Genomic DNA, 56793 nt, shown 5'->3' with positions numbered 1-56793 from the left:
TCCTCCGGCTCCATCAGAGGATGAGTGCCCAAACCGTAGAGCAAGGTGATGGTGGAAACCCCCTGGGCTGGGGCCAAGGCCAACACACTGTCTAGGAGTAAATTGGCCGCCATCTGGGTGCGGGTCTTATCTGGCAGCACCAACAACAGTCGCTCCACCGGACGCTGCAATTGGGTTGCAGCCCCCCACATCGCCCCCTTCAGTGCAGCCATCGCCTGCTCCAGCAGGACTGACCGGGGTTGAACCGTTAGCCCTTGGGCCTGGGGTTGCAGCACTTGGGCCTGGGCTGGCAGTTGAATCGTGGTTTCAGGAAAACTGCGGAGGGACAGAGAGGTGCCGGTCAGGGCCGACGGGGAAATGGCTTCACTGCACACGGACGGGGGAGACCCATTACTCATAACCTGTCTGTTTCCTACTGAGTGACGAATCGGACAATAGTCCCTAGCCCAAATGATATCCACAGCGTCCAGGAGAACGCTTGTGAGGGGCAGGTAGAGATCGTGCTCTTATAGCGGTTCTCACTCGGGTTAAGTGCGAACAAGGGGCTTAAGCCCCTTGTTCGCCGAAGGGTGATTAAGTTGAGGTGTTGTACCTCATACATTAGGGAACCGCTATATATCTCCCCATCCTCTACGGTCAGGGGATGGAGGTGTAATTTAAAGCTGTAGGGGAAGCTATGGCGGACTCAATACAATGCACCCGTCCCATGGTTTCCGACCCTGAAAAAATGCACCCGTCCCATGGTTTCCGACCCTGAAAAACGGTAGCTCTAACTGCGATTGCCCCTTGGGGCCGGTCTAGCTCCTTCGGGGCGGTTACACCAATGACCCTCGCATCCTATGGAACATTCTCCAGGGAACATCACACAGATGCCTCAGCAGTAGGGTAATCTACCGACAGATTATAAAAAAGACTACAGGCATCTTCCCGGCGGTCAGGTGATAGAGGTCACGGTTTACCCTAGACCTAGAGCCAATCGCTGATTCTAGACTATTGTTCTGCACAAGATTCCTACGGACGGTGGCGAGTGGCTCCCAACTCCTTTAGATCTATTGACGATGTGCCTGAGGCCCAACGAGATAGCCTCACCCCCAATCGTCCTGGGGGCCAGCGGGGGACTCAGCGCTGGGTCTTGTGGTTTAGTGTTGGCCTCCTCAGCGCCCTAGCAGGGCTGATGGTTTCTTGGGTCACCTACCAAGTGGGCTCCCTAGAGCCCCTATCCTTCCGGCCAGCAGTGACGACCCTGAGTGTTCCCCCTTCCGCCGCCATTCCCGAGGGCAGCGGCACCCTGCTGGGTCATCGCCCCTACGCTGAAGCGCCCCCGGAATCCCTCGTCCCCCTACCCTCTGCCCCCGAGATTCAACTCCACGTCGCCGCCGCTGAGGCACTGGAGAACATGATGGCGGCAGCACGAGTCGAGGGCGTCACCCTGATGCCCCTCTCGGGCTTTCGATCGGTGCAAGATCAGCAGTATTTGTTCTTTAGTATCAAGGCAGAGCGGGGCCAAGACGCCACTACTCGCGCTGAGGTTAGCGCCCCACCGGGCTACAGTGAGCACCACACGGGCTATGCCGTTGATCTTGGCGACGCCAATGCCCCTGAAACTAATGTGCAGATCAATTTCGAGGAAACTGCGGCTTTCCGTTGGCTGCAACAAAACGCCACCCGCTACAGTTTTGAGCTGTCTTTCCCCCTCAACAATCCCCAAAATATCCAGTACGAACCCTGGCACTGGCGCTTCGTGGGGGATTCCGCCAGCCTAGAGACCTTTTATCGCAATCCCTAATGGGTTTGGAGGGCAGCTTCCCCCTGGGTTTTGAGCAGAGCAGCCACCTTTTTGCGAATCATAATGCCGGGGCGATCGGTAAACATATGCTCCTCTTGGCTGAGGCTAAGGGGCACATCATCATCGGTGGATTCTAGGATGTGCTTGTCTTCTAGGGTGACGGCCCGATCAAAAGCAATCACCGCAGCGGCAGGGGTATCGACTTCGGTATCATTGCGGACACAGAACTGCACCATCTGGGAGCAGCCATCACTAATGGGGGTCATGGTGTTCACAACAATGTGCACCAGGCCATTGGGATAGGTGATTTTGAGCTTGATGGTGAAGGGCATCAGCCAGTCCATTTCTAGGGTACGGAGGGTCTGGGCCTCAGCCATCTTGAGGTTTTGCTGTTGCAGTTCGGGGTTCACCACCCCCAAGGTGCCATAGACATGGATGCCCCAGTCTGTTTCGGTGATCTCCAGCTTGTCTGGGGTGGGGTGGTCTTCGCTGCCAAAGGTTTCGGTATGGACAAAGGTGGGATGGGCCAGATCCAGTTCGTTCTCCATAACCCGGAGCCCCGCGCATTGCCAAGGCTCATAAAATTCCTGGATCAGCCGGTAGTTAGGATCTTCGGCTTCGTCAATCTGAGGAACATCCAGGAGGGGATCTTCTAGACAGACCCAAACATAGCCGTAGCGTTCTGTGCAGCGATAGGCTGCCACTCGATAATGGGCCGGAATTGCTGCATCTGCCTTAAGCTGGGGCACCCGCACACAGGCCCCTGAGGGGTCAAACTCCCAGCCGTGATAGGGACAACAGATGCGCCCTTGATCTACGCGGCCCAGGGAGAGTTTTGCAGTGCGGTGACAACAGCGATCTCGGACTGCGGCGGGCTGTCCCTGCTGATCTAGCCAAAGGACTAAGGATTCTCCCAGCAGTTCAAAGGTTTGTGGCCCTTCGGCTAGACGCTGACGGGGCATCACCGGATACCAAAAGCGGCGGAACACAGGCTGCTGAGTGACTAGCATGGGGGGAGGATAAAAATGACCTTATGCCTGGATACAGTAGGTCTCGAAATTGTTTTGTAGTTTTGAATACGATGAATGATCAGTGAAATAGGGGCGCAACTTGATATTACCCTTGCCGCTGGGTGCCCTTGTAGCGTAAATATTCCGCTAGGGCGGCAATCAAACCCGAGCCCATAATCAGCAGCACACTGAGGGCATTCATATCGGGTTTAACCCCGGTGCGGATGCGGCTAAAAATTTCAATGGGCAGAGGATTGGCTCCGCTCCCGGCGGTGAAGCTAGAAATCAGCAGATCGTCCACGCTGAGGACAAAGGCCAGCAGACAGCCGGAGACAATGGCGGGCATAAGCTCCGGCAAAAGCACCTTAATGAGCGCTTGAACCGGATTGGCCCCCAGATCTAGGGCTGCTTCTTCCAGATTGGGGTCAAGGCCGCTCAGGCGACTAGACACCACCACCGCAATGTAGGCCAGACAAAACACCATGTGGGCGGCGATTACAGTCCAAATACTCAGGGGCACCGCCATGGAGGCCAGAAAGACCAAGGTAGCAACTGCGATCGCAATATCAGGAATAATCAACGGTAGATAGGAAATACCCCGATACAGGGGCTTGCCCCAAAACCGATACTTCGCCAGCCCCAGAGCCATCAACGTCCCCAGCACAGCGGAAATGCCCACCGCCACACAGGCAATGAATAGGGTGTCCTGGAGGGCATTGAAAATACGACTGTCCTGTAACAGCGTTTGGTACCAGCGCAGGCTAAAACCCTGCCATACAGAGGTATAGCGCTGGGAATCGTTGAAACTGTAAATCGCCAGTACCAAAATGGGGATGTACATAAACCCGTACATCCCCACCGTGAGGAAACCCTGCCACGAGAAAGGGAATCGAAATTGGAACTGACTGCCTCTCACACCCTTAATCCCCTAGGTTTCCGACACAGAACTGCGATCGCCATACTTCAGCAGTAGAGCAATCCCCAAACTCACCGCAAAGATTAGCACCATACTCAGGGCTGAGCCCAAACCCCAATTGCGAGTAATGCCCAAAAATTGGTTGTAGATTAGTCGGGCAATAGTCATGCTAGAGGCTCCCCCCAGCAACGTCGGCACCACAAAATCCCCCATGCTAGTGATAAACACCAGCAAACAGCCCGCCGCAATCCCCGGCAAACTCTGGGGCACCGTCACCTTCCAAAAGGTTTGACTGGGCACCGCCCCCAAGTCAGCAGCAGCCTCCAGTAGCGATCGATCCAGCTTTTCCAAAGAGGCATAGAGAATCAGCACCATGTAGGGCAGAAAGCTATAGGTCAGTCCAATGAGCACCGCCGTCGAGGTGTAGAGCCAGTTTTGGGTAGGTAGGGGAACCCCAAGACCCGCACTAAGCCAAGTGATCAAACTATTCAACAGTCCCGTAGGACGCAGAATACTAATCCAGGCATAGGCCCGTAGCAACGACGAAGTCCACAGGGGCAACACAAAGGCCACCACCAGGATATTGCGCCAGCGGGCCGGAGCCATGATCGCCAGCCAGTAGGCCACCGGAAACCCCACCACCAGACAGGACAGAGTAGTGCCGATGGCGTAAAACAGCGATCGCCCAATCACCTGAAGAAAAACCGGATCAAAGACCTCCGATAGGGGATTAAAAATCTGGAAATAGTTGCCCAGGCCATAGCCATCCGTCGCCTGTCCCGGTCGCAACCCCGGCACAAAGCTGATGTCCAAGATCAGCAGGGTGGGTAAGACCAAAAACAACACGAGCCAAATGCCAGGGGGACCCAACAGAGTGACCGGGCCAATGGCCCCCCGCAGTCTTTGCAGCCACGGGCTCTGGGACGGACGGGGGGAAACAGTAGGCGGCGGAGAAGATAGGGCCATGGCAATGCCTATGCGCTGGTAAGTCTGGTCCAATACTCGTCATAGAGATCCGTCGCGTCACCAATGGGAGCAATGCCCTCACAGCGCGCCAGCACCTCATCGGAGGGGAAAAGATCCTCATTATTCCTCACCTCATCGGAGAGCAGATCTAGGGACACCGCATTGGGAGTGGCAAAGAACAGGCTCTCGACGGCACTGGTGGATACCTCCGGCTCCAGCATGAAGTTCATCCATTCATAGGCCGCATCCACATTAGGGGCCGATGTGGGAATCACCATCGTGTCCGTCCACACAGAGGAGCCACTAGCCGGGACGATGTATTCCATCCGATCGTCCTCAATGGTGGCAGAGATGGCGTCCACGGAGTAGGCCATAACAACGGTCAAGTCTCCGCCGAAGAGGGCATCTTCATAACCAAAGGACATAAAGGAAGCCAGGGCAGGCTTGATTTCCACCAGTCGTTCATAGGCTTCCTCAATTTCAGCGGGGTCAGTGGAATTGTAGGAATAGCCCAAGGACTTCAGGGTAGCCCCCATCGTCTCCCGCACATCGTCTAGCAGGGTAATTTGGCGCGCGAGGGAAGACTGATTCTCCCAGAGGTAGTCCCAATCCTCTGGCGTACCAGAAACAACCTCGGTGTTGTACAGCAGACCCGTCGTGCCCCAGCTAAAGGGCACACTATGGGCATTACCCGAGTCGTAAACCGGGTCTTGCCACTGATTCAGCATATTTTCTAACCCCTGGAGGCGATCCTGATCCAGTTCTGTCAGCATCTCCAGTTCCAGCATCTGCTGCACCATGTAGTCGGAGGGGTAGATGATACTGTAGCCGTCACCGCCCCCTGCCTGCATCTTGGCCAACATCGTCTCGTTGGAGTCGTAGATGTCGATGACGACCTCAATGCCAGTGCGCTCAGTAAACTGGGCGGCAAGTTCATCACTCGTATAGTCGGCCCAAGTGTAGATGCGTAGGGGGCCATCGCTGCCGCCAGTAGTAGCGGAGGTGGACTCCTCTGCGCCTGGGCCACTGGTCAGATTGCGACGGCAGTTAGACAGTGTGACCCCAGCCAAGGCAGCAGCAGATCCCTGCAAAAATCGGCGACGGGTCGATCCGAAATGGTGAGATGAACTTGACAACAGAGATCGCTTACGGGGCACAGTTTTTACCTCCAGTAGACTTGGCTAAACTCCAAAATCACAAACGAGTCTACACTACCCTTCCTCGGTACCTAGGGAGCTTGAACAATCTCCGGTTAGGCCGCTAGGGCCAGACAATCGGTAGGCTGCCAGTAGACATATACAGCGGTCTCCGCCTCCAGTTGATGCTCTGCCCGATTGGACTGGAAGACCGTCAGACAGTCGCCATTTTCGAGTTGAACGACACAATGGACGTGGGTTCCCAGGTACATCTTGTGCTGAACAAAACCGGCATAGCAGTTACCCGAAGTTTCAGGGGCCGTCTGACTCAGGTGAATTTTCTCTGGGCGCACACTAATGACCACATCCCCTAAGGGCGCGGCTTCTGCCTCTACCCCCCGCTTTACCAGTACGGTGAGTCCGCTCTCGGTGGTGATGCGTAGGATACTGCCGTCGCGGTAGTCTACGCGCCCCCGCAGGAGGTTAGTATCGCCGATGAAATCTGCCACAAAGGGTGTTCTGGGATACTCGTAAATGTCGCTGGGAGAGCCCACTTGCTCAATGCGGCCATCCTGCATCACCGCAATGCGGTCGGACAGAGACAGGGCTTCTTCCTGGTCATGGGTGACCATGATGAAGGTAATCCCCAACTGCTGGTGCAGGTTTGACAATTCCACCTGCATCTGCTTGCGGAGTTTGAGATCTAGGGCTCCCAAGGGCTCATCTAATAGCATCACCGCTGGCCGGTTGACCAATGCGCGAGCTAGGGCCACCCGTTGCTTTTGCCCCCCAGAAAGTTGGGCGGGGCGACGGTGGGCAAAACTTTCCATTTTGACCAGTTTGAGGGCATCGTTCACCCGTTCCTGGGTCTGGGCACGGGGCAATCCTTTAATCCGGAGGCCAAAGGCGATATTGTCCCATACGGAGAGGTGGCTAAACAGGGCGTAACTCTGAAAAACCGTATTCACCGAGCGTCGATAGGCAGGCATGAACCCAACATCTCGCCCTTGGATCAGGACTTGACCCGTGGTGGGCTGTTCAAATCCAGCCACGAGGCGGAGGGTGGTGGTTTTGCCGCAACCCGAGGGACCAAGAATACTGAAGAATTCTCCCTGTTGAATCTGGAGGTCCACCCTATCTACAGCGGTTTCCCCCTCGAAAACTTTAGAAACCTGCTTGAGCTCGACATCTAGGGTGGTGGCCCGAGAGGCGCGGGTGGGAGAAACCGTCTGAGTCATCACAGTACATCCCCTCTGAGAGATTGAGATTGAGCAATTTTAGAGATATCTAGAAAGTTCCCTAGAGAATTTAGAGGGCTACAGACCCCTTTAGGTCTGCATGGGTCCACTGAAATGTAGCAGAATGTCCCAATTTTAGGGTCTATTTGAATACCCTATTTCAGATCCGGCATATCAAGGGCTGGGGAAGGTTTCCGGATAGGGTCTTAGGGATCTGCGGGCACCTTATTTTTCGGCAAGTCCCTTAATGGAATGGGCGATGGAGCCTGTTCGCGATCCTCTAGCCTCTAGGCAAAATATTCCCCCCACTATTCAAGGTAAAGCGCTGGCAAAATGTAGTGTCTGTAACGGTTTCTGTCCCAATTTGGGCTGAATGACGGCCCTCTAGCGGTCTCCTGACGGTCCTGAAACCACCCTGCACACCCCTAGATGGGGGGAGGGATAGGCGGACTGAATCGTTACGGAATCGTTTTTGATACAGTTTGAAGCATTGGTCTACTCCTAAGGATGGAACCATGGCCCTCACTTTCCCTAATGTTCAGGTCCGCGATCGCGATAGCAACCGTACCGTAGGGCGATCCTTGCAGTCGATCGTTTTTATGGTTGTGGTCTCGGTGCTTTTGCTCGGGGGCATGGGCAGTCGGCTGGTGCAGTTGCAGTTGGTGGAGGGCGATCGCAACCGCCAGCTTGCCGAAAACAACCGTATTCGCCTAGTGCCCAAGCGTCCAGCCCGAGGAGCCATTCTGGATCGCAATGGCAAGGTATTGGCGGGCAGTCGCCTGTCCCATTCCGTCTCCATTTGGCCTATTGCCCTGCCCCAATCCGAATGGCCCCAAGTCGTCAGCCGTCTAGCAGAAATTCTGAACGTGCCCCCCGAATCCATTCAGATGCGTTTAGAACAGGCGGGCTACGAGTCCATCGAGTCCATTACCGTGGCCCGAGGCATTAGCCCCGCCCAAGCCACTGCCCTAGCGGAATACAGTTCAGAACTGCCAGGGGTGCGCCTAGAGGGGGAAGCAGTACGCAACTACCCCCATGGAGATTTAGCTGCCCACGTTTTGGGCTATACCGGGGAAATCACAGAAGAAGAATTGACGGCACGGGCAGAGGAAAACTATCGCCTTGGGGATGTGGTAGGCCAATTGGGTTCAGAGGCTGCCTTTGAACCCCAATTGCGGGGCCAGTGGGGCGGACAGCAGGTAGAGGTAGATAGCGCCGGTCGAGTCCTCCGCATTTTAGGTAACAAGCCAGCGGTCTCAGGGGAAGATATTCATCTCACTATTGATTTGGAAATTCAGCGGGCGGCGGAGGCAGCCCTAGGCAACACCCGAGGAGCCATTGTGGCCATCGACCCCCGCAATGGGGCGGTGCTGGCGATGGTAAGTCGTCCTGCCTTTGACCCCAATATCTTTACGGGCAACATCAGCGATGCCCAGTGGGCGGAGTTGCAGAGCGCCGAGTTTCCCTTTGTCAATCGAGCCCTTCAAGGCTTTGCCCCCGCCAGCACCTTCAAGATTGTCACCACCACAGCGGGCATCGAATCGGGGAAATTCTCCCCTGACGCTATCCTGCCCACCTTTGCTTCGATCAATATTGGCGGCATCCAATTTTGGGACTGGAACAACGCTGGGTTTGGTCCCTTGGGTTTCCGGGGAGCCATGGCCATGAGCAGCGACACTTTTTTCTATCAGGTGGGGATGCGAGTAGGGGGTGAAACCCTCATAGACTGGACCCGACGTTATGGCTTTGGCTCTAAAACCGGGATTGAACTGGGGGCGGAGGAAAGTCCAGGGCTGGTGCCTGACGATGCCTGGAAACAGGAAAATATTGGTTATGGCTGGTTCCAAGGGGACACGGTAAATATGTCCATCGGCCAGGGCTTTTTGCAGACCTCACCCTTGCAGGTGGCGGTGATGTTTGCGGTGCCCGCCAATGGTGGCTACCTCGTGACTCCTCACCTGCTGAAGGACAATGAGGAAGCTAGGAACTGGCGACAATCCCTAGAATTGGCCCCCACAACCGTGACGGTGTTGCAGGAGGGGCTACGGCAGGTGATCTCGGCGGGGACGGCCCGATCGCTAAATGATTCCTCTATTCCTCCCATTGCGGGGAAAACGGGTACCGCCGAAGCTCCCCCCAGGGAAAATCACACCTGGTTTGGAGCCTACGCTCCCTTTGACAATCCAGAAATCGTCATTGTGGCCTTTGGTGAGCACTCCGGTAGTGGCGGTGGCGCGATCGCGGCTCCCATGGTGAAAAAAGTCCTGGACGCCTATTTCAAAAAGCCCGCCGCCGCCACCGCCCAACCCTAGCCACCCCTCGGGACTCCCCATGGAATAGGCAACCCCAAGGGAATCCATTCAAAATTGCCTGTCCATGGGTGACATCCTGCATCGGGCGCGGAAACCGCGTCCCTACCCCTAAGCCCTATGCCAAAGGCAGGCTCCTCGCCAACGGGCAGGCTTCGCCAACACGGGTCACCCAGCACAAGGACAACCATCCTACGACTAGGTTGCTCCTGCGGAGCCGCTACGCGAACAGGACAGGCAAGGGATTGCCCCTACGGTATTAACCTCAATCCTGGATTTCCCGGCACTGGGTAGGGCGGGTTTTGAGCCTACCATCCTGGATCTCCCAGTCAATACGAGCTAAACCCGCCCCTACGGGATTTACTCCAATACCCTCACACCCCATCACCCTCCCCCCTGCTGCTCCATCAAGTAAGCCAGTAGCGATCGCAATTGCATTCGCTTGATATGGGGCCAGCCCCCCTTCGTCTCAATCTCCCTCAGCAGGGCGTATAGATGTTGGCGATTTGTGGGTAGCGCCTCCTGAAACCATCCTTCCCGGATATAGCCGTGAATCTGTTCTAGCAGCCTTAGCAGTTCCAGTAGGGCAATTTCATCCCCTTTGCGGGCCAGGGCTATCTCCTCAATACGGCGGGCTAATGCCTGTAGCTCGGGGGATAGATGTTCAAAATCGGGTGCGCGGCGATCGCCCATGGGCTCTAGATTTCCTTCCCAGAAGGGTCATTGGTCCTCCCCAATTTACTCTGCAACGCCACAATTCGTTACACGTCCAACCCCCTTCAACCCTCTCCCCTGGCCTATTCGGGGAACAGCGCCATGTAGAATGCTTCTTGAGGCTTTTGTCGAGTTCCTAGCGTTTTTGATATGCAAATCGCCATGCAGACAGCCCTGTCTGGGGAATTCAGGTGGCCTAGGCAAAAGAGCCTGCGGTAGCCCGATGTAGCCTAGGGCGGATGGCTAGACCGAATGGATTTTTCTCTCCATTCGTTGCGCTAGACCCTAAAGCCATTTAATAAGAATCTGCGCTGACAGAAGCTCCATAGCGATTTATCCGAATTTTTGAGGTTGACCATGAGGTATCGCGCTCTGATTGTTGCCTTCCTGGCAGTTTGCCTGGGGTTTTTGACCGCCTGTAGCGAGGGGCCGGTCGCCACAGCGGACGTTCCGCTGACCTATGACCAAATCCGTAATACAGGTCTAGCCAATAGCTGTCCTCAACTGTCAGAAACCAGTCGGGGCACTATTGAGCTGGTTTCGGGCAAGAAGTACCAAATTGCTGGGCTCTGCCTAGAACCCACCACCTACTTCGTGAAAGAAGAACCCAGTAATAGCCGTCGGGCAGCAGAATTCATCCGTGGCAAATCCCTAACTCGCTATACTTCTTCCCTGAATCAAGTGCGGGGCGATCTGGTGTTGGAATCCGATGGCAGTTTGACCTTTTCAGAAAAAGATGGCATGGACTTCCAAGCCATCACCGTTCAGCTCCCCGGTGGTGAACAGGAACCGTTTCTCTTTACTATCAAGGGTCTGACCGCGAAGTCCCAGTCTGGGCTGAATGCTGTCACCACCTACACCGACCTCAAAGGCAGCTACCGCGTGCCCTCTTACCGCACCTCCAATTTCCTGGATCCCAAGGGTCGAGGGTTGGCCACGGGCTATGACACCGCTGTTGCTCTACCTGCTCGGGGAGATAGCAAGGAACTACGCCGGGAAAACACCAAGGCGTTTGATATTGGCGAAGGGGAAATCGTTCTCCAAATTTCCAAGGTAGACAGCTACACCGGAGAAATTGCCGGAACCTTTGAGGCAAATCAGCCTTCTGATACGGACATGGGCACAGCCGAGCCTGTGGACATCAAGGTCCAGGGCATCTTCTACGGTCGTGTCGAAGACCTAGAAACCGCCTAGAGGCCAAAACCTCTTCGTCTTTGAAGGCCAGAGAGAAGCACAAGACCTCCGAGGTTTAAAAACCTCGGAGGTCTTGTGCGTGAAATGGAGAATAGGGGAGTCGTTCACGCAGTGTCTCCGTAAGGAGAAACCCCTCACCTCTGCGGTGCGATTGCCCTCCGGGCAGGCTCTGCCCTAGCGTTAGCCTTAGCGTAGCCATGCCGGAGGCTATTGCCCGGAGGGCTATACGCAGCGCCCTACCAACTGAGCTAATTCCCTGAAATGGAGAATAGGGGAGTCGTTCGCGAAGCGTCTCCGTGAGGAGAAACCCCTCACCTCTGCGGTGCGATTGCCCTCCGGGCAGGCTCTGCCAACGCAGCGCCCTACCAACTGAGCTAATTCCCTGAAATGGAGAATAGGGGAGTCGAACCCCTCACCTCTGCGGTGCGATCGCAGCGCTCTACCAACTGAGCTAATTCCCCAGGCTGGGTGTCATTTTAGCAAACCCGCCGCAACCTGAGGACAGGTCTAGCCCAAAGGTCCGGTCAAGGGATCGAAATAGAAAACCAGCGCCACAATGGCGTAAGTTGCCAGCAGTAGCACCCCCTCCAGCCAATTGGATTTGCCATCAGAGCTGATGGAGTTCGCGATTAACACCGCCACTGCCACCGCCACCAATTCAAACGGGTTGAAGTTCAAATCCATCGGCTGCCCCGTGACCCAGCCCGCCAGAACCAGAATCGGGGCCACAAATAGGGCAATTTGCAAGCTAGATCCCACCGCGACCGACACCGATAGATCCATCTTGTTTTTCATGGCCACCGTGACCGCCGTGGCGTGTTCAGCGGCATTGCCAATGATGGGCAGCACAATCACCCCGGTAAAGAGGGGGGTCAGGCCCAGTTGTTCCGTTGCCACCTCTAGCGCCCCCACCAGTAGTTCCGACTCTAGGGCAACAACCAAGGTAGCCCCCAGTAGCACGGGAATCCAGAACTTCAGATTCGGGGTATGGCTTTCCCCAGCTTCGCTTTCTTCCCTGGCGGTACCGGAGTCATGGGAGGCTTCTCCGAGAGCGACATCAGGGGCATTGACGGTGTCTAGATCCTCAGCCACACCGACATCGTAGAGATAGGCATGGGTTTTCATGGAAAAGAGGAGGGTGAGGCCATAGACCCCAATCAACACAAATGCCACAGCATAGGACAGTTCTTCTAAGGTCAACTCCGCCATACCGCCGGAGGTGGTTGCTAAAGCTGTAGGCAGTAGCATGGCAATCACAGCGAGATTCATGGTGGACGCATTCACCCGCGCCAAAACGGGCTGAAAGCTCTGCTCCTTATATTTCAGCCCCCCCAAGAACATCGAAAGTCCCATCACCAGCAGCAAGTTGCCAATGATGGATCCGGTGATGCTGGCCTTGACGACACTGACCAGTCCTTCGTTTAGAGCGATGAGGGCAATGATTAATTCGGTGGCGTTGCCAAAGGTGGCATTCATCAAGCCACCCCAAGAGGGTCCGAGGACAACGGCAATTTCCTCGGTGGCGGTGCCCATCCAACCCGCCAAGGGGATGATGGCCAAGCCCGCTGTGATAAATACGATCAGTTCTCCCCAACCCAACAGATGGGCGGCAATGGAGACGGGAACAAACACCAGCAACCCAAAAAAGATAAGGTTTTTGATCGCCATACAGGCTCCGCCTAAGGGGGACAGCATGGTCTTGCAGCAAGCCATGCCAGTGCTTTCCTATTCTCAGTGGCAGTGGTCTTAGGGAGCAAGCAGATTCACTGTTTGATGTGCATTCCGGCCTGACCCCCTCTAACTCCCCCTTTACAAGGGGGAGGACTAGAATTTCCCCCCTGGATTAAGGGGGGGTTGCAAGGGGCATCAGCACCCTTCCAGAAATATGTGTACACAGCAGCCCAAAGGGCGAGGGACTTCCGATCCGACTCCCCTTCGCCCTTTGGGAGTAGGCCAGAGGACGTGCGTAGCAGGGGCTGGGGGATGAGGGGGCGTTGGTGACGATAGGGACAGAATGGGGCGTTTTGCAGCGTTGTACCAGGGTGAAGTCTAGATCAAACAAAGTTTATCCGCTAAGGGGGTGTCAATGGCTGGGCAAGGTGTTATGGTAGCGTAGCCAGGCAGTTACCGGGCCTAGGTGGTTAACCGATAGAGGAGTGCCCCTTGAGAACGGTAATTCAGTTGTTGACTGGCAAGTAATTGGAAAAAACTGTGCTATCGTAAGCAACTGAATTCGCTGAAGCACACTGGTGCAGCGCTTCGATTAAGCGTGCGAGTTGAGCTTCGGCCTCCCCTTTGAAGAACATTTGTAAAACTCGAATATGAGCAAAACCATGATCAACCAGACGGTTGCCCACCCGATGGTGAAATTTCAGCGTCAAGTTAAGTCCCTTGTGAAGCGGCAGGTGGTTCAACCCACGGACAGCATTTGGAAGGTTGCCTTCCTATTTGGTGATGAGTGGAGCCACTGGCGGAAGGAAATGGAGGATTTTGACTTCTCCATGCATGATCCGATTGAGGACTTGCTAGCGGTCGAAAGCTGGGAAGAAGAGGAGTAGGCTTCCCCTGGCGAACGTCCTTGTCTCCTATAGCCCTCAGTACAGCTCTGGGGTACCCATCGTGCCCTTGGGGTTAGTGCTGTTGGGCGTCATTCTTTTCCGTCTCATAAGACAGTCTCCGGAGGAGCGGATCTACACGGTGGTATGGCTTGCCATCTTGGTCATCGGCATTGCGATCGCAGTTACGATCACCTCCTCCACCAAACTCAATGCTGTAGAGGTAACCTCAGCCGGAACCGTGGACTTTGTGTATCGGTCCAAGCGCGAGTCTTTTCCCCTAGCGAGGCTGACCCAGGTGGAAGGGTACACAAGACCGTCTACAGGTAGCTGGAACCCCCTGTCTCAAGGCATCAAATTCACGCTCCATGAGATTGGGCAAGAGCCGGTGGAAAAAAGAGCCCATATTCTTCTGGAGGATATGGATGTAGCCCGAGACTTTGTCCGTCGTCTAGAGGATCTGAGTCCTCGGACCGATACGGATAAATTCTGGCAGTGGAGTCGCGCCATGATGGATAGCTAGTCTTGGACTGCGATATAACTAACTCCAGAATCTTGGCCCCAGAATTTTGGGCGTGGGGCTTGTCCGGCGGTCTTCCCCAGCATGGGACTGTAGCGGTAGGAGCAAGGATGTATGAGGCGCGATCGCAGATATTCCTGGCAAGTGCTAGGAACCCTAGGACTGGTAGTGGGATGTTCCCTGGGAGGGGTCGCCTATGCCACCGAGCCGATTTTCCTAACCCAGGCTAGGCCCAATCTCTCCCCCGCAGAGGCGGCGCTGGAACGGGGGTTAGCCCTGATTCAGCAGGGGCAGGTAGCTAGTGCGATCGCAGCCTTTCAAGAGGCTACTGGCCTAGATCCCGCCTTGGCTCCAGCCCACTACAACCTGGGCCTAGTCCTGCGCCAAACGGGAGATTTGCAAGGGGCAGCCAGTGCCTTCTGGCAGGCCATCCAAGCCGATCCCCAATTTGCCATGGCCTACTCCAACCTAGGAGCCTCCCTCTGGGAAGGGGGAAATCTGGATCAGGCGGTGGACTATCTAGAGCGGGCTATTGAAATTCAGCCCGATCTGGGTAACGCCCACTACAACCTGGGGCTGGTCCACATGGCGCGGGGTGATCTGGAATCAGCCCGTGCCGCTCTCCACCGGGCGACGGAACTCACCCCCTCTGCACCAGAACCCTACTTTCACCTAGGGCGACTGTACATGCAGCAGCGGCAATTACCCGCCGCGATCGCGGCCTTTGAGCAGGCCATCACCCGCTTCTCCGGCTATGTAGAAGCCCACTACAACCTCGGCGTTGCCCTCTACGCCCAGGGCAGCTACCCAGAAGCCCTAGAATCCTTCCGCACCACGACGGACCTCAATCCCAACTACGCCAACGCCTACTACAGTGCTGGCCTAGCCTTCACCCGCCTAGGGGACTACGAAGAGGCTGAAGGGGTACTGGGCCACGCCAAAACCCTCTACATCACCCAAAACAATCCCCAATGGGCCGCCAATACCCAGGCCCAGCTAGACCGCATCGCAGATCTAAAAGCCCAATGAAAACCTTGCCCTTGGCAGAGGCACTAGACAAGATCGACCGCACCTTTTCCATTGCAGCGGTACTCAAGGACTTTGAGCGCGATCGCCTCTCGGTGTACTACAAACAGTCAGAACGGGGCTACCGCCGCTACCACTCCGAAGCAGGCAGCATCCACATGGCCATCAACGAAGATGGCATCTTCAGCCCCGACGGTTACTACACCCAGCCCCGATTCGTGGCCAATCAAATCACCGCCATTGGAGCCCAGCGCGTCCTAGAAGTGGGCAGCGGCAAGGGCTTCAACCTCGACTACCTGGCCCGCCAGTTTCCCGAAGTCACCTTCACCGGACTCGACCTCACCCCCCTAAATATCAACCTAGCCCGCCAAAAGACTGCCGATCTGGCCAACCTCACCTTTCAAACGGGAGATTTCAACCAGATTCCCTTGCCAGAGGCTCAGTTTGACCTCGTCTTCGGCGTCGAGTGCCTGTGCTACTCCCTCGACAATGCCCAGACCCTTGGAGAACTCCATCGGGTTCTGAAGCCGGGAGGCCGTCTCGTCATCTTCGACGCTTGGCGCAATGCCGGGTTTGAAGACTTTCCCCAGGAGTTGCAAACGGCAGCGAAACTACTGGAGGCATCCATGGCGGTGCGGGGAGGCATGAACCGCATTGACCATTGGCAAACCGTCGGCACCGGACTAGGGTGGCAAACCCTAGAGGTCACCGATGTCACCGAAGCCATCATGCCCAACGTCGCCCGCCTCCACCGTATGGCAGAGCGCTACTTTAACGCCAATGGCCTAGTGCGCCGCCTCAGCCGCCTGGTGCAACCCTATCTGGTCCGCAATGCCATCATGGCGCTGCTGTGCCCGACGGTCCTGGAGTCCGGCATTTTGGGCTACTACCGGGTCGTGGCAGAGCGCCCCCCCAGCGACACGGAGTCCTCATAGCTATGCTTCTGTACTCAAAATTCAAAACTCAAAATTCAAAATTCAAAACTCCCACCCCCCCATCACTCGGCTAGGGCTCAGGGGAAACATTGCTAGTGGTCATGGAAAACCCGGTGCGGGGTTGGGGGCTACGCTGATGGGATCGCCAGCGACGAATGCTGAGGGCCTGCCGCTGGACCGGGGTCAGGTAACCCTCGTCTGGCGTTACCCCATCCTGTGGGGAAGCTTGGGGACGGCGTTGGTGGCTGAGCCCCTGAGCAAAGGTGGTTTCGTAGGGTTCTAGGGCTAGGGTGCGGAGGATATCATCGACGTTTTGATAACGATCGCTGTGGTCCTGCTTCAGCATTTTGTCCAGGAGACGGGCAAATCCGTCGCTCACTTCCACTAAATGTCGCCAGAGAATATCCCCAGTGGCGGGGGCAGAGTCAAACTCTAGGGGAGTTTTGCCCGTAAGTAGAAACAGGCAGGTCATGCCCAGGGCATAGATATCGCTGGCAAAGGTGGGGCGCATGGCTCGTTGCTCCGGGGGGGCAAAGCCGGGGGTGCCCACAAACTGGGTCAGGGGGTTCTGGTATCCGGCCACATCCAGATCCGCCAGACACTCCCGGACTGCGCCAAAGTCGATCAGCACCAGACGACCATCATCCCGGCAACGGATGATGTTGGGGGGCTTGATGTCGCGGTGAATGATACGACAGCGGTGGACGAACTTGATCACGGGCAAGAGTTCTAGCAGAAACCGCCGTACTTGGGCTTCGCTCTGGCAGCCTAGGCGACGCACCTCTTTGGTCAAGACCTCCCCTGGCACGTATTCCTGGACCAGATAAAACTCTTCGTTGACGGTGAAATAGTCCAGGAGGCGGGGAATCTGTGAATGACTTCCCACCTTGGAGAGTACCCTTGCCTCTTGGCGAAAGCGGCGTTTGGCCCGTTCTAGGGCCATTTGGTTCCGCACTTTGGGGCAGAGTTGCTTGATTACACAGAGGGGACTACCGGGGATGGCTCCATCCTGGGCCAGGTAGGTGACGCCAAAGCCTCCTGCGGCCAAGACCTTGATCACCTTGTAGCGATCGCGAAATAGATGGCCTGCTCGGTGGAGGGCTTGCCGCCGAGAATCTCGCTTGGGATTATTACGATAGGCCGAAAGATCGGGGGGCGTGTCCTGCATATAGCCGTGAATTCCCTGAGGGGCTGCCCAAAATCACCTCAACTGTACACCCTTGGCCGGGGTGGTTGGCTCCGTAGGTTTGGGTAACCAGAACCGAAAGGTACTGCCTTTACTGACCGTACTCTCTACTTCAATGTGCCCACCATGGAGGGCGACCAAACGACGACAGATAGTCAGGCCAATGCCTGTGCCTCCAGAGGTGCGATCGCGGGAGCGATCGGCCCGCCAAAAACGATCGAAGACATAGTCTAAATCCTCAGGAGCCATGCCCACGCCAGTATCAGCAACAGCGATCCACACTCGGTTGGCCTCAGACCAAGCGGATACCACCACCTGACCCTGCTCGGTATAGCGCAGGGCATTGGCCAGTAGATTCACCACGATCTGTTCAATTCGTTCTGGATCCGCCCATGCCCGCAGTAGATCATCGCTACAGTCGAGCTTGATTTGCACAGGATCCTCTGGTAGCCGCTGGCCTTGGAATCGCGCCACCAAGGAGCGTAGCAGGGGGCAGATGGCTAGGGATTGGGGTTGGATGGGCAGATAGCCCGACTCTAGTTGGGAGAGTTCCTGCAAGTCATTGACCAACCGCTGGAGTCGGGCGGTTTCTCGGGCAAGTCGTTGATATACCAAGGGTTCTGATGCCACGGTGCCATCGGCGAGGGCCTCTAGGTAGCCCTTGAGAATGGTCAGCGGGGTGCGGAGTTCATGGGACAGGTCACTCACCAGTTCCCGCCGTCGCTGTTCGACTTGGGCCAACTCCGTCGCCATTTGGTTGACGCTCTGGGCCAATTGGGTGAGTTCTTGAATGTCGTAGGCGGGCAGGCGGCGATCTAGATTGCCAGAGGCAAACTCCCGTGTCACCGCCTCCATTTCTAATAAGGGTTGAATGATGCGACGGGAGAGCCAGTAGCTGGCGCTGCTGGCGGCAATGCCCCCTAGCAGTCCTGCCCACACCATACTGCGGCCCCAGGCAAAGTGAAATCCCTGGACCAGTTGGGTTCGGACCTGGGCGGCGCTGAAGTTGCGGGATTCAATCCGCTCCAGATAGACCACAAATAACCGGGGAGAATAGAGCCAGCCGATGGTGACCATGGAAATAATACCAATCGCCATCACCACCAGATGGGACCAAAACAGTCGTCCCCGTAGGTTTGGTTTACTCATGCAGTCCCCGTCTGCTCGTTACCGTTGGGGGTCGGGGGTTCTGTCCAGGGTTCAGGCATTGCTTCCGCTGTCTCTGCTGCTGCTGTGTCTACTGGGATATCTTCAAACTTGTAACCTACGCCGATCACGGTTTTGATAAAGGTGGGTTGGGAGGGATCGGGTTCGACCTTTTTTCTCAGGCGGGCAATGTGGGCGTCTACGATGCGCTCGTCGCCGTAGAAGTCGTCGCCCCAAAGACGTTCGATCAGTTGCGATCGCGTCCAGACCCGTCCGGGATAGCTCAGGAATGTGGACAAAAGGTCAAACTCCAGAGTTGTCAGTGCCAGGGCTTCCGGCGTTTGGGTTGGACTCAGGCGGGTCGCTGTGCGCTGACCCAAATCCACCTGGAAGTGGGGGCTCTGATACTGGGGTGACTGTCCCCCTTGGCGCAGACTACGCCGCAGTAAGGCCCGCACCCGTGCCACCAGCTCTCGCGGGCTAAAGGGTTTGACCAAGTAGTCATCGGCCCCAGTGGACAGGCCCACAATTCGATCCACTTCTTCCCCCCGCGCCGTCACCATCAGGATGTAGGGATCCTTGGGACCGGGCTGTTGCCGTAGACGGGCGCAAATCTCTAGGCCATCGAGACCGGGCAACATTAGGTCTAGCACAATCACATCGGGCTGAGTGCTCTGGGCCAGGGCCAAGCCCTGGATCCCATCGCGGCAAGTCTGGCAGCTAAACCCCTCCTTTTCTAGGTAAAGCTTGATGAGGTTGGCAATTTCAACTTCGTCTTCTAGGACTAGGATTTCCATACGGATGGGGGAACCAAAAATGAGATCGGTTTCGGGATCTTGAATTAGCATACTCAGTGACCCACAGGATGCGGGGCATTCTCTCTGTCCCTATACCTATTTACCCAGCCAATTCGCTCAGCGGGAATTTCCCCATGTCTTCGACCCCGGCTCCTCCTTCTCTATTCTTTGAGTCCTTTTTAGTGGCTCTGGAAACCCGTCTCCAGGCGGCGATCGCGCCTGCTTTGGGGAGTGTGCGGTGCCGGGTGTTGCAGGGACGGCTACTGGTGCTTCTGGAGGAGACGACCCCCGCTACCGATGAAGCGGGTCGTCAGCAGCGGTTTGGTGCCCTTGCGATCGCAGTGCGTCAGAGTCTACTGGAGACGGAGTTACCGGAGGAACTGCCCCTGGTGGAGGGGCATCTGCCCGTGCGCCTGTACCTGCGCCAGTTGGGCCAGACCAGCCCCTATGCTGCTCGTAACTGGGGCTGGAAACCCGCTGATGACCTGGCCGATCTCTTTGATGAGGCGACCCAAGCCCCCCCAGAGGATCCCCCTGTTGCTAGCGCCACGGAAACTGCACCCCAGGGGGCCATTGTGCTCCTGCCCCAGCCACCACTGGGGAACTCCGAGGAACTGCCTCAGGCATCAATCCCGATCCCGACCCCCCTTCAGGCTCCCACGCCTTTCTTCCGTTTCTCCCTTCCCCCTCTCCCTTGGCGACGGCTGGGGGTCTTTGCCGCCAGCGGTCTGGTGTTGGGTAGCATTGCCTATGCCTTGACTCGCCCCTGTGTAGTAGGGGCTTGCTCTCGGCGACAGGTGGCCTACGACCTGAGTACCGAAGCCCTAGATCAGTTGGGCCAGGAACCGACAGGGGCAGAGGTTCTGGGGGCTCACCAGCAGCTTTTACAAGCCGTCCACTTGCTGGGGGCGGTGCCCCCTTGGTCTCCCCACTACGACCGGGTCCAGGGTGACCTGACCCGCTACCGGACTCAACTGGCGGATGTGGATTGGATTCTCCAGGCCCAGAGGCGGGCTATGGCGGCGGCGGATCAGAGTCAAAATCCGCCCTATCCGGTGGCCCATTGGGTGGAGATTCAGCTTCTCTGGCAGCGCGCGATCGCGGATTTGGATCGGGTTCCTGCTGATAGTTCGGTGGCCATCCTGGCAACGGCGAAACGGGAAACCTATGAGGCCAATGCAGCTACGATTGGCGATCGCGTTTTGGCGGAGCAGACTGCTGAAAATAATTTGAACCAGGCGCTCCAGTCGGCCCAAGCCGCCACCACTCGCCAGGAAACCGCCGCCACGCTGGGAGCCTGGGAACTGGCTCAACAGGAATGGCAGGTGGCAGTCAATGTCCTGCGGCGGATTCCCCAGGGTACCCTGGCCCATCAGGATGCCCGCCCCCTACTGGAGCGCTATCAGGTGCACTTAGTAGAAACTCGCACCCGTGTCAATCGGGAGAAGGCGGGGGATCGGGGCTATCGATCTGCGATCGCGGCGGCCCAAGCGGCCCAGCAGGCAGAGCAGCAAAGCCAATGGACCCGTGCTGTGGACTATTGGCGAGAGGCGCTGGATCAAGTGCAGCAAGTGCCTGCCAATACCAGCCTCCATGGGGAGGCCCAGGTGCTGCGTAACACCTATGAGGGAGCCCTGCGGCGGGCGCAAACCAATCTCCGCCAAGCGGTCGCGCTCCAGACCATAGAAACCGACCTTGCCGCCATTTGTCCCCTGGGAGGCGATCGCTGCACCTACAGCACCATCAATCGCCAGATTAGAATCACCCTGCTGAGTCCCTACGATCGGGCCTTGAGCCAGTCCATCTCGCCCCCCTCGGGGCAGGGCACCGTGGTCCCGGCCACCCCGGTGGTAGAGCAGGCCCACAGTCTGGTCCAAGACATTATGCAACTGGGCAATCGCGCCCAGTTGCCCATTGAGCTATACGACCCCCAGGGAGGCTTCATTGCCCGCTACATGCCGGAGTACGGCGGCTTTATGAAGCGCTAGCGTATTCCCCCTAAAAAGTTATTCCCCATTCCCTGCTAAAACGCAATTTTCTAACTTTCGGCGCAAATCTTCTAGGTCTAAGTTCCGGCCAATGCACACCAGTTGATTCTCCGGTGCCCCTTGCCATTCTTGATCCTCTAGTTGAAATCGTTTACCCGTGAGTTGAAAAAAGTGACGAGCTTTGCTTTCCTTAAACCACAAAATTCCCTTCATCCGAAATACTTCCTCTGGCAACTCAAAATCAAGAAACTGTTGGAATTTTTTCAGCCCAAAGGGTTGATCGCTGCGGAATGACATAGAAATAAAGCCATCATTATCCAAGTGAGCCGAATGGTGATGATGGTGTTCATGTCCATGATGGTCGTGGTGCCCATGGTCATGAGCACCATGGCCATGAGGGCTAGGATCATGAACACTGTGATCATGACTGTGATCATGATCGTCATGGTGGTGTTCATCTCCATGATGATCGGAGGCATCAGGATCATGGCTCGCCGCCTCAAGTTCAGCCGCAACTTCTCCCTGATAGAGGCCCGAGTCTCCCAGCTTGACATCAATAATTAACGGTAGAGGAACCTGGCCATTCTGGCTGCGGAGAATTTTGACATTTTCTCGCAAAACGTGCAGATCTCTTTCAACTTGGTCAAGGCGTTCAGGGGATACTAGGTCGGTTTTATTCAACAGCAAAATATCACCGTAGGCCACCTGACTATAGGCTGCCTGACTCTTGAACAAATCAATCTCGAAGCTCTCAGCATCTACCACGGTTAGGATTGAGTCGAGCCGAGTCAGATCTCGCAGTTCTGTACCCAAAAAGGTGAGAGTAATGGGCAAAGGATCTGCAACTCCTGTTGTTTCTATGACGAGATAGTCGATGCGATCGCGCTTTTCTAGAATTCGATACACCGCCTGCATCAAATCATCATTAATGGTACAACAGATACATCCATTGGTCAGCTCTATCATATCTTGTTCAACAGTGATCAAGAACTGGCTATCGATATTGATATCGCCAAATTCATTCACCAATACTGCGACCCGAAAGGCATCAAAGTTTTGCAGAATATGATTCAAAACCGTAGTCTTACCACTGCCCAGAAAGCCTGTAATAATGGTAACAGGGAGGCAACTATCCAAAGATTCAAGAGAATTTTCCATGGTTTTTAGAAGAGATTTTTAGAAGGGGTTTCCAGAAGATTAGACAGCGTTGTCATCAGCTTTGTCCATCACGGCTATTCCGTTACCTCTCCCCAACCTCCCCTTGCCAAGGGGAGGTGCCTAGGGGATGGATTTTAGAGCTTGTAAACAGCCATCAGAGCAGGAGTATTAATGAAAGGTCGGAGCATGGTGAATCAAGCTCATGAACTCCTGACGGGTTTTAGGATCATCCGCAAAGACGCCCCGCATCGCACTACTGGCAGTCCAAGAGCCAGGTTTTTGCACTCCCCGCATGGCCATACACATGTGGGCAGCTTCTACCACAACCGCCACCCCTTGGGGCTTCAGTAACCCTTCCACCGCATCAGCAATTTGAGCGGTAAGCCGTTCCTGTACTTGCAGACGGCGGGCATACATTTCACAAATGCGGGCGATTTTTGACAAACCAATCACCTTGCCATTGGGAATATAGGCCACATGGACACGGCCAATAATAGGCAAAATGTGGTGTTCACAGGAGCTAAATAAGTCAATGTCTCGCACCAACACCATTTCATTAGTGTCTTCGTGAAATACGGCCCCGTTGAGTAACTCATCTAGGGACTGATGGTACCCGGAGGTCAAAAATTTGAGGGCATTGACTACGCGCTTGGGGGTATCCCGCAATCCTTCGCGATCGGGATCTTCTCCCAACCCTAGCAGCAGGGTTCGCACCGCCTGCCGCATTTCGGCATCGGACACTGGAGCCTCAGATTCGGTCTTAAGGATACCAGTACGCATATCTTCGCGGGAAATGGAAAGGGTCATTAACAACAGTCCTAACGACAATAACAACAAGGGAAAATGGAGGAAGTACCCCCAGAACAACCTGCACCCTAGGGTGCAGGGGATGGATGGGTCTGTAATAACAAGGCCCAGAGCCAACTTTGGTTTAGCCGATACGCCCCATGAAAGGGTGGGCATCATCGCAGCAGCGGCACACGGTCTCCGGCTAAACAATTGGTGAGTTGCTGATTGAGTTGTAATGGATTAAGTTGACGACCGATTAGTACCAGTTGAATAACACCATGCAAGGTGGGAATATCTGGGGTCAGACGACAACGCTTGCCGCTGAGCTGAAAGACATAACCCTGGGGTTCCCCCTGAAACCACAGCAGCCCCTTGGCGCGGAAAACCGTTATGGGCATTTGGGTCATCAGAAAATGCTCAAACTTGGTGAGATCAAAAGGACGATCACTCTGGAAACTTACCGTAGTAAAATCTTCTCGATATTCTCGCCCAAAGGTCTCTGGAGCCGGAATCGGGTTGACCAAGGCACGAGGTTCTAGGGTGGGGCCAATATCTAGTAAGGCAGACAAGCTTAATGAATTTGGAGTTTCAGTGAGGGAGCAGGGCAGAAATCTAACTCCTTCCTTACAGTCGTAGAGATAATTTTCCAGATCTGTGATCTGTTCTGGAGCCGCTAGGTCAATTTTATTGAGAAGGATGATATCTCCGTAGAGTAACTGTCGCAGAGCAACTTCACTTTCAAAATGAGCTGGGGTAAAGGCTTCTGTATCAACGACTGTAATCACTGCATCTAGGTTGGTCAGGGCTTTTAGCTCGGTGGTTAAAAATGTCATCATAATCGGCAAAGGATCAGCCAAACCCGTGGTTTCTACAATCAAGTAATCAAATCGCTCCTCCCGTTCTAATACGCTATAGACAGCATCGATCAGACTGTCATTGATCGTGCAGCAAATACAACCATTACTCAGTTGAATAGTGTTTTCCTCCACGGATAGCAACAGTTGGCTATCAATATTGATGGCTCCAAATTCGTTAACTAAAACCGCCACCTTTACCCCTGAAATATTGGCAAGAACATGATTCAGCAGCGTGGTTTTTCCACTGCCCAGAAAGCCAGTGATGATAGTGACAGGGAGCCCCTGTTTAGGAATGGATAGGAAGTCCATGGGGGATAGCCTTATCGAATACGGAAATGATGACGGTTGTCATTCTGCACCTTGAGACTTGGGGCCTAGAGAGCAAATTAGGGGGATTGAAGCATTAGTTCTAGATGTCGTTGACGGACTTTGGGATCAATTCCCAGTAGCCGAACATGGTGGTGGGGGTGATTGATGAGAAATTGTTGCAGGGCAGCTAGTACTTGAGCTTCTTCGTGAAATGGGATGATGGGGCCATCCTGCCAGGAGCCAACTTTGAAACGGCGGGGGTCTGTATATTCCAGGGCAATGCGGTGACCTTGGTGCAATTGCGATCGCACCTGTGCCATCACCTCCGGCCCCAGAACTAGAGTGGAATGGCCAGGGATAGAAGGAGAAGGAGGAACGGTCTCATGATGCGGGTGGGCTGCTACCATCGCGGCCAAGCACACTCTATCGGCGGCACATTGGTATCCCATCCGCAGAGCTTGGTTAACCTGCACCACATGGGAAGAAAATTCGCGATCACTGCTATTGGCATCCGACAAGCGATCTGCCGCCTGTTGAGTGGTGATCACCGCCCCCGAAGGCACATATTTACCAGGTGGAATCTCCACATCCTGAATTAAGACATGCATCATCACGATGCAGCCATGGCCCACCTTGGCATTGAAAATCGTAGAGCGGAAGCCAATAAAACAGTCATTTCCCACATAGGCAGGGCCATGGATTAGGGCCAGATGGGTAATACAAGTGTTTGCCCCCACCCATACAGAATAAAGCTGGTGATCATCCCCCATAACCCGGCCCTGTTCTAAGCCGTGGATGACGACGCCATCCTGAATATTAGTATTGGCCCCGATGAAAAAGGGTGCTCCCTCATCCGCCCGAATTGAAGTTCCCGGTGCGATGAGAATATTTGGCCCCAAGCGCACATCTCCAATCAGACTAGCTTGGGGATGGATATAGTCAGTATCCTGAATTTGAGGCTGTTCTAAGTCCCGATCCCAAGGGGTAGGGGGAGCAGATTGATGATGCAAAGGCATAGTAATCGGTTCCCCTTAGAGTCGCGTCGGATTAGGAGCATCACCATAAACAGCCTGGGGGTCAAAAACCTTGGCCGTTTCCGTAAAGGTGAGAGGAATGACTACTCCCGGTCTAATCACCATCGAACCTAGAGGGATTTGGCGATAGAAGCAGGAGCGATACCCCACATGGCAACTTGCCCCCGACCCTGCTATCGTCACCCGCAACCATATACAGTCTTGATCATCATCAATCAGACACTGCTGTACCCGCTGCACTAACCCACTGGTAGCCCCTTTGTGCCATAAGGTCTGGCGACTGCGACTGTAATAGTGGGCTTCTCTCGTGGCAATCGTCCGCAGCAGCGCTGCCGCATTCATATAGCCCTGCATCAGCACTTCTCCCGACTTTGCATCAGTGGTGACGACGGGAATCAAACCCTCAGCATCAAACTTGGGCGCTAACCAAACCCCTTCCTCCACCGCTTCTACTGAAGCACGGACAGCAAATTGGGCAACCATACGCTCTCGATCCATGGTGGTTTCATTTCTCTTGTTCAAGGTTTCTGCAAATCTTGGCGCGGTCAAGCATTCATCATTCAGAGGGCTGGAACTCAATTTTGGGAAGGGGAACAGGAGTCGCAGAGCCCAAAAAACTCCAAGGTGTAGTAGTAGATCTGAAACATCCCAACTCGGTTAAGCTGAGCGGCCCACTCCGGCTCTAGACCCAAGACAACCGGCAAGGAATGGCCACAGCGGAGACAGGTCAAGTGGGACTGTTCTGGGCTGGCCACACTGTAGAAAGACTCGCCCCGCTGACCCACCCGGCGCTGGATCAGCCCTAAGAGGTTGAGGGTATCCAGGGCACGGTATACCGTTGCCAGCCCTATGGGACGCTGCTCTTGGATCAGGGCATGAAGCTCTTGGGCCGAGAGGGCTATGGACTGTTGACCCAGGAGCGTTAACACCAAGGCTTGATTGTCCGTGAGGGTATCAGTACTGCCCAGTTCAGGCAGTGGATGGGAATTGGACTGGACAGAGTCACCGTTCATGACGAGATACGGTAGAATTCCAAGAACGATAATCATTATCATCTTTTATCCTACCTTATCTTTTGTGATTGACTGCCATGGTTCTTTCTCCTTCGGTATCTACCCGGCCCTCTGAAACCCCAGCCCCAGCAGATTCCATCCCAGACAGCCCCTTCTCTAGCCCTGCTTTGGCCCTGAAGCAGCGGCCTCGTCGTCTTCGCCGGACCCCAGGGCTACGGCGTATGGTGCGGGAGGCTCACCTTACGGTGGATGATCTGATCTATCCCCTGTTTGTGATGGAGGGCACTGGGCAACGGCAGGAAATTCCCTCTATGCCTGGTTGCTGGCGGTTCTCACTGGATCAACTCCTGGTTGAGGTGCAGGCAGCCCAGCAGTTGGGCATTGGCGCGATCGCATTGTTTCCCCTGGTGCCCGCTGACCTCAAAGACAATGTCGGCACAGAAAGCTATAACCCCGATGGGTTAATTCCGCGAGCGGTGAGAGCCATCAAGGCAGCGGTACCCGATGTCTTGGTCTTTACCGATGTGGCCCTAGATCCCTATAGCAGCGAAGGGCACGATGGCATTGTGCAAGGGGGCCAGATTCTCAATGATGAAACCGTTGCCGTACTGGTCAAACAAGCCCTCTGCCATGCCGAGGCTGGGGCCGATTTTGTTGCCCCCTCTGACATGATGGATGGCCGAGTCGGGGCCATCCGTGCTGCCCTAGATGCCGAAGGCTGGATCAACGTGGGCATTTTGGCCTACACCGCCAAATATGCCTCTGCCTACTATGGCCCCTTCCGAGATGCCCTAGAGTCGGCTCCCAAGTTTGGTGACAAAAAGACCTATCAGATGGATCCCGCCAACGGCGATGAAGCCCTGAAGGAATTAGCGTTGGATGTCGCTGAAGGGGCTGATATGGTCATGGTCAAGCCTGCCCTAGCCTATTTGGACATCATATATCGCCTTAAGCAGCACACTCCTCTACCCGTTGCTGCTTACAACGTCAGCGGCGAGTATGCCTTAATCAAGGCGGCTGCTGCCCAGGGCTGGATTGATGAAACCGCCGTCATGCTGGAAACCCTGACTAGCATGAAGCGGGCCGGGGCCGATGTGATTCTGACCTACTTTGCTAAGGCTGCCGCGATCGCCCTAGCCCCCAAATCCCAAACAGCCAAATCCTAAAAAATGATAATAATTCCCATTCCCGTTGAAATCTCGGGCAACTTCCTGTGCTAGGCTCATGGCATAGCACTAATGATAATTATTCTCAATAAGACTTCTGGGAGCCACTTCGATATGCTACCGCTACGCCCTTTTGCTTTTCCTTGGAATTTCCAGCCCCAGGTGCGTCGGGGTCTATTGTTCACCGCTTCTTCCCTGACCTTTGCCTTGGGGAGTTGTGCTCCTTCCACAGTGACGGAAGGAGATCCAGACGCGGAAGTGGCAACGACTCCAACCTCAGAAATCCAGGTGGTGACTACCTTTCTGCCCATTACCCAGTTCACCAAGGCGGTGGTGGGCGATCGCGCTGAGGTGGTGCAACTGATTCCCGCGAATGTTGGCCCCCACGACTACCAGGCCAAGCCGACCGATGCCCAGGCTCTAGTCACTGCTGATGTGCTGGTGAAAAACGGCCTAGAAATGGAGTTTTTTCTAGATGACTTAATTGCCAATGCTGATAATGCTGACCTCGTGGTAATTGACACCAGTATCGGCATTGCCACCCTCAGCAATGAAGAGGTAGAGGGCCACGGGCACGATGATCACGGGCACGGGCACGATGATCACGATCACGGCCATGACCACGGCCACGAAGATAAAGACGATCACGGCCATGACCATGCCGATGGTGGTCACCATCATCATGGGGAGTTCAATCCCCATATTTGGCTTGACCCCAAGCGGGCGGTGCAACAGGTCGAAAATATTCGAGACGGTCTGATCGCGGTAGACCCCGATGGGGAACCTGAGTACACCGCTAATGCGGCGGTTTACATTGAGCAACTGCAAGCTCTAGATCAGGAAATTGCCGAGCGCTTGGCCCCCTACGCTGGCCAAACCTTTGTGGCCTTCCATGACTTTGCCCCCTACTTTGCCGAAAGCTATGGTCTAGAGGCGGAATTTTTGGTGGATGTACCGGAGGACAATCCTTCTCCAGAGGATGTGAAGCGGGTCATGGATACGGTAACCGCCTCGAATCTGAAAACCCTGTTGACGGAACCCCAAGCAGGGGAAGATTCCTTCTCAGCTCTAGCAGGGGATTTGGGGGTGGCCATTAGTGTCTTTGACCCCATTGAAACCGGTGGCCCAGAGGCTCTAGAACCTGAGTATTATTTCATTGCCATGCGCCAGAACTTGGATGCTTTGGTGACGGCCTTTGAGGGAGAAACCCAGTCGTGGCTACCCCAGCAGCGGTTTCAGGCGATCGCGCCGGGACTGCGGCGAGTCCCCACTGTGGCGACGGTACCCCAACGGCTGGGCCTGGGGTTTTGACCCTGGGTTCATCTTGCTATTCAAGTCATCTCTACCCCAGCTCTAGTGGTCTATCAAACCTAAATTTGTAGGTTGGGTGCAGCGCTAGCGGAACCCAACATGGCCCACCACTGTTGGGTGATCCTTCGTTCTACCCAATCTACGCAGACTCACAAAGGTAAATTTGACGGAACACTAGGGGCTGGGTTGCCTCTGGGCCGTACCATTGGAGGTCAATTTTGTCAGATCCGATATTGGCAGTGATGGGGCTAACGGTTTGCCATGGTAACTATGTGGCCGTTGAGGACATGTCCTTTAGTCTCGAAGCAGGTACCGATACCGCCATTGTTGGCCCCAATGGGGCGGGTAAAAGCACGTTGATTCAAGCCCTGCTGGGAATCTTGCCCCGACAGAGGGGGCAGGTGTGGATCTTGGGGCAACCCTTGGGTCGTCAGGGGGCACTGTCTGCCCGCATCCGTGACCAAGTGGCCTATCTACCCCAGCGATTTTTGTTTGACCGCCGCATTCCCCTAGTGGTGGAAGAGTTGGTGGGCCTGGGCTGGGATCGGATGGGGCCGCAGTTGCCTTGGGGGCAGCGTCAAGCTCGACGGCGGGCAGTACGTCAAGCCTTGGCGCGGGTGGATGCTCTGCACCTAGCCACCCAATCTATTCGGGGATTATCTGGGGGGGAAACCAAGCGGGTGCTGCTGGCCTATTGTCTGGCACAACCCCGAAAGCTGTTGATTTTGGACGAAGCCCCGGCAGGATTGGATGTGCGGGGGGAGTCGGAGTTTTATCAGTTGCTCTATGACCTGAAACGGCAAGAGGGCTGGGCCATTATCCAGATTTCCCATGACCTAGACATGGTACGCCGCCACTGCGATCGCGTTATTTGCATGAATCGTCGTCTACTCTGCCAGGGCTCGCCTGATGTCGCCCTAGCCCCAGAGCAACTGGCTTTGGCCTATGGGTCAGAGTTTGTCCGCTATCGCCATACCCATTAGTTGAGGGGGGAGGGTGAGAGGTTTTAGGAGTTTTGAGTTTTGAATTTTGAGTTTTGAATTCAATATCCTGCATTGGGTGCGCAAACCGTACCTCTACGGTGACATCCTGCATTGGGCGCGGAAACTGCGCCCCTACCCCATCACCCTCACACCCCACCACCCTCACACCCCACCACCCCATGTCCCTCGCCACCGAACTCACCCGCATCCTGGAACTTCTGCAACTCCCCTTTATGCAACGGGCGCTGATGGGGGGAGTCTTGACGGGGTTGATGGGGGGAATGCTGGGTAGCCTGACAATTTTGCGGCAATTGTCCTTTTTCAGCGATGCCCTAGGCCACTCAGCCCTGTTGGGTATTAGCTTGGGGCTGCTAGTGGGGATGAATCCCTCCACGGTGCTCCTCCCCTTTGCTGTTTTCTTTGCCCTGGTGGTGAACTACTTCTTAGAGCGCACTAACCTTTGGACCGATGCGCTGCTAAATATCATTTACTCCTCTTCCCTGGCCCTTGGGGTGATTACCCTCAGCTTTGTGGGGCGCTACAAAGGGGGCATCAACAACATTTTGTTTGGGGATATTTTGGCGGTGCGTCAAGGGGATCTGCTCTTGAGCAGTGGCTTGCTGGTGATCTGTGTGGTGTTTTTGGGGCTGACGTTGCGATCGCAATTACTCCTGACCCTAAATGAATCCTTGGCTATTGCCCGAGGTGTAGCGGTACCGACTCATCGGGCTATGTTCATTGTGTTGCTGTCCCTGGTAGTGGGGGTGTCGATCAAGGCGATTGGGGTACTGCTGGTCAGTGCCTTTGTGGTTATTCCCGCCTGTGCCGCCCGCTTACTCAGTCAGCACTTCACCCACTATGTGCTGCTCTCCACGGCCCTAGGGGCAGTCAGTGCCCTGGGGGGCATTTTGTTATCTGCTGCCTTCGACCTGCCCTCCGGCCCCAGTATTGTTGTGGTTCAACTGGGCTTCTTTCTCCTGGCCGCTGGTTTACCCAGGGCCAAAGCTCTGCTGGCATAGCAAAGCTGTCATAGCAAAATAGCTTGTGGAAGAGGAGACAGGGGACAGGTGGGCTGACTACCTGAGGCCATAGCCGGACAGACATTGTGAGGCTATGGCCATTTCTCCCTGTCATCATTCCCAGGGACGTTGCTCCAAGCCGGAAAAGATGCGAGAATGATTATCATTACCCTAAGTCGGCCCCTTAATGGGTGTCATTGAGGTGGGTCATTTGCAATTGGTGCTGGCTTAATCCAACTCGCCAGCATCATCACCGCGCCGATTCCGATCCTTGGCATCTCCTTGGGGTGCATTCCCCAGTCCTTTCGCGCCATTGTTGCTGTATGCCCCAATTGATTGCTGTTGCTGGGCCTCCCGGTGCGGGTAAAACCACCTGGATTAGTCAGTTTTTGAAAAACCGCGATCGCCCCTTGTACTACCTCTGTCCCGGTGGTGCCCAGGGCATTGATACCCCCTATCTGGGCTATCGCTTCCCCTGGGTGCAAGTGATTCCCGAGGGCAAGATGCCAGCAGTGTTGGCTGACCTACCGCAAGAGGCCGAAGTCTATCTAGAGCTGGGGTTTCACCTGAGTTTAGACAGTCCCCTCTTGGCCTCTCTCCCGTGCCACCGGGTTGCCCTACTGCCCCCAGGGTATCCCCCCACTGATTGGCAGAACTGGGCCGATAAAGTCATCCCTGGACAAGGGCATCCCCCGACCCAGACAGATACTTTGCCCCCGCTCTGGCGCACCGCCCTAACGGGGCGGGTGTTTGATCCCCCTAGTTTAGACCTGGTGTGGACAGAGATTATCCAGGGAGCCTATGGCCCTGTGCAACGGGCCAAGGGCATTGTTGAATTGCCCGATGGTCGTGCCTTTTATGTGGATTTTGTCGAAGGGTTAGAAGGCAGCGAGTATGGCGAATTGCCCCTGGCCCCCTGGTTGGAAGGGCGACCCCAGCGTCCCAGCGGCCTAGAGGTTGTGGGCTGGGGATTGGACACGGAGGCGATCGTCTCCGCCCTGCTGGATAGTTGCCTCCCCGATGATCTCCTGACCCAATACCAAGCCCACTACCGGAATTTGATCCCTGCTTGATCCAACCCCACCCTGCCCTGGAGCAAATTTGAGATCACCACTCCCCCCTCGATTCCCGGCGGCATTGGGCGCGACCCCGCCCCTGTCACCCCCTGCATTGAGCGCGGAAACCACGCCCCTACGGGTAATTCAATTCAAAATTCAAAATTCCTGTCACCCCCTGCATTGGGCGCGGAAACCGCGCCCCTACCCCTAATCCCCAATATCGGCCACCCGGCAACAAGGGATTGCCCCTACGGGATTTACCCCACCACCCCAATACCCCATCACCCCAATACCCCATCACCCCAATACCCCATCACCCCCTCCCATGAAACTCGCTGTCATCTCCTGTATCCACGGTAACTACGAAGCGCTGAACACGGTGCTTAGTGATATTGACGCTCATCATGCTGACCAGATCTATTGCCTGGGCGATCTGGTGGGCTATGGCCCCTTCCCCAATGCAGTGGTGGAAATGATTCGCTCCTTGGATATCCCCACCTGTCAGGGCTGTTGGGATGAGGACATTGTGGAAGGGCTGAATGCCTGTGAATGTAGCTATCCTTCCCTACTGGCAGAGAAACGGGGGAAGCAAGCCCATGAATGGACAAATCAAGCCATCCACCCGGAGGTACGGGACTACCTAGCCACGTTGCCCATGGCTCTCCGGCAAGATAACTTCTGCTTTGTCCATGGCAGCCCCAACAGTCAGCACGAGTATCTGCTTCCCTCCATGGATGGCTTTGCCGCCCTAGAGCGAGTCTTGTCTACGGAGGCGGATGTTCTATTCTGTGGCCATACCCATGTTCCCTACGTGCGGAATCTGGAGGGAGCGACCCTGGCGGTGCGCGTTCAGCAGCCCGGTGCCCCCCAGTCGGAACGTACCGTGACCACCCCCCTGAAGCGGATCGTCAATGCCGGTTCCGTCGGCGAGCCGCGCCACGGTCGCCCCAATGCCACCTATGTTCTCTACGACACGGACAATGCCGAAGTCACCCTGCGGGAGGTGCCCTATGACTACCAGAAAACCTGTGCCGCCATCATCGAAAAAGGCTTGCCCCCGATTTTTGCTTGGCGCTTAGCCCATGGCCTGGAATTTGCTGAGCGGGCGGAGGATGCGAGCCATGTGTGTGAGCGGTAGGGAAGGATGGGGTTTTAGGGGACAGGGGACAGGGGACAGGGGACAGGGAACAGGGGACAGGGAACAGGGGGCAGGCAGGTGACAGGTGATAGGTTTTAGGTTTTAAGCAACCATGCACTGGGCAATTTTGAGCGGTATTGAAGGTAATCTGGCGGCCTATGAGGCGGTGTTGGCGGATATTAAACGACAGCGCTACCCCGTTACTGACCTCTATATCCTGGGGGATGTGGTGGGGTTACGGGGGGATAATGGGGCGCTGGTACAGCGGGTGCGATGGTCAAAGACCGGCCTACGGCCATCGCACTTGCCAGGGGAACTGTCTCCCAAAATCTGCCTGGGCTGGTGGGAGGAGCAGGTCTTGAGCTTAGCTGGGCTAGGGGCGGTGATGGATGCTCCGGAGTTGCAGGCGCAGTATGGCCTAGAGGCGGTGCAGGTTCTCTGGCAGTCGATATCGCGGGAGACGGTGCAATGGGTGCGATCGCTGGACTTTGGCTTCCATGAGCTGGACTGTCTGCTCATCCATGGCAGCACAGCGGGCTGTGGGGATGAGTTGACCCCAGAGACTCCGGCGATTCAGTTGTGCGATCGCCTGATTCGAGCCGATGCCAATACCCTGTTCTGCGGGCGATCGGGGAGTGCCTTTGACTGTTGGGTAGAGCCCCAAGGACTGCGCTCCACCGTTACCACCCTCAATGGGGATGAACCGCCCCAAGACCAAGGTAAAACGGCCCGCCGAGTGGTGGGGGTCGGCACTGTGGGTCGCCAGGGGGGGCAGGCCACCTACACCCTCTATCAGCCCGCTAATAACCAAGTCACGTTCAAAACGGTTCGCTATGGTTCCCGAGGTCAGGGATTTGCCTAAATTTTCTAAATCCAGATGCCGTTTCTGTCCATCTTGCATCATCCCCATCCCTGGCCTCAGGTGATCGCCCCCCAAGTTACGATCTCGCCCCAGAATCCCCCGGCTGCCAGCCCTTGGCCCTGGGGATGCCAAGCCAGGGTAGAAAATCCATGGGGGGCTCCGGGCAAAATTTGAGCCGCTTGGGCAGCTTCCCGCCACAGGCAGACCCAGCCATCTTCAGCAGCGGAGGCGAGAAGTTGGCCCTGGGGTTGAAACGCGATCGCAGTTATATCCCCCTGGTGCAAATCGAATACACGGGCATCCCATTTACCCTCTGGATCAGAGTCTTTGAGCCAAATCACCATCCCCTCAGCGCTGGTGCTGGCTAGGACAGGGAGCGTAGATTGTCCCTGGCAGTATCCCCAACTCAACTGCCGCACTTTGCCCGGAAACCCTTGCATACGCCAAGGGTAGGGATTATTCTCAGCCCAAATCAGTAGAGTGCGATCGTGGTTGCCCGCCGCTAGGTACTGTCCATCAGGAGACCATGCGATCGCACCCGAAGCACTGCCGGTTTCCCGCACCTGGGGATCATCCTCCCAAGCGGGGGAATGCCAGGTTTTCACCGCCTGATTGCCCCCGGCAGAAAGGTATTCCCCGCTGGGGTGCCAAGCCAGGGTCAGTATCGAAGACGAATCAAAAGGGAAGGTGGCCAGAATTTCTGGAATCTGGACATCCCAAAGTTGCACCGTCCGCCCTAGGCCCAGGGCGAGCTGGGGTTGATGGGGATGCCAAGCTATCTGTTCAATCCAATGTCGTCCCCAGGCTTCTTGAATAATGGGGGTAGGAGTATTTCCATCCAACTGCCACACTAGCAGCCTGCCCCCCTGCCCCGCCGCCGCCAAATACTGACCATCGGCAGAAAAAGCCAGGGTGCTGATCGCCTGATTAGGACAGGAATGTAACTGGGTTGGGGTGCCTGTAGTGCTGTCATAGAGCATCACCTCCCCAGCGGTGGAACTGGCAGCTAGGTAGGTACCATCAGGAGCCCATGCGATCGCACTGACATAGTCGGCTAAAGTCGTCCGCCACCGCAGTTGTAGTAAGTCCTGATTCGGGGCCGTCGGGTGGTCACGGGTTGGACGGGAAGAGGGGGGCGGTTTGCTGGGCATGGATTTGGGTGAGAGGGAGTGGGGGGGGTGATGGGGTATTGGGGTGATGGGGTGATGGGGTATTGGGATGGTGGGGTGGGGGAGTGATGGGGTGGGGGAGTGATGGGAATTTTGAGTTTTGAGTTTTGAATTAAATATCCCGTAGGGTGCATTCGCGAAGCAATGCACCGCAGAGATGCCGCGCCAGATGCAGGGTTTTGGGGTAGGGGCGCGGTTTCCGCGCCCAATGCAGGGGGTGACAGGAATTTTGAGTTTTGAATTTTGAATTGAATTACCCGTAGGGGCGCGGTTTCCGCGCCCAAGGCAGGCAGTAGAAGGGTCGATGGGGGAGCTTAGGGGACTAAGCAGGCTCGAAAGCTGTCTTGCAGATTCATGTCCTCTAGGTTGCGGCCAATGAACACCAGTTCATTCTTACGGGATTCATGGGTGCGCCAAGGGCGATCGCCTCGGCCCTCAAACAGCATGTGAACCCCCTGGAATACATAGCGATCATCCTCCCCAGCAATATTGAGGATGCCCTTCATGCGGAAAATGTCAGGACCGCGATCGCGCAGGAGTGTCCCCAGCCATTGGTTCAGCTTGACCCCATCCACCGCCCCTGGCTCCACTAAGGCTAGAGAGCCCACAGTATCGTCATGCTCATGGGCTGTTTCAGATAGAAAATCAGGATCCACCTTAAGGGCATTATCTAGGTCAAAGGCATTCACCCCTAAAATCGCCCCTAGCTCCACCTCGGCGTTTTGCGTGGAGTAGATTTTTGCCAGGGCATTCATAGCCCGGATCCGTTGCTCCAGAACCGTCAGCTCCTCTGGCGTGACCAGATCGGTCTTGTTCAACAAGATCACATCAGCAAAGGCAATCTGCTCTGTCGCTTCCTCCGCCTGCCAGTGCTGATGAATGTGGCGGGCATCCACCACCGTCACTACCGCATCCAAATGGGTGCGGGTCTGCACCTCGTCGTCCACAAAAAAGGTTTGAATCACCGGAGCCGGATCCGCCAGCCCCGTGGTTTCGATGACCAAATGGTCAAACTTGTCCCGCCGTTTCATCAAGTTGGCAATGATGCGGATCAAATCTCCCCGCACGGTACAACAGATGCAGCCGTTATTCATTTCAAAAATTTCTTCATCAGCATCCACCACCAACTGATTGTCAATGCCTACCTCGCCAAACTCGTTAACGATCACCGCGACCTTTTTGCCATGTTCGTGGGTGAGGATACGGTTAAGCAGGGTGGTCTTGCCTGCCCCCAAGTAACCTGTCAACACGGTCACAGGGATGGAGTCTAGGGTCGGACTAGCCATCATGATCAACACCTCAACCAGAATAAAGATTACTACATTACATTGTAATGATAATCATTATCGGAAACGGGGAGGCATGGGATGTTCCCTATCCTTATCTACATCTACAAGACTCTCCCAAAAATGGGCATAGCTTGCTTCCCGCCGGGTGGACTACGGTGTAGGGTATCAACTCAAAGCGGGACAAATCTCTTGGGGAGGAGTTAGGAGTTAGGAGCCAAAATCTAGGAGAGTACTGGATTCTGACTCCTGAATTCCTCGGAACCAATATTGTCTCGGCTTACGTTGATACCCACGGTGTACACACAAGTTACTGTTTTTTCATGTGAATCCCGCCCTGAACCCCTCTAGTACTCTGATGGAACAGTCAGGGTATTTCCGCCGCCCAGTACTAGTCCTCCCCCTTGTAAAGGGAGATGACTAGAGTTTTCCCCCTTTACAAGGGGGGATTAAGGAGGGGTTGCAAGGGGCATAAGCACCCTTCAGAAAGATGTGTACACAGTAGCGCCAAGTGGGGGAGACCGGACAAGACCTTCCGGCCCCCTTCTGCCGTTGGCTGAGCGGAGTCGAAACCAGGAGAAGGGGTTAGGCCAACCCTAGCCAACCGTAGCAGGATTGGGTTTAGTCGCGGTTTTGGCATGGCTACCATTACCATTCCCGTTCATCTGTTCCGCCTGACGGGGTTGCAGTAGACCGTAGCCACCGTGGTTGCGCTCATAGATCACGTTGATTTCCCCCGTCTCCCCATTCAGGAACATATAGAAATCGTGGTCCACTAGCTCCAAATGTTCCAAGGCATCCTCAACCGACATAGGCGGCATCGCAAAGTACTTAGTGCGCACCACCGCCTCTGGAAGTTGAGGCGCTTTACTCTTGAGCACCTCCGAAACATTTGTAGTGGGGGTTTCAGGGGTAATCAGAGCATCATTGGGCTTCACCGGCGAGAAATTACGATCTTGACGCTTCTCCTTGTAGCGGCGGAGTTGGCGCGTAATCTTATTGGCGACTAGGTCAATGCTGGCGTAGAGATTTTCGCTACTTTCCTCTGCCCGGACGACCGCACCATTGATATACAACGTAACCTCTGCCGATTGTTTGGGTGTGATGCGGTGGTTACGGGCAACAGATAGGTTTACGTCAACTTCGTTGGTGAGATGCTTAAAGTGACTGACCGCCTTGGAAATTTTCTGCTCGACATAGTCCTGGATGGCTTCTGTGATCTCAATGTTCTTGCCTTGAATCACAAGCTTCATGGAGCGGCCTCCGTACAAAATTCTGTTTCTGTCTTCACCCTAGCACCTTGTATTCTAGGCGACAGAGCCCTTTAGGATCCTTTGCAGCAGTTGATAATTCTTGATTGCAACTTCAGCAAGAATTTAGTTTCTCTGGGGATAATCCAGTATAAGAAATGCCGTTATCTGACGCCTCCCAGTCCTCTAACCCCGCCAATCTCCAGAAAACCCCTAGGATTACAGCCTCAGATACCCGTGCGATCGTCACAGACCGGCCCAACAGGGCTATCCCACCCCATGCCCCATGCTGGGTCTACCGTTGCGGCTTAGTCCCCTACGATAGGGCTTGGCGCGTACAACAACAGTTGCTAGAAGCCCGCCGCCAAGATCCTGACCTCGCAGATGTGCTGCTGCTACTGGAACATCCCGCCGTATACACCCTGGGGCAGGGGGCCGATCCGACCTTTGTAAAGTTCACCCCCACCTCTCAAGATCCGCCCGTAATCCGGGTAGAGCGCGGCGGCGAAGTCACTTACCACTGTCCAGGGCAGTTGGTAGGCTATCCCATCCTCAATTTACGGCGGCACCATCCCGACCTCCACTGGTACCTGCGCCAACTCGAAGCGGTTATCATCGCCACCCTGGCCGAGTTTGGACTCTGTGGAGAGCGTCACACTGCGATGACCGGAGTCTGGGTACAGGGCTACAAGGTGGCAGCGATCGGCATCAAAGTCAGCCGCTGGATCACGATGCACGGCTTCGCCCTAAATGTTTGCCCTGACTTAACTGGATTTCAGCGCATTGTGCCCTGCGGCATTACTGACTATCCCGTCGGTAGTCTGGCCCAATTTCTACCAGGAATCACCCTCCAGGCGGTACAGCCTGTCCTAGAGGCTCAGTTTGCCGCCCACTTTTCTCTGACCTTGGTCCCTAGTACTGGGCAGCGTACTGGTACCCCTTAATCCCCTGAACCCGTCGGTATCGAACTCTCCCTCAAGCTCCACAGCTACCCTAAGCCAGACCAAGAACCCGTCAAACTCCTCGTCATCGGCCCCAAAGCTGCCGTCAGCGCCATTCCCCGTAGCCTGCATCAGCGTTGGTTTGCTGAAATTTTCGAGTGGACTGACTTCCTCTCCGTCCCCACCGCCGAGCATCCCCTCCAGAGCCGACCCAGTGAAGTCATTAAAGTGTTAGTGAAGTATATGGCCTCATGATTTTCGGGAATCCTAAAATCGGTACTGTATTGATTAAGAGGTCTAAAAGCCCTTTGATGACTGCATGAGTCCTTTTGCCAAGCAATTTTGAAGCTTTGAGAGGTTTTTCAAGGCTTAAATTGATTTTTCAACCCCTTGATTACAGTTCAGGTATCAGGTATAAAGATTTATTCACCATGCGATTACTCATTCAATTAATTGGTCTAGCTCTGATGCTCTTGGGCATCTATTTTTTAGGTAAAAATATCTTCTTCACAACCAATGTGAGTCCTTACTGGTGGCGTGGTATTGCCGCCGATGCCTCGATCTTTTTGCTTTGTGCGGGTATTTGCTTACTGGTATTCATGCCGTTGGGCTTCATGAAACAGCTTGGCTGGGTATTTGTCGCGGGGGGAGTTGTCTGCATCTTCATCAGCAGCCGCGCCATCTTAAACCCGACTAGCCTCTGGCAATTTTTTGTGTCGATGATCGCGATGACCTTTGGCTATCGCCTTTTTGCGACGGGTCGATTGCAGATATGATGCTCGCGATCGCGCTTCACGAAGTACTTGCGTGAGTCAAATGCGGCCAAAAATCTAGCGTTGCTGAATAGCGGTATGATTTTGCGAAAATTTGAGCAAGGTTCCAATACCTACAGCACTCGGTTCATACCTGGAATCAGCAACCCCTATCAAATACTCTCGCCAACAATTTGAACAGAGTCCCCGTTCCATCAGTGTCTTGGTTCGGAATATCCTTAGAGAAGGAGTTGCCGTATGAGCCAGTCAGGGCAGCGGAAGCAAGTAGGGTGGGCAATGCCCACCACCCAACTCAGTCCCCCACAACCAACCCCTTCCCCTCAAACTCCAGCTTCCGCCCCGCCCCATCGCAGCCCCAATTCTCCCCATAAACCCCCGCCGCCACAAACCGCCGAAAACTCGACAATTCCCACTGGTGCGGGCAATCCACCAAGCCATGCTTCACGGGGTTGTCATGCAAATAATTAAAATGACATTTCGACTTTTACAGTAGCCGTGGCCCAACGCAACCGTTGCACATTTTCTGGCACGGCAAAAATAAGCTGAGCGTTCTCCTGTAGGTAAGAAGCCAGGGTAGCAATGAATTTTGGGTGGCGTCGTTCCAAAGGAGATTATTGTCCGATCAGGGGTGCCCCGAGGACTTGGGTAATGCGATCGCGCATCTCTTCTAGGTGAGCGCGGGTGGTCAGGTTCAAGTCGCGGGAGCGGCCCAGGGCGGATTGCACCTCCTGCTGAATCTGCCGTAGTTGGTAACGGGCGAGAACCCGAGCATCCTCGGGAGCCCCAAGGGTTGAGAGGACCGCCATGAAGTCCGTGAAGCTCTGGGCCGACAGTGCATCCCAGAAGCCCCGGCGCAGCACTAGATTCGAGAGTTGGTTGAGGTGGTGCCGCTGAAGCCCTCGTCGCAGACTAGAAATTTCCATAGACGGGCCAGACTGAACCACCTCAGTCCAAATGCTGTCGTGGAGGGAAGTGTAGAGTTCGGAAATCGTGAGGGTATCGTCATTCGTAGTCCTGAACTCAACGTCTCGGAGGCGAGAGAGGCGGTCGGCATACATGAGCTCACTCAAAATACTGGTCTGGAGAGCTAAAACCCGCTCATAGACTGGATAGTCGAGGGGGTATACCGTCAGGGAGGTGCCCCAATGCCACCAGCGATCGGGCGCGAGTTGGTTTAGTAAAAGCGGTGAAAAGCTAAAAGCATCGGCGGCAAACACGTAGTCGGTGAGTAGCTTTAGAGCGTCTCGCTGCTTGTCGGCGGCAATGGGCTCAAAGGGGACACGCCCATCAAAATCCCAGGGATTAATCCGGCGGAAGCGTTGGCCTCCAATGTAGTTGGCAATGGTCATGGCATTGCCCATGTAGTAGTTAAACACCATATCTACCCGTCGCCGTAGGCTACCGTAGCCTTCTCCTGGCACTACAGACCAACGGTTGAGGCGACCCCATACCGCCTGGGCATTGTCGAGTTGGATCTGGGCATAGGCCATGGGATCAGTGGTTAAATCCCAGGCGTCCACTTCGGGATCCAGGAAGTCCATGATGTCTTCGTCGGGGGCATAGGCCAGTTCGGGCCGACTGCTGCCTTCCCGCAGTAACTCGTTCAAGGCCCGCTGTTCTTCCCGTTGCCCCAGGGAACGCCCAAAGACACGATAGCCATATTCAATTGCCCAGTTGTCGTAGGCTCCCAGGCGCTTGGGGAAAAAGTCTCCCTGGGGCTGTCCCGGCGGTGCAATATTAGGGGGAAAGTAGTCCATTAACGAGCTGAGCATTCCCCTCTGGGCGGTCACGGCGGGGTCATTTACTTCCTCAGGACTGAGGAGACTGCTGCCCGCAAAGTTATGGCGCAGCCCCAGGATATGACCGACTTCGTGGGCCGTTACAGATACTAGGTATTGATGGATGTAGTCATCCAGTTGGGCTTGGCTAAAGTTAGCGCCGGGTAGGACCGATAGGGCCAGGGAGCCAAAGGCCATCCGCTCCGTGGCGGTGTAGGCAGCACAGTGGTCATCGGTGAGGCGGTTATTGGAGGTGTAATCGGGTCTGGACCCTTGCCAGCGCCTAGGGTCTAGCCCTGCTTCCCCGTAGCGCTGCATCGCCAACCATTGCAGATACCAGATCTGCGATCGCTGTCCACAGGTTTGTAGATAGAACTGAGCCTGGGGATTATCCAGACCCCGCGTTTGGTACTGCTGCTGGAGATAGCGAATGATGTTGGCATCCAGAATGATGTCAGCGTCTAGGATTTGACCCGTCAGCGGATTTACCCGCGATGGCCCTAGACCAATAGCCCAAGGGTAGAGGGAGTCAGACCAGCGCACGACGTTATAGCGAACATCGGAGGGATCCCAGTCAGCCCGATCCGGCATCTGGGACACCTGGATAGCATTCTCAAACCCGGCCTGCTCAAAGGCTTCATTCCACATCAAGATGCCTTCCCGAATCGCCTCCCGATATTGGGGCGGGACGGTATTCTCAATCCACAGCACGATCGGCTCCTTGGGGGGAGACATCGCCGCCTGGGGATCGGCCTTTTCTAGATGCCAACGGTTGATGTAGCGGACAAAGGGTTCGGGCTGTCCGGCTCGGAAGGGGATGCGAAAGGCGGAGATAAAGTACCCTACCCGCTCATCGGCAAGGCGGGGCTGGTAACCGTTATTGACGGGTAACTGGGAGAGGCTGTAGCGGATCTTGAGGCTAAAGCCCCGGCTGTCCGCCAGTCCCTGGAGGGCAAAGCCAAATAGCCCTGCTAAGGGATCGGTAGATATCCCGCCCCCGATAAAAGCCATATCGGTGCCGACCTCGACATTTTCGGCAAAGGCATTGAGGCTACTAAGGCCAGACAATTCGTAGTTGGGGGAATAACCGCCTAAGGCTGACCCTAGGGCCGCAAAGGAATTGACTAAGTCGCGATCCAGAATCAGGGAGGTGAGGTCAATAACCATGGCCCCAGAGTTGGGATCGGTGCTGAGAATGTCTACGGCAAAGAGGGTGGAATCGCTAAAGGAGGTATCTAGGAGTCGCTGTTGCCAACTTTCGCCATCGGGGTTGCGGATGTAGGTGTTGGGCACGACGACTTGCAATCGATTGCCCCGTGTCTCCCGAAACTGAAACACCACATCATTCACGGGCCAACCCCGAAATAGACCCGCTTCGCCTACGCCTGACTCTAGGGTGGCCTGCAACATGAAATTGCGGTTGAGCTGTTGGGGCTGCACCGCTAGATAGGCTTTTCCCTCAGAGAGGTCTGTATAAGCGGTAAATAGGCCGTCGTGCCGCTCTAAACCGGCTACTAAACTGTCAAAGGGTTGGCCGCTACCGCCGAAGTCACCCAAAAATTCTGGGTCATTTTCCTTGCCATTGTCATTGGTGGACTCGTGGTCAGTTTGGGCAATGGCCTGACCGAGAGACCAGTCATGGCTAGAGAACTGGGCAGAGAAGGTAACTAGGGTCGAAAGCACCAGCCCGATGAGGAGACTGGCCCAAAATTTTGCAGATCGCGGGAAGCGCAACATAGGTGGGGGCGTTTAGAACGGGGCTGATGAGCGGCTGATTACTAGTGTGGCCACAACTGGGCGGGTCATATCACTCCACTACAGAGTTTTCGAGAAGTTTTCGTAAAAGACTGCGAGTCAGGGCAAAGGGCAAATAGGGTTTGCCCTTTGCTACCCCGCGCCGGAATGGAATGCCGCTAGGGTCACCTTGGGGCTCCTCCGGTAAGGTGGTTTATGCGGTCTATCATAGGTTCTAACGCTGGCATCACCATTGCCGAACCAGTTTTGGGGATAGGGGGGCATAGATGGTAATGATTCAGCTACGGCAACTCGATGTGCCGCCCGGTCAGCGGTTGTTGCTCCATGATGTGAGCTGGGATGCGCCTCTATGCACCTGCACAACTGGCGACCCCAGGGGGCCGGGATCGCACCCCTGCCGGTGCGACGGCGGATGGGGGCGGAGGCGAGGCAGGAGGTTGAGGGCTATGGCCATGGCTGATATCCCCAGTGCGGCTCAACTTAAACAGCAAGCGATCGCCCTCGGGTTTCATCGGGTGGGTATTGTGGCTATTCCCTCTATTGCCACCGAGGCAGAACAGCAGAGTAAGGCGGCTCTCCAATCTTGGCTAGACCAAGGGTATCAAGCGGACATGGCCTGGATGGGCAATCCCAAACGCCAGGATATTCGCGCTGTTATGCCGGAGGTGCGATCGCTAATTGCTGTCGCCCTGAACTACTACACGCCCCATGCCCATTCCCACCATCCCCACCAGGGCAAAATCTCTCGCTATGGCTGGGGTCGAGACTACCATCGGGTGATGGCAACGCGGCTGAAGGCGCTGGCCACTTGGCTAGAGTCCCATAGCCCTGATATTCAAACCCGTTATTACGTGGATACGGGGCCTGTGCAGGATAAATTTTGGGCGCAGCAGGCGGGTCTGGGCTGGATTGCTAAAAACGGCAACCTCATCACCCGTGACTATGGCTCCTGGGTGTTTCTGGGGGAAATTCTGACCAGTCTGCCCCTGGCTGCCGATGCACCCCATACCGCCCATTGCGGTACCTGCACCCGCTGTCTAGACGCTTGCCCAACGGCGGCGATTACATCCCCTGGTGTAGTAGATGCCAACCGCTGCATCGCCTACCACACCATTGAGAACCGGGAGGAGGTATTGCCAGATGCGATCGCAAAAAATCTCCAGGGCTGGGTAGCGGGCTGCGACATTTGCCAAGATGTTTGCCCCTGGAACCAGCGCTTTGCCCAGGAAACGGATGTGGCCGACTTCCAGCCCTATGGCGATAACCAAGCCCCTGACCTAGGGGAACTGGCGACCCTAACCCAGGCGGACTGGGAGCGCCGCTTCCCCGCCTCCGCCCTGCGCCGGATCAAACCCGCCCAATGGCGACGCAATGCCCGCGCTGCCCAGGGCTCCACATTCCTTAACACATCGCAACCGATGGGGAGCAATGGCAGCATAGGATAATAACTCTTTGAGAGACATAGGAGAGGATAGCAATCTTGGTTAGCACTGCACCGTTGAAGACCAGCAAATCTGAAGCCATTTTTACCGCCGCCCAAGATCTGATGCCCGGTGGCGTGAGTTCCCCTGTGCGGGCCTTCAAGTCTGTGGGAGGCCAGCCCATCGTCTTCGACCATGTCAAGGGAGCCTACATCTGGGATGTGGACGGCAACCAGTACATTGACTACGTGGGTACTTGGGGACCAGCCATCTGCGGCCATGCCCACCCCGAAGTGCTGCAAGCCCTTGCCGCTGCCCTGGAAAAGGGCACCAGCTTCGGTGCCCCCTGCCAGTTGGAAAACGTGCTGGCGGAAATGGTGATCGACGCCGTTCCCAGCATTGAGATGGTGCGCTTCGTCAACTCCGGCACCGAAGCCTGTATGTCGGTACTGCGGTTGATGCGGGCCTTCACCGGACGGGACAAAATTATTAAATTCGAGGGCTGCTACCACGGCCACGCCGATATGTTCCTCGTCCAGGCCGGGTCTGGGGTCGCCACCCTAGGCTTGCCTGACTCCCCTGGAGTGCCCAAGGCCACCACCGCCACCACCCTCACGGCTCCCTACAATGATCTGGCAGCGGTCAAAGCCTTGCTGGAAGAGAACCCTGGAGAAATTGCCGGGGTCATTCTAGAGCCCGTTGTGGGTAACTCTGGCTTTATCACCCCCGATCCTGGCTTTCTGGAAGGGTTGCGGGAACTCACCCAGCAGCACGATGCCCTCCTGGTTTTTGATGAAGTGATGACGGGCTTCCGGATTGCCTACGGCGGTGCCCAGGCAAAATTTGGCATTACCCCCGACCTCACCACCCTGGGCAAAATCATCGGTGGCGGACTTCCGGTGGGAGCCTACGGTGGTCGCAAGGACATTATGTCCATGATTGCCCCGGCAGGTCCGGTGTACCAGGCCGGTACCCTATCGGGCAACCCCCTGGCCATGACCGCTGGCATCAAGACCTTGGAAATCCTCAAGCGACCTGGCACCTACGAGCAATTAGAGTCCACGACCAAAACCCTGAGCGATGGGCTCCTAGCGGTAGCTCGGGAGACCGGGCACGCAGCCTGTGGGGGCAGTATTAGCGCCATGTTTGGCCTGTTCTTCACCGAAGGGCCGGTCCACAATTTCGAGGATGCTAAGCAGTCGGATCTCAATAAGTTCAGCCGTTTTCACCGGGGGATGTTGGAGCAGGGTGTTTACCTTGCCCCCTCCCAGTATGAGGCTGGATTTACCTCCCTAGCCCATACCGCAGCGGACATTGAGCAGACCTTGGCCGCTGCCCGCACGGTGATGGCGACGCTTTAGGTTCTGTCCATAAAAATGCTGAATTGGGCGCAGTTTTCCCGTCCAATTCAGTGCAGAATTAGGCCATGGCGCAGCCCATCCCACCCGACCAACTCGCCCGCTACCGGGCCTCAGCCCAGCAGCGGGAGCAGGCGCGATCGCAACAGCGCCTTGAACGCCAGCAGCAGGGGCTCCAAGTGGCACAGCGTGCAGCCCAGGTCTTGAAGCAGGATTTCCAAGCCCATCGAGTCCGTCTGTTTGGTTCCTTGCTTGACCCGCGACGGGTACGGGCTGAGTCAGACGTAGATTTAGCCGTTGAGGGGCTAGCGGACAGCCGCTACCTAGAAGCTGTAGCCCAATTGCTTGACCTCTCCAGTTTTTCTGTAGATCTGGTCCAATGGGAATATGCCTCCCCCAGGCTGCGTACTGTCATTCACCAGCAGGGCGTTGATCTATGAGTCGCTACGCTGTTCTGATTGGCGAGATCCATCAAGACTTAGCAGACCTAGAGCAGATCCTCGCTAATACCCAAGCCCTGATGGCGAAGGTCCAAGCAACAGGGGATAGGGATTATTTAGGCACCATTGCCCTCAATCTCCATGGCTTTTACTCAGGAGCCGAGCGAATTTTTCGAGAAGTTGCCCTCAGTATTGATGACACATTGCCAGAGGGATCTGACTGGCACCGTCGCCTATTGCGCCAAATGGCCTCAGAGGTGCCCGATGTTCGGCCTAGGCTGCTAGAGGATGCCACTCTGAAGTCCTTGAATGAATTGTGTGCCTTTCGCCATGTAGTGCGCAATGTCTACACGTTTGAGTTGATTCCCGAACGAGTTGAGGCGCTGGCAGAGATGTTGCCTCACTGCCTGACACAACTGCGGACAGATTTGCAAAACTTTTGTCAGTTTTTAAGGGCCGCTAATAGGAGCTAATACGGAAAGATCCATCCTGCGATGGTGTCTAAGTCCCAGGTACTTTGGCATAGGCTGGGATAACAGTGACAGCATAGGCGTATGTCTCTCCCCGCACAGGTTTTGATCGTTGACGATTCTGTAGATAATCGCTTTTTGCTTCAGTCCCTTCTCGAAGATGAAGGTTACATCGTTACAGTGGCGGAGAATGGCGCTAAGGCGCTGGATCACATTGCTGGGAAAGGGGAGGCGCAGCTTCCAGACTTGATTTTGCTGGATGTGATGATGCCGGGGATGAGCGGATACGAAGTCACCCGCTGGGTGCGGGGACAAGCTGAACTACCCTTTATCCCCATCCTATTGGTGACGGCCCATGAGCAGTCGAATGTGGTGGAGGGTCTGGATGCCGGGGCTGATGACTTTATCCGTAAACCCTTTGATGTTGAGGAATTGTTGGCCCGAGTGCGGGCGTTGTTGCGGCTCAAATTTAGTGTGGATGCAGAGCGAGAGATTGCTCAACAGCGGGACGATTTTGTCTCTCGTCTGACCCATGATCTGCGCACCCCTCTGGTGGCGGCTAATCGCATGTTAGCCCTGGTGCAGAGGGAAGCTTTGGGTACAGTGGCAGCAGAAGCTCAGGATGCGATCGCACAGACCATTCGCAACAATGAACATCTCCTCGCCATGGTAAACACCTTGCTGGAGGTCTATCGCCACGAGGCAGGGCGCAAGACCATGACCTTTGCCCCCTTTGATCTAGGCCGACTGTTGAAGGAGGTCACTGCGGAGTTACAACCCCTAGCTTTAACCAAGGGACTGGACCTGAAGCTGGACTTAGCCCAGACGCCTAGTTGGAGTCTGGTAGGCGATCGCTTAGAAATCCGCCGGACGCTGGTGAATTTGATCGGTAATGCCATCAAATTCACCGATGTGGGCCACGTTCATATTGCGCTCCATTTAGACGAAGGCGATCAGGGCCATCAGTGGGTACTTGAGGTTCACGACACAGGTTCAGGCATTGCTCCAGAGGCACAGGACACCGTTTTTGCCTGGTTTCGCCCCGGCAACCATCGGCGCTCGGGGAGTGGCCTAGGGTTACACCTGGCCCGCCGCATTGCCCACGCCCATGGCGGTAACCTCACCCTCCATTCCAGTTCCGAGGCGGGCAGTCTGTTTGTGCTGACCCTCCCCCTCCAGCCCACTGCTCCCAGCGGAACTGCTGGAGCAGAAAATGCTGTCGTCCTGTAATCTGGGTTCGATCCCTAGGATGGACCCCATCGATGGCCAGTCTTCACCCCCCATTAGAGACCCTGCGGGGGGCTCTAATCGTCTCCTGTCAAGCGCCAGCAGCCTCTCCACTGCATGACCCGATAGTGATTGCGGCTATGGCAAAAGCAGCAGTCATGCAGGGAGCGATGGGGGTCCGTATTGACACCCCGGCCCACATCCAGGCGGTGCGGCAGCAGATCACAGTTCCCATCATTGGCCTGTGGAAGCAGGTGCTGCCCGGTTCCTCGGTGTACATCACGCCCCAAGCCCACCATGCCCAAGCGGTGGCGGACGCCGGGGCCGACATTATCGCCATTGACGCGACGGATCGCGATCGCCCCGGCGGTGAAACCCTACCCGACTTGATCCGCTACATTCACGATGATCTCCACAAGCCCGTCATGGCCGATGTGGATACCCTGGCAGCGGCCCAAGCGGCCCAGGCAGCGGGGGCCGATATTGTCGGCACGACCCTCTATGGCTACACGGAGACCACCCAGCACTGCATCCCCCCCAGTTTTGACCTTCTAGCAGAAATGGTGCAGGCGCTCACGGTGCCTTGCATTTGCGAGGGGGGCATTGCCACGCCCAGTGAGGCGAAAACAGCTTTGGAGAAAGGGGCTTTCGCTGTGGTGGTGGGGACCGCCATTACGGGTATTGACAAGCTGGTAGCCACCTACTGCGCCGCACTATAGCGATCTGACAGGGAAATGACTGAGATCATGCCATCCCCTGAAGACTGGCATATATAGCAGTATTCATCTCAATCCAGCACGCCCACCGTAGGGGCGAACGGCTGTTCGCCCTCAGGGCTTTACTCTGCGGTGTAAATACCCTAACCGTTCTATCGTGGGACACCTCGGCCCCTCACCCTAGCCCTCTCCCACGGGGAGAGGGGACCAGAAAATGTTGAGCTGACGCGACAGCTGACGCGACAATAGTGGGCTGATTTACGTCCTGCGTTACTAGTGGTGGGTCAGGGGTGTCCCGGAAGAACCCACCTCTGCCCCTCCCAAGAGGGGGTCTGAGCAATCCCCTCCTTGGAGGGGTGCCCGGAGGGCGGGGTGGGTTCGGGGTGCCCGAAGGGCGGGTGGGTCAGGGGTGACCCGCCAGCGGGGGGCGGCGGCGGGGATTTTGGGGCAAGATGGGGAAAATTGATATCAGTGTAGGATTCTGGCCCCCTTGCCATGCCCACCATCACCCTCCGTTACCAGCAGACCACCGAGGCGGGCTTTGCCGCGATCGTCAGCATTGATCATCAAACCCAGTACCCCGTTACCCTCTGCGACCCCTTCACCGCTAGCGAGGAGAAGGATCTGGAATTTTACTTCGAGCAGTGGATCCGCTTTCCCTTCGACCACCAAGTGAAAGCCCAGCGGGCCGCTGCCAGTGTGCAGACCTACGGTGAGCACCTGTTTGAGCAAATCTTTGCCGATCGCCGCGCCTACGCCGACTACAGCCGCGCCTGTAGCGGTGGGCTAACCCAGCTCCAGATCGAAATCGAGGGGGAATCCCCCGACTTCCAGGCTCTGCACTGGGAGGCGCTAAAGGATCCCGATCACCCCACCCCCCTGGCCACCGAGGCCATCTTCACCCGCAAGCGCTTCCGCGCTGGGGGCACACCCATTGATCTTTCCCCTTCGCCCGTGATCAACCTGCTGGTGGTCACCGCCCGCCCCGACGAGGAGGCCGATGTGGGCTACCGCACCATCTCCCGCCCCCTGATCGACGCTATCCACCAAGCCCAGTTGCGGGTCAATGTGGAGCTGCTGCGCCCCGGCACGTTCCAGGCTCTGTCTCAGCATTTGGAAAACAAAGCCGGGCATTACCACATCATCCACTTCGATGCCCACGGTGGACTGATGACCTACGACCAGTTCGAGGGCGGGGTAACGCAGGATCGGTACCTCTACAAGGCCCGCTACGGTCGTTCTGAGATGGCACCCTACACGGGACAAAAAGCCTTTTTGTTTCTTGAAGGGGACACGAAGGGCAAGGCCGACCCGGTGGAGGCGGAGGAACTGGCGGCGCTGCTGACGGCGAAAGGGATTCCCATCTGCATTCTCAACGCCTGCCAGTCGGCGAAGCAGGTGAAGTCAGCAATTCAAAATGCAGAATTCAAAATGCAAAGTTCGGAGGGGAGCAACTCCGACCCCTCTCGGCCAGAAACCCACCCCGACCCCTCCCAGGAGGGGACAGAGGTTAGCCAAAATACTGAGACCAGTCTGGGCAGCCGCCTGATGGCGGCGGGGGTGCAGATGGTGGTGGCCATGGGCTACTCCGTCACGGTGACAGCGGCGGCGGTGATGATGGAAAAGCTCTACGCCGAGCTGTTTGCCCAAAAGGGTATCCCGGAGGCGATTCGGCTGGGGCGCAAGGAACTGTACAACCGCAAGGAGCGGCGGGTGTACTTTAACCAAATGGTGCCCCTGGAGGACTGGCTGCTGCCGGTGGTCTACGCCAACCGCGAGGTGGACCTGAAGCTGCGGGAGTTTACCTTAACGGAAGAGGAGGCTTACTACGCCGACCTCGATGCGCTGGATCACCGCTATGAGTTCAAAGCACCCCTCTATGGCTTTGTGGGGCGCGACCTAGAGATTCTTAAAATTGAGAAGTCGCTGCTGCGGCACAATGTGTTGCTGCTGCGAGGCATGGGCGGCACGGGCAAAACCACCCTATTGCGCTATCTCTGGCGCTGGTGGCTGACCACCCATTTTGTCGTCGATGCCTTTTACTTTGGCTATGACGAAAAAGCCTACACCGTTGAGCAAATCATCCATGACCTGGGCAAGCGCCTCTATGGTCGGGAGGAACACGCCCGGTTTTTGGCGATGCAACCCGCTGCCCAGGGGGCAAAACTGGCTAAAACCCTCTGCGACCTTACAGGGTGACAACCCCCCTAGAGAGCTTGCTGGATAAGGGATAGAGCGTGAAAACCTCGCTGAAAATAGCGGTGTTTATGGGGTTTAAGGGCCACCAGCTTGAGCGCCCAATCGGCCCATAAGTCCATGGCATAGAGCCATCGTTGGCCATAGAGACTGAAGCTAAAGTCACTGTGCCGTGGAGCCTTATCTTGGTGCTCTTGGAGACGTCCGGCATACTGAGCTAGCTTGGCCTCCTGCATCCACTGGCCGTGGAGAGTCGCCAAACTGTAAGCCAGAGCGATCAGTAAAACTAAGGCTAAGAATCGGGTGTCATTGACCTTGGTATCCTCCAAGTTATAGCCCCCAGTCTTAAAGTCTTTGAAGAGCTGTTCAATGCCCCAGCGACATCGATAGACCGCTAACGCTTGCTTCAAGGTGGGCAGATTAGTCAGGATATACCACGGTTCCTTCGGCCCCTTCTGGCGATAGGAGCGCTTCCAATACACCGCTAAATTAAACGGGCCCATACCATCGCCCTTGTTGCACAAAACTCCCTCATAAAATCGAGACTGGCCCGGTTTGAAGCCAACGTTTTTGAGGACTTGATAGTCGGTATCGGTATCGGTCTTGAAATGGAAGTCCTTTTTCTGTCGGAGTGCAAAGGACACCCCGCGCTGATCCAACCATTCCGCCAGTTTAGGGCTATGGAACTCCCGGTCACCCAGCAGTAGAACCGGGTAGGACTTAAACAAGGACAGGGCCGCTTTCAGCAGTCGCCGTTGCGTTTTCAGGTCACTCGTACCCGCCCGCCCTAAACGCTCCCAATAGACGGGTAAAGCATGAGTCCCCCACACCACGCTGACCATGAATATATTTCGCCCTTTCCATTCCGTGCGGTCCATTGCCAGAATCCAATAGCCGTGTTTATGGTGTTTGAGCGTTCTCAGACGACGGCGTTGGTCACGGTTCAAGCCCCGTCCCGTTTCCACTTGGCGGATCCAATATTTGAGCAGTGGAAACCACAGCACCTTGAGCGTGAGTTTGGGTAAGGCTAAAAAGCGTTGTAAGTTCCGTTTGCGACTTTGATACTGAATGGGCTGAGGAAAGACGCTGGCTAAGACGGAGAGTTTGACTTGGCGATGCGCTTGTAGCAATAACAACAGTAACTGGAAGGTCAAGTACTGTTTTTCATTGAGATGGGTGAGAAGGGTAGTTTGGTAGAATGTAGGGAACATATTTGGTTGGGGGAGCTGTACTGAGGCTCCCTTTTTTTTGTCCCCTCCATTATCTCAAAACCCTGTACCGTATGACGTTGAGTGCCCTTGTCACCCGTTAAGCTCTGCGACACGCCCTACCTACTCATGCTCGACAATCTGGAGTCGGTGACGGGGCAGGCGCTGGCGATTCAAAATACGCTGCCCGCTGGGGAACAGCAGAAATTGCGGCAGTTTTTGCTGAAGCTGGTGGGGGGCAAAACCAAGGTGGTGCTGGGGTCCCGCAGCGATGAGGCGTGGCTGACGGATGCCTACACCCACGGGGGCAAGGCCAATGTCTACCCCCTGGGCGGTCTAGACCCGGAATCGCGCACGGTGCTGGCGGAAAAAATTCTAGAGGCCCAGGTGGGGGATGGCCAGCGCATCGCCGCCCTGCGCCAAGATGACGACTTTAAGCGGTTGATGGCACTGCTGGCGGGCTACCCCCTGGCGATGGAGGTGGTGCTGGCCAACCTAGCGCGGCAAAGCCCCCAGGAGATTTTGGCGGCGCTGAATGCCGCCGATGTGGATCTGAATGTGGGGGGTGGGGACAAGACGAACAACATTTTGAAATGCGTCGAATATTCCCACAGCAATCTGTCGCCCCAGGCGCAGAAGCTGCTGGTGTGTTTGGCTCCTTTTGACAGCTTTATTTTCCAGGGTGCTTTGGAAAACTACGGCAAGCAACTCCAACAGCGAGAACCCTTTGCCGACTACGACTTTGCCCAATTCGATGTCGCCATTCAAGAAGCCATCCACTGGGGTTTGCTATCCCCCCACGAATCCGGTTTTCCCGGATTGCTGACCATCCAGCCCATCTTCCCCTACTTCCTCCGCACCAAGCTGAATCACCTGGAGGCCACCACCCGCGACGCCCTCTACGACGGCTTCAAAGCCCACTACCAAGGCTTGGCAGGCAGCTACCAGCAGTTGATGGCCTCCAAAGACCCCAACCAGCGGCAACTGGGGCTGCTGTTCTGTCGGTTGGAGTATGAAAACCTCTATACGGCGTTGCAGATTTGCTTGAGAAAGCGAGAAACGATTGATATTTTTTTCTGCCTCGCTGAATATCTAAAGCAGATCAACGATATTGATGGTCGTTTACAATTATCAAAATTTGTTTGTGACGCTCATGATTCATATCCAAAAGAGATTTGTAAAGGTGAAATTAGATTTGAAATGACCATGGCATTAGATAGACTTGCTTACTGCTATCTCGCCAAGCAAAGCTATCAACAAGCGCAATTATCTTACTCCAGGATTGTCAACTTACTTGAGCAGATGGAAGAGGGCGATCAAGATAGTAAAAGACATAAAAATATTTCTCTTGCTTCTACTTACCACCAGTTGGGCTATGTGGCGCAAGAGCAGCGGCAGTATGAGCAGGCGCGATCGCACTATCAGCAGGCTCTCGATATCAAAATCGAGTTCAACGACCGCTACAGCCAAGCCAGCACCTACCACCAGTTGGGCAATGTGGCGGAGGAACTGCGGGAGTATGAGCAGGCGCGATCGCACTATCAGCAGGCCCTCGATATCAAAATCGAGTTCGGCGATCGCTACAGCCAAGCCAGCACCTACCACCAGTTGGGCATCGTGGCGCAAGCGCTGCGGGAATATGAGCAGGCGCGATCGCACTATCAGCAGGCCCTCGATATCAAAATCGAGTTCAACGACCGCTACAGCCAAGCCAGCACCTACCACCAGTTGGGCATCGTGGCGCAGGAACTGCGGGAGTTTGAGCAGGCGCGATCGCACTATCAGCAGGCCCTCGATATCAAAATCGAGTTCGGCGAGTCCGCTGGCGCGGATGGCTCCGCCTCACGCTACAGCCAAGCCCGCACCTATGGTCAGCTTGGCTTACTGGCTGAGGCCCAGGAAGACTATTCCCAGGCTCAGCAGCATTTGCAAAAGGCGCTAGAGATTTTTGTCGAATTCAACGACCAGCACAGCGCTGAGATGGTTCTACAAATTCTGGCCCGCCTATACCAAAACACCCAAGACGATCTCATCCTCACCGCCATCGCCCAGTGCCTCCACATCACCCCCGCCCAGGTGCAACAGCACTTCGCCGCCGCCAGCGCCTAGCCCCTAGAAACCCGGTTCCTGCCGCGCTTGGTGGCGGGCCTGAATTCTTGCGGTGATAACCGCTCGGCGGGTTTCACGATCAGACAAGCCCCCCACCGAAAGCAGATCCTGAGGGAGGCCACCCATCCGCTGCAAGACCGTTGGCTGAGTCGGTGCTGCTGATCCACCCATACTCGTAATGCTCTGAGCCCCGTCAGAAGCTTCCTTAGCCTGGGTCAGGTTCGCCAACTCCTGCTCACGCAAAAGCTCCAGTGCCTTGGTAATCACTTCAGAGGGTGAGCTAACAGCATGGGTCTGCTGGTAGTCTGCCAAAAATGTGAGCAAAGACAGCGGCAATGAGATGGATAATCGATCAACTTGCATAAGACCAACCCCAACGACGGGTGTATGGTCAGTGTAGCCTTGCCCTAGGGGGTCTGGAGTACAGCCAAATATTCTTGAATGGCTACTTGAATATTTGAGATCGCCGCTGCTTCGGTATCTCCCTGGGACCAACACCCCGGTAGCCCAGGGCAAGACACGCTGTAGCCTTCCTCAGAGCGGTAAAGCGCCACCTTGTATGTCAGCGATCGCATCTCAAACGCCTCCCTTGCCTAGAAATGAAAATTAAACAAGATCTGCTTTTGTAGGATGTGTTAGGCGGTAGCCGTAACGCATCAAAACCCTTGAAGTCGATGCGTTACGCTGTCGCTTTAGCGCAGCCATGCCGCAGGCTATACACATCCTACGCAAGAATTCGGTTTTATTAAATCCACGATCCCTAGTGAGCTAATACTGCTGCACCCAAATCATATCGCAACCCCATGACCCCCACTGAACTGACCCATAAAGGCTTTCAGGCGTTAGTGGATGCCCTAGGCTGTTGATGCCGTGCGTTTTATTAAGCAGTTCGACCAGGGCCACGGCGACTACACAAAAGACCGTACCCAATGGCTCGACCCCCTCACCCTCGATGAGATTCTTTCCTCAGAATCCTAGGGCACCGATACAGTAAGCTGTAGGATGCCTTATCTGGTTCCTAGCCTCCGGCTGGGAACCTCCGCTGGGGGCTCTGCCCCCCATCGAGGCAGAGCCTCGGTATAGCGTGTCGAGACAGAGCCCCGGCACGAGGGAAAAACTACAACGACCATCAGCCCCCTCATTTCCATGCTCGATATCAAGAGCAGGAAGTCATTGTGGAAATCACAACTGGCGTAGTCGAAGGCAGAATGTCGAAACGGGCTTTGAGAATGGTGCTTGAGTGGCTAGACCTTCACCAGGCAGAATTAATCGCGAATTGGGAACGCGCTAGGGAACGCCAAGCCCTGAATGAAATTCAACCGTTGCCATAGTGAGGAACTTAGCATGTTTCTTCATGTGACAAAAATAGAGTCTCTGGAAGGCTATAAGCTCAGGCTAACCTTTAGTAATCAGGTGACTAAAGAGGTTGATTTATGGCCAGAATTATATGGCGAAATCTTTGCTCCACTCCAGGATAGGGAACAATTTAGACAGGTTTTCTTAAACCCAGAAACCAATACCATTGAATGGCCCAACGGTGCAGACTTTGCCCCAGAATTTCTCTATGGGATTGGACAGTCCCTTTCTCAAACAGCCTGAAGACAAAAGGCAAAAGACCGATGGCCCCTGACGAACTCACCCCAAAAGGTTTCCGGCTGGGAACCTCCGCTGGGGGCTCGTTCTCTAGGCATAGCCCATGCACTACCCAGCCTCCCCCGCCAGAACCCTGGGATCTGGGATCGTTTACAACAGCTTTGCCGCATCCTCGCTGCGACTCGCTTACCCAATGGCTACACTGGCCTTCTCTGGTACACAATAAACTCAAGCTTACCCAAACTGGATGACCTACCCCCATGGAACCCACCGTATCCCTCGATATCCAAGCGCTCAAATCCCTGATCAAAGAAAGTGTCCGAGAAATCATGCGAGAAGAGTGGTTCAAATTCTTTGACCTGCTCATTCCCTACGTTGACACCCAAGAACAAGCAGAAATCGAAGCTTCCTTTTCTCCCATCGACTATAGCGACGAAGACTTTGTAGACATTACTCACTGGTTTGACCATGAAAATCAAGCTGAGTAAACCTGCCGACAAGTTTCTCAAAAAGCTGGATGGCAGCGGCAAAAAAACTGTGATTAACAAGATTGGCATTCTCAAAACTTGCCTAGAAAGCCAGAAAATCTACCCACCAGAAGAACTGGACATCAAGAAGCTCAAAGGTGAATTGGCAGGATTCTCTAGGATTCGAGTCGGCAAGATTCGTATCATTTTCCAAATTCGTAGAGAAATCGATGAAATCTTTATCTATGACATCAACTACCGAGGCAACATCTACGACAGATAAGGCGACTTCTAGAAAATTGCAATGGGTGTATTGTCAGTGTAGCCCTGCCCTAGGTGGTCTGGAGTACAGCCAAATAGTCTTGAATGGCTACTTGAATAGTTGCGATCGCTGCTTCTTCGGTATCTCCCTGGGACCAACACCCCGGTAGCCCAGGGCAAGACACGCTGTAGCCTTCCTCAGAGCGGTAAAGCGCCACCTTGTATGTCAGCGATCGCATCTCAAACGCCTCCCTTG

The 56793-nt window shown here is 55.4% G+C and carries 54 protein-coding genes and 2 tRNA genes (1 of these 56 running past the window's edge); 29 read left to right on the top strand and 27 right to left on the bottom strand.

The features are described 5' to 3' along the window. Window positions 1-398, bottom strand: the start of a protein-coding gene (locus tag LEP6406_RS29940) for a hypothetical protein (protein WP_008313025.1). Its footprint begins 1873 nt before the window's first position; 398 of the gene's 2271 nt are visible here — the first part of the coding sequence; the start codon lies at window positions 396-398; its stop codon lies beyond the left edge, outside the window. 629 nt (window positions 399-1027) lie between these two features. Between LEP6406_RS29940 and LEP6406_RS0204405 the strand changes: the two genes are divergently transcribed. Continuing rightward, window positions 1028-1786: a M15 family metallopeptidase gene (locus LEP6406_RS0204405; protein WP_008313022.1), complete on the top strand. Its 759-nt coding sequence runs from the start codon at window positions 1028-1030 to the stop codon at window positions 1784-1786. Here the strand turns inward: LEP6406_RS0204405 and LEP6406_RS0204400 are convergent. From LEP6406_RS0204400 to LEP6406_RS0204380, 5 genes are all read right to left on the bottom strand, one after another. Then, window positions 1783-2796 carry an aromatic ring-hydroxylating dioxygenase subunit alpha gene (locus tag LEP6406_RS0204400; RefSeq protein WP_008313019.1) on the bottom strand — a complete coding sequence of 338 codons (1014 nt, stop codon included), beginning with the start codon at window positions 2794-2796 and terminating at the stop codon, window positions 1783-1785. The two genes, LEP6406_RS0204405 and LEP6406_RS0204400, sit on opposite strands and share 4 nt — an antisense overlap. A 106-nt stretch (window positions 2797-2902) precedes the next feature. After that, window positions 2903-3637 (bottom strand): ABC transporter permease, encoded by a 735-nt coding sequence (locus LEP6406_RS0204395; protein WP_008313016.1) that lies wholly within the window; start codon window positions 3635-3637, stop codon window positions 2903-2905. 87 nt (window positions 3638-3724) lie between these two features. Next, entirely contained in the window at window positions 3725-4678 is a 954-nt protein-coding gene (locus LEP6406_RS0204390; protein ID WP_008313013.1) for an ABC transporter permease, read from the bottom strand. 8 nt (window positions 4679-4686) lie between these two features. Continuing rightward, the gene (locus LEP6406_RS0204385) at window positions 4687-5814 is read right to left on the bottom strand and encodes an ABC transporter substrate-binding protein (protein WP_225886409.1); all 1128 of its coding nucleotides are present in this window, start codon (window positions 5812-5814) and stop codon (window positions 4687-4689) included. Between the two features lie 116 nt (window positions 5815-5930). Further along, window positions 5931-7052, bottom strand: a complete 1122-nt coding sequence (locus LEP6406_RS0204380) for an ABC transporter ATP-binding protein (protein ID WP_008313008.1) — start codon at window positions 7050-7052, stop codon at window positions 5931-5933. 515 nt (window positions 7053-7567) lie between these two features. Between LEP6406_RS0204380 and mrdA the strand changes: the two genes are divergently transcribed. Continuing rightward, complete coding sequence (gene mrdA, locus LEP6406_RS0204375) at window positions 7568-9364, top strand: penicillin-binding protein 2 (RefSeq protein WP_008313006.1); 1797 nt, start codon at window positions 7568-7570, stop codon at window positions 9362-9364. A gap of 381 nt (window positions 9365-9745) precedes the next feature. On the opposite strand, the gene LEP6406_RS0204365 is transcribed toward mrdA, so the two are convergent. Beyond that, window positions 9746-10054, bottom strand: a complete 309-nt coding sequence (locus tag LEP6406_RS0204365) for a hypothetical protein (RefSeq protein WP_008313002.1) — start codon at window positions 10052-10054, stop codon at window positions 9746-9748. Window positions 10055-10432: 378 nt separating this feature from the next. On the opposite strand from LEP6406_RS0204365, the gene LEP6406_RS0204360 reads away from it, so the two are divergent. After that, window positions 10433-11269, top strand: a complete 837-nt coding sequence (locus LEP6406_RS0204360) for a photosystem II manganese-stabilizing polypeptide (protein WP_008313000.1) — start codon at window positions 10433-10435, stop codon at window positions 11267-11269. A gap of 262 nt (window positions 11270-11531) precedes the next feature. On the opposite strand, the gene LEP6406_RS32625 is transcribed toward LEP6406_RS0204360, so the two are convergent. The 3 genes from LEP6406_RS32625 to cax form a co-directional block, all read right to left on the bottom strand. Continuing rightward, a tRNA-OTHER gene (locus tag LEP6406_RS32625) sits at window positions 11532-11652 on the bottom strand. A 5-nt stretch (window positions 11653-11657) separates the two neighbouring features. Beyond that, window positions 11658-11730: transfer RNA gene (locus tag LEP6406_RS0204355), tRNA-Ala, on the bottom strand. A gap of 46 nt (window positions 11731-11776) precedes the next feature. Further along, the gene (cax, locus tag LEP6406_RS0204350; RefSeq protein WP_027268835.1) at window positions 11777-12937 is read right to left on the bottom strand and encodes a calcium/proton exchanger; all 1161 of its coding nucleotides are present in this window, start codon (window positions 12935-12937) and stop codon (window positions 11777-11779) included. Window positions 12938-13590: 653 nt separating this feature from the next. Here cax and LEP6406_RS0204345 point away from each other — a divergent pair. The 4 genes from LEP6406_RS0204345 (at window position 13591) to LEP6406_RS0204330 (ending at window position 16305) form a co-directional block, all read left to right on the top strand. Next, the gene (locus LEP6406_RS0204345; protein ID WP_263971133.1) at window positions 13591-13827 is read left to right on the top strand and encodes a DUF4327 family protein; all 237 of its coding nucleotides are present in this window, start codon (window positions 13591-13593) and stop codon (window positions 13825-13827) included. 61 nt (window positions 13828-13888) lie between these two features. Continuing rightward, window positions 13889-14347, top strand: coding sequence for a hypothetical protein (locus LEP6406_RS0204340; protein WP_008314765.1), 459 nt, complete (start codon window positions 13889-13891; stop codon window positions 14345-14347). Between the two features lie 111 nt (window positions 14348-14458). Further along, complete coding sequence (locus LEP6406_RS0204335) at window positions 14459-15373, top strand: tetratricopeptide repeat protein (protein ID WP_008314764.1); 915 nt, start codon at window positions 14459-14461, stop codon at window positions 15371-15373. Then, on the top strand, window positions 15370-16305 hold the full coding sequence (locus LEP6406_RS0204330; protein ID WP_008314761.1) for a class I SAM-dependent methyltransferase: 936 nt from the start codon (window positions 15370-15372) through the stop codon (window positions 16303-16305). The genes LEP6406_RS0204335 and LEP6406_RS0204330 overlap by 4 nt, the downstream gene beginning before the upstream one ends. Before the next feature lie 70 nt (window positions 16306-16375). Here the strand turns inward: LEP6406_RS0204330 and LEP6406_RS0204325 are convergent, their stop codons facing one another. Genes LEP6406_RS0204325 through LEP6406_RS26525 form a run of 3 tightly spaced genes read right to left on the bottom strand, consistent with a single transcriptional unit; the run spans window position 16376 to window position 19485 of the window. Next, window positions 16376-17473: a serine/threonine-protein kinase gene (locus LEP6406_RS0204325; RefSeq protein ID WP_008314759.1), complete on the bottom strand. Its 1098-nt coding sequence runs from the start codon at window positions 17471-17473 to the stop codon at window positions 16376-16378. Window positions 17474-17506: 33 nt separating this feature from the next. Continuing rightward, window positions 17507-18640 (bottom strand): sensor histidine kinase, encoded by a 1134-nt coding sequence (locus LEP6406_RS0204320; protein ID WP_008314758.1) that lies wholly within the window; start codon window positions 18638-18640, stop codon window positions 17507-17509. Continuing rightward, entirely contained in the window at window positions 18637-19485 is an 849-nt protein-coding gene (locus tag LEP6406_RS26525; protein WP_008314755.1) for a response regulator transcription factor, read from the bottom strand. Before LEP6406_RS26525 ends, LEP6406_RS0204320 begins: the two co-directional genes overlap by 4 nt. 83 nt (window positions 19486-19568) lie before the next feature. On the opposite strand from LEP6406_RS26525, the gene LEP6406_RS0204310 reads away from it, so the two are divergent. Next, on the top strand, window positions 19569-21422 hold the full coding sequence (locus LEP6406_RS0204310; RefSeq protein WP_008314754.1) for a hypothetical protein: 1854 nt from the start codon (window positions 19569-19571) through the stop codon (window positions 21420-21422). An 18-nt stretch (window positions 21423-21440) separates the two neighbouring features. Here LEP6406_RS0204310 and LEP6406_RS0204305 read toward each other — a convergent pair whose 3' ends face one another. The 6 genes from LEP6406_RS0204305 to LEP6406_RS0204280 all read right to left on the bottom strand — a co-directional run bounded on the left by LEP6406_RS0204305 (window position 21441) and on the right by LEP6406_RS0204280 (window position 26618). Continuing rightward, window positions 21441-22580: a CobW family GTP-binding protein gene (locus LEP6406_RS0204305; RefSeq protein ID WP_008314752.1), complete on the bottom strand. Its 1140-nt coding sequence runs from the start codon at window positions 22578-22580 to the stop codon at window positions 21441-21443. 168 nt (window positions 22581-22748) lie between these two features. Further along, a complete protein-coding gene (folE, locus tag LEP6406_RS0204300; protein ID WP_008314750.1) occupies window positions 22749-23387 on the bottom strand; it encodes a GTP cyclohydrolase I FolE in 639 nt (212 codons plus the stop codon). Window positions 23388-23542: 155 nt separating this feature from the next. Further along, complete coding sequence (locus LEP6406_RS0204295) at window positions 23543-24535, bottom strand: CobW family GTP-binding protein (protein WP_008314746.1); 993 nt, start codon at window positions 24533-24535, stop codon at window positions 23543-23545. A 77-nt stretch (window positions 24536-24612) separates the two neighbouring features. After that, window positions 24613-25551 carry a RuBisCO small subunit-like domain-containing protein gene (locus LEP6406_RS0204290; protein ID WP_008314745.1) on the bottom strand — a complete coding sequence of 313 codons (939 nt, stop codon included), beginning with the start codon at window positions 25549-25551 and terminating at the stop codon, window positions 24613-24615. Window positions 25552-25566: 15 nt separating this feature from the next. Next, on the bottom strand, window positions 25567-26052 hold the full coding sequence (hisI, locus tag LEP6406_RS0204285; RefSeq protein WP_008314743.1) for a phosphoribosyl-AMP cyclohydrolase: 486 nt from the start codon (window positions 26050-26052) through the stop codon (window positions 25567-25569). A 92-nt stretch (window positions 26053-26144) separates the two neighbouring features. After that, window positions 26145-26618 (bottom strand): Fur family transcriptional regulator, encoded by a 474-nt coding sequence (locus LEP6406_RS0204280; RefSeq protein ID WP_202807512.1) that lies wholly within the window; start codon window positions 26616-26618, stop codon window positions 26145-26147. Between the two features lie 41 nt (window positions 26619-26659). Here LEP6406_RS0204280 and hemB point away from each other — a divergent pair, with 41 nt between their 5' ends. The 7 genes from hemB to LEP6406_RS0204245 all read left to right on the top strand — a co-directional run bounded on the left by hemB (window position 26660) and on the right by LEP6406_RS0204245 (window position 34119). Further along, window positions 26660-27748, top strand: coding sequence for a porphobilinogen synthase (gene hemB / locus LEP6406_RS0204275; protein ID WP_008314738.1), 1089 nt, complete (start codon window positions 26660-26662; stop codon window positions 27746-27748). A gap of 114 nt (window positions 27749-27862) precedes the next feature. Then, window positions 27863-29059 carry a metal ABC transporter solute-binding protein, Zn/Mn family gene (locus tag LEP6406_RS0204270; protein ID WP_008314736.1) on the top strand — a complete coding sequence of 399 codons (1197 nt, stop codon included), beginning with the start codon at window positions 27863-27865 and terminating at the stop codon, window positions 29057-29059. Between the two features lie 218 nt (window positions 29060-29277). Beyond that, entirely contained in the window at window positions 29278-30042 is a 765-nt protein-coding gene (locus tag LEP6406_RS0204265; protein WP_027268831.1) for a metal ABC transporter ATP-binding protein, read from the top strand. A 179-nt stretch (window positions 30043-30221) separates the two neighbouring features. Further along, on the top strand, window positions 30222-31061 hold the full coding sequence (locus LEP6406_RS0204260; protein ID WP_008314731.1) for a metal ABC transporter permease: 840 nt from the start codon (window positions 30222-30224) through the stop codon (window positions 31059-31061). A gap of 323 nt (window positions 31062-31384) precedes the next feature. Next, window positions 31385-32134 (top strand): CobW family GTP-binding protein, encoded by a 750-nt coding sequence (locus LEP6406_RS0204255; protein ID WP_008314729.1) that lies wholly within the window; start codon window positions 31385-31387, stop codon window positions 32132-32134. A gap of 310 nt (window positions 32135-32444) precedes the next feature. After that, window positions 32445-33257: a metallophosphoesterase family protein gene (locus tag LEP6406_RS0204250; RefSeq protein ID WP_008314727.1), complete on the top strand. Its 813-nt coding sequence runs from the start codon at window positions 32445-32447 to the stop codon at window positions 33255-33257. Between the two features lie 112 nt (window positions 33258-33369). Beyond that, window positions 33370-34119 (top strand): hypothetical protein, encoded by a 750-nt coding sequence (locus tag LEP6406_RS0204245; RefSeq protein ID WP_008314725.1) that lies wholly within the window; start codon window positions 33370-33372, stop codon window positions 34117-34119. A gap of 56 nt (window positions 34120-34175) precedes the next feature. Here LEP6406_RS0204245 and LEP6406_RS0204240 read toward each other — a convergent pair whose 3' ends face one another. The 3 genes from LEP6406_RS0204240 to hpf form a co-directional block, all read right to left on the bottom strand. Continuing rightward, window positions 34176-35270 (bottom strand): WD40 repeat domain-containing protein, encoded by a 1095-nt coding sequence (locus LEP6406_RS0204240; RefSeq protein WP_008314723.1) that lies wholly within the window; start codon window positions 35268-35270, stop codon window positions 34176-34178. Window positions 35271-35602: 332 nt separating this feature from the next. Continuing rightward, window positions 35603-36577 carry a CobW family GTP-binding protein gene (locus tag LEP6406_RS0204235; RefSeq protein ID WP_008314721.1) on the bottom strand — a complete coding sequence of 325 codons (975 nt, stop codon included), beginning with the start codon at window positions 36575-36577 and terminating at the stop codon, window positions 35603-35605. A 593-nt stretch (window positions 36578-37170) separates the two neighbouring features. Further along, window positions 37171-37827, bottom strand: a complete 657-nt coding sequence (gene hpf, locus LEP6406_RS0204230) for a ribosome hibernation-promoting factor, HPF/YfiA family (protein ID WP_008314720.1) — start codon at window positions 37825-37827, stop codon at window positions 37171-37173. 155 nt (window positions 37828-37982) lie between these two features. Here hpf and lipB point away from each other — a divergent pair, with 155 nt between their 5' ends. Next, window positions 37983-38768 carry a lipoyl(octanoyl) transferase LipB gene (lipB, locus tag LEP6406_RS0204225; protein WP_008314717.1) on the top strand — a complete coding sequence of 262 codons (786 nt, stop codon included), beginning with the start codon at window positions 37983-37985 and terminating at the stop codon, window positions 38766-38768. 428 nt (window positions 38769-39196) lie between these two features. After that, on the top strand, window positions 39197-39541 hold the full coding sequence (locus LEP6406_RS0204220; RefSeq protein WP_008314714.1) for a hypothetical protein: 345 nt from the start codon (window positions 39197-39199) through the stop codon (window positions 39539-39541). 608 nt (window positions 39542-40149) lie between these two features. Here LEP6406_RS0204220 and LEP6406_RS26515 read toward each other — a convergent pair. Continuing rightward, the gene (locus LEP6406_RS26515) at window positions 40150-43053 is read right to left on the bottom strand and encodes a zinc-dependent metalloprotease (RefSeq protein WP_008314711.1); all 2904 of its coding nucleotides are present in this window, start codon (window positions 43051-43053) and stop codon (window positions 40150-40152) included. A gap of 470 nt (window positions 43054-43523) precedes the next feature. Here LEP6406_RS26515 and queG point away from each other — a divergent pair, with 470 nt between their 5' ends. The 7 genes from queG (at window position 43524) to LEP6406_RS0204170 (ending at window position 50902) form a co-directional block, all read left to right on the top strand. Continuing rightward, window positions 43524-44516, top strand: coding sequence for a tRNA epoxyqueuosine(34) reductase QueG (queG, locus tag LEP6406_RS0204200; RefSeq protein ID WP_317133813.1), 993 nt, complete (start codon window positions 43524-43526; stop codon window positions 44514-44516). 35 nt (window positions 44517-44551) lie between these two features. Continuing rightward, complete coding sequence (gene hemL, locus LEP6406_RS0204195; protein ID WP_008314706.1) at window positions 44552-45853, top strand: glutamate-1-semialdehyde 2,1-aminomutase; 1302 nt, start codon at window positions 44552-44554, stop codon at window positions 45851-45853. A 65-nt stretch (window positions 45854-45918) separates the two neighbouring features. Further along, window positions 45919-46290 carry a nucleotidyltransferase family protein gene (locus LEP6406_RS0204190; protein WP_008314703.1) on the top strand — a complete coding sequence of 124 codons (372 nt, stop codon included), beginning with the start codon at window positions 45919-45921 and terminating at the stop codon, window positions 46288-46290. After that, window positions 46287-46763: a ribonuclease toxin HepT-like protein gene (locus LEP6406_RS0204185; RefSeq protein WP_008314701.1), complete on the top strand. Its 477-nt coding sequence runs from the start codon at window positions 46287-46289 to the stop codon at window positions 46761-46763. Before LEP6406_RS0204190 ends, LEP6406_RS0204185 begins: the two co-directional genes overlap by 4 nt. Window positions 46764-46844: 81 nt before the next feature. Next, window positions 46845-47990 (top strand): hybrid sensor histidine kinase/response regulator, encoded by a 1146-nt coding sequence (locus LEP6406_RS0204180; protein WP_008314699.1) that lies wholly within the window; start codon window positions 46845-46847, stop codon window positions 47988-47990. A 32-nt stretch (window positions 47991-48022) separates the two neighbouring features. Next, entirely contained in the window at window positions 48023-48706 is a 684-nt protein-coding gene (locus LEP6406_RS0204175; protein WP_008314696.1) for an N-acetylmannosamine-6-phosphate 2-epimerase, read from the top strand. Between the two features lie 492 nt (window positions 48707-49198). Then, window positions 49199-50902, top strand: coding sequence for a CHAT domain-containing protein (locus LEP6406_RS0204170; protein WP_008314694.1), 1704 nt, complete (start codon window positions 49199-49201; stop codon window positions 50900-50902). A gap of 8 nt (window positions 50903-50910) precedes the next feature. Here the strand turns inward: LEP6406_RS0204170 and LEP6406_RS0204165 are convergent, their stop codons facing one another. Next, window positions 50911-52110: an IS4 family transposase gene (locus LEP6406_RS0204165; protein ID WP_027268829.1), complete on the bottom strand. Its 1200-nt coding sequence runs from the start codon at window positions 52108-52110 to the stop codon at window positions 50911-50913. Between the two features lie 87 nt (window positions 52111-52197). Here LEP6406_RS0204165 and LEP6406_RS26510 point away from each other — a divergent pair, with 87 nt between their 5' ends. Continuing rightward, entirely contained in the window at window positions 52198-54216 is a 2019-nt protein-coding gene (locus LEP6406_RS26510) for a tetratricopeptide repeat protein (RefSeq protein ID WP_202807510.1), read from the top strand. 3 nt (window positions 54217-54219) lie between these two features. On the opposite strand, the gene LEP6406_RS26505 is transcribed toward LEP6406_RS26510, so the two are convergent. Both LEP6406_RS26505 and LEP6406_RS30880 read right to left on the bottom strand, forming a co-directional pair. Then, window positions 54220-54579 (bottom strand): hypothetical protein, encoded by a 360-nt coding sequence (locus tag LEP6406_RS26505; RefSeq protein ID WP_036028146.1) that lies wholly within the window; start codon window positions 54577-54579, stop codon window positions 54220-54222. Between the two features lie 44 nt (window positions 54580-54623). After that, on the bottom strand, window positions 54624-54791 hold the full coding sequence (locus tag LEP6406_RS30880) for a type II toxin-antitoxin system HicB family antitoxin (RefSeq protein ID WP_263971127.1): 168 nt from the start codon (window positions 54789-54791) through the stop codon (window positions 54624-54626). Window positions 54792-55295: 504 nt separating this feature from the next. Between LEP6406_RS30880 and LEP6406_RS30875 the strand changes: the two genes are divergently transcribed. From LEP6406_RS30875 to LEP6406_RS0204135, 4 genes are all read left to right on the top strand, one after another. Beyond that, complete coding sequence (locus tag LEP6406_RS30875) at window positions 55296-55547, top strand: DUF4160 domain-containing protein (RefSeq protein ID WP_071992196.1); 252 nt, start codon at window positions 55296-55298, stop codon at window positions 55545-55547. A gap of 13 nt (window positions 55548-55560) precedes the next feature. After that, complete coding sequence (locus tag LEP6406_RS0204145; protein WP_008315360.1) at window positions 55561-55815, top strand: DUF2442 domain-containing protein; 255 nt, start codon at window positions 55561-55563, stop codon at window positions 55813-55815. Window positions 55816-56069: 254 nt separating this feature from the next. Then, entirely contained in the window at window positions 56070-56297 is a 228-nt protein-coding gene (locus LEP6406_RS0204140) for a hypothetical protein (protein ID WP_008315361.1), read from the top strand. Then, window positions 56278-56559 carry a type II toxin-antitoxin system RelE family toxin gene (locus tag LEP6406_RS0204135; protein ID WP_008315362.1) on the top strand — a complete coding sequence of 94 codons (282 nt, stop codon included), beginning with the start codon at window positions 56278-56280 and terminating at the stop codon, window positions 56557-56559. Before LEP6406_RS0204140 ends, LEP6406_RS0204135 begins: the two co-directional genes overlap by 20 nt. A 49-nt stretch (window positions 56560-56608) precedes the next feature. On the opposite strand, the gene LEP6406_RS30870 is transcribed toward LEP6406_RS0204135, so the two are convergent. After that, on the bottom strand, window positions 56609-56793 hold a 185-nt coding region (locus LEP6406_RS30870), incomplete at its 5' end, for a type II toxin-antitoxin system HicB family antitoxin (RefSeq protein ID WP_263971126.1).

This window comes from Leptolyngbya sp. PCC 6406, assembly GCF_000332095.2.
Taxonomy (GTDB): domain Bacteria; phylum Cyanobacteriota; class Cyanobacteriia; order Phormidesmidales; family Phormidesmidaceae; genus PCC-6406.
The sequence above is the reverse complement of the archived record's forward strand: the minus strand, read 5'-3'. Positions and strand labels throughout refer to the sequence as shown.

What these genes read in the sequence shown, in the direction of transcription:
- LEP6406_RS0204400 (WP_008313019.1), bottom strand. Translation starts at nt 2,796, where the DNA reads ATGCTAGTCACTCAGCAGCCTGTGTTCCGCCGCTTTTGGTATCCGGTG.
- LEP6406_RS0204395 (WP_008313016.1), bottom strand. Translation starts at nt 3,637, where the DNA reads ATGTACATCCCCATTTTGGTACTGGCGATTTACAGTTTCAACGATTCC.
- LEP6406_RS0204390 (WP_008313013.1), bottom strand. Translation starts at nt 4,678, where the DNA reads ATGGCCCTATCTTCTCCGCCGCCTACTGTTTCCCCCCGTCCGTCCCAG.
- LEP6406_RS0204380 (WP_008313008.1), bottom strand. Translation starts at nt 7,052, where the DNA reads ATGACTCAGACGGTTTCTCCCACCCGCGCCTCTCGGGCCACCACCCTA.
- mrdA (WP_008313006.1), top strand. Translation starts at nt 7,568, where the DNA reads ATGGCCCTCACTTTCCCTAATGTTCAGGTCCGCGATCGCGATAGCAAC.
- LEP6406_RS0204365 (WP_008313002.1), bottom strand. Translation starts at nt 10,054, where the DNA reads ATGGGCGATCGCCGCGCACCCGATTTTGAACATCTATCCCCCGAGCTA.
- LEP6406_RS0204360 (WP_008313000.1), top strand. Translation starts at nt 10,433, where the DNA reads ATGAGGTATCGCGCTCTGATTGTTGCCTTCCTGGCAGTTTGCCTGGGG.
- cax (WP_027268835.1), bottom strand. Translation starts at nt 12,937, where the DNA reads ATGGCGATCAAAAACCTTATCTTTTTTGGGTTGCTGGTGTTTGTTCCC.
- LEP6406_RS0204345 (WP_263971133.1), top strand. Translation starts at nt 13,591, where the DNA reads ATGAGCAAAACCATGATCAACCAGACGGTTGCCCACCCGATGGTGAAA.
- LEP6406_RS0204335 (WP_008314764.1), top strand. Translation starts at nt 14,459, where the DNA reads ATGAGGCGCGATCGCAGATATTCCTGGCAAGTGCTAGGAACCCTAGGA.
- LEP6406_RS0204330 (WP_008314761.1), top strand. Translation starts at nt 15,370, where the DNA reads ATGAAAACCTTGCCCTTGGCAGAGGCACTAGACAAGATCGACCGCACC.
- LEP6406_RS0204325 (WP_008314759.1), bottom strand. Translation starts at nt 17,473, where the DNA reads ATGCAGGACACGCCCCCCGATCTTTCGGCCTATCGTAATAATCCCAAG.
- LEP6406_RS0204320 (WP_008314758.1), bottom strand. Translation starts at nt 18,640, where the DNA reads ATGAGTAAACCAAACCTACGGGGACGACTGTTTTGGTCCCATCTGGTG.
- LEP6406_RS26525 (WP_008314755.1), bottom strand. Translation starts at nt 19,485, where the DNA reads ATGCTAATTCAAGATCCCGAAACCGATCTCATTTTTGGTTCCCCCATC.
- LEP6406_RS0204310 (WP_008314754.1), top strand. Translation starts at nt 19,569, where the DNA reads ATGTCTTCGACCCCGGCTCCTCCTTCTCTATTCTTTGAGTCCTTTTTA.
- LEP6406_RS0204305 (WP_008314752.1), bottom strand. Translation starts at nt 22,580, where the DNA reads ATGGAAAATTCTCTTGAATCTTTGGATAGTTGCCTCCCTGTTACCATT.
- folE (WP_008314750.1), bottom strand. Translation starts at nt 23,387, where the DNA reads ATGACCCTTTCCATTTCCCGCGAAGATATGCGTACTGGTATCCTTAAG.
- LEP6406_RS0204295 (WP_008314746.1), bottom strand. Translation starts at nt 24,535, where the DNA reads ATGGACTTCCTATCCATTCCTAAACAGGGGCTCCCTGTCACTATCATC.
- LEP6406_RS0204290 (WP_008314745.1), bottom strand. Translation starts at nt 25,551, where the DNA reads ATGCCTTTGCATCATCAATCTGCTCCCCCTACCCCTTGGGATCGGGAC.
- hisI (WP_008314743.1), bottom strand. Translation starts at nt 26,052, where the DNA reads ATGGTTGCCCAATTTGCTGTCCGTGCTTCAGTAGAAGCGGTGGAGGAA.
- LEP6406_RS0204280 (WP_202807512.1), bottom strand. Translation starts at nt 26,618, where the DNA reads ATGATTATCGTTCTTGGAATTCTACCGTATCTCGTCATGAACGGTGAC.
- hemB (WP_008314738.1), top strand. Translation starts at nt 26,660, where the DNA reads ATGGTTCTTTCTCCTTCGGTATCTACCCGGCCCTCTGAAACCCCAGCC.
- LEP6406_RS0204270 (WP_008314736.1), top strand. Translation starts at nt 27,863, where the DNA reads ATGCTACCGCTACGCCCTTTTGCTTTTCCTTGGAATTTCCAGCCCCAG.
- LEP6406_RS0204260 (WP_008314731.1), top strand. Translation starts at nt 30,222, where the DNA reads ATGTCCCTCGCCACCGAACTCACCCGCATCCTGGAACTTCTGCAACTC.
- LEP6406_RS0204255 (WP_008314729.1), top strand. Translation starts at nt 31,385, where the DNA reads ATGCCCCAATTGATTGCTGTTGCTGGGCCTCCCGGTGCGGGTAAAACC.
- LEP6406_RS0204250 (WP_008314727.1), top strand. Translation starts at nt 32,445, where the DNA reads ATGAAACTCGCTGTCATCTCCTGTATCCACGGTAACTACGAAGCGCTG.
- LEP6406_RS0204245 (WP_008314725.1), top strand. Translation starts at nt 33,370, where the DNA reads ATGCACTGGGCAATTTTGAGCGGTATTGAAGGTAATCTGGCGGCCTAT.
- LEP6406_RS0204240 (WP_008314723.1), bottom strand. Translation starts at nt 35,270, where the DNA reads ATGCCCAGCAAACCGCCCCCCTCTTCCCGTCCAACCCGTGACCACCCG.
- LEP6406_RS0204235 (WP_008314721.1), bottom strand. Translation starts at nt 36,577, where the DNA reads ATGATGGCTAGTCCGACCCTAGACTCCATCCCTGTGACCGTGTTGACA.
- hpf (WP_008314720.1), bottom strand. Translation starts at nt 37,827, where the DNA reads ATGAAGCTTGTGATTCAAGGCAAGAACATTGAGATCACAGAAGCCATC.
- lipB (WP_008314717.1), top strand. Translation starts at nt 37,983, where the DNA reads ATGCCGTTATCTGACGCCTCCCAGTCCTCTAACCCCGCCAATCTCCAG.
- LEP6406_RS0204220 (WP_008314714.1), top strand. Translation starts at nt 39,197, where the DNA reads ATGCGATTACTCATTCAATTAATTGGTCTAGCTCTGATGCTCTTGGGC.
- LEP6406_RS26515 (WP_008314711.1), bottom strand. Translation starts at nt 43,053, where the DNA reads ATGTTGCGCTTCCCGCGATCTGCAAAATTTTGGGCCAGTCTCCTCATC.
- queG (WP_317133813.1), top strand. Translation starts at nt 43,524, where the DNA reads ATGGCTGATATCCCCAGTGCGGCTCAACTTAAACAGCAAGCGATCGCC.
- LEP6406_RS0204190 (WP_008314703.1), top strand. Translation starts at nt 45,919, where the DNA reads ATGGCGCAGCCCATCCCACCCGACCAACTCGCCCGCTACCGGGCCTCA.
- LEP6406_RS0204185 (WP_008314701.1), top strand. Translation starts at nt 46,287, where the DNA reads ATGAGTCGCTACGCTGTTCTGATTGGCGAGATCCATCAAGACTTAGCA.
- LEP6406_RS0204180 (WP_008314699.1), top strand. Translation starts at nt 46,845, where the DNA reads ATGTCTCTCCCCGCACAGGTTTTGATCGTTGACGATTCTGTAGATAAT.
- LEP6406_RS0204175 (WP_008314696.1), top strand. Translation starts at nt 48,023, where the DNA reads ATGGCCAGTCTTCACCCCCCATTAGAGACCCTGCGGGGGGCTCTAATC.
- LEP6406_RS0204170 (WP_008314694.1), top strand. Translation starts at nt 49,199, where the DNA reads ATGCCCACCATCACCCTCCGTTACCAGCAGACCACCGAGGCGGGCTTT.
- LEP6406_RS0204165 (WP_027268829.1), bottom strand. Translation starts at nt 52,110, where the DNA reads ATGTTCCCTACATTCTACCAAACTACCCTTCTCACCCATCTCAATGAA.
- LEP6406_RS26505 (WP_036028146.1), bottom strand. Translation starts at nt 54,579, where the DNA reads ATGCAAGTTGATCGATTATCCATCTCATTGCCGCTGTCTTTGCTCACA.
- LEP6406_RS30880 (WP_263971127.1), bottom strand. Translation starts at nt 54,791, where the DNA reads ATGCGATCGCTGACATACAAGGTGGCGCTTTACCGCTCTGAGGAAGGC.
- LEP6406_RS0204145 (WP_008315360.1), top strand. Translation starts at nt 55,561, where the DNA reads ATGTTTCTTCATGTGACAAAAATAGAGTCTCTGGAAGGCTATAAGCTC.
- LEP6406_RS0204140 (WP_008315361.1), top strand. Translation starts at nt 56,070, where the DNA reads ATGGAACCCACCGTATCCCTCGATATCCAAGCGCTCAAATCCCTGATC.
- LEP6406_RS0204135 (WP_008315362.1), top strand. Translation starts at nt 56,278, where the DNA reads ATGAAAATCAAGCTGAGTAAACCTGCCGACAAGTTTCTCAAAAAGCTG.